This window comes from Bradyrhizobium sp. HKCCYLRH3099, from assembly GCF_051167855.1.
In the GTDB taxonomy this organism is placed as follows: domain Bacteria; phylum Pseudomonadota; class Alphaproteobacteria; order Rhizobiales; family Xanthobacteraceae; genus Bradyrhizobium.
The window spans coordinates 112,615-170,128 of the sequence record NZ_JBNPTW010000007.1 but is presented as its reverse complement, the minus strand read 5'-3'; the positions used below and the strand labels follow the sequence as shown (position 1 = coordinate 170,128).

The window sequence follows — 57,514 nt, the reverse complement described above, 5'->3', positions numbered from 1 at the left end:
CGGGTCGACCGCGATGTCGACCTTCGGGCCGGCGTTCAGGCCGACCTTCTCGCCGATATACAACATCGGCGCCTCGTCGCGCTCGCCCTCGCCGATCACGACCGTGCCCTCGATCGGCAGCTTGTTGAGCTCGCGGCGCATCGCGTCGACCGCCGCCTGGTCGGCCGGCTTCTCCTGGCCGTGGCCCCGCAGCCGCGCCGCCGACACCGCCGCCCGCTCGGTCACGCGCACCAGCTCCAGGGTCAGGATGCGCTCGAGCAGCAATTGTTGCGGGACGGAAATCTGCGTCGACATCGGTCAACTCCTCAAGACGTCAAGGCGGCTCAGCGCCATCAAATTCTACCAGCCGGAGGTCGCCATCGCAGGCGGCTCACGGTTCAGCGGGATGGCCTGAATGGCCGCTCCTCGCCTCTCGATTCCACCGGTTTGAGCATGAACCTAACCCAAACGCCACGCGTTTGTTTGAGCAGGGACAACCGGTTCCCTGTGCATCCCAGGCTAATTTTTCTCGATCCGGATCACCTGCGGCTTGCCGCTGATGACCTTGTCGCGCTGCACCGCCTGGAGCGCCTTGTGCACGGCGTCCTCATGCGTCGCGTAGGTGATCAGGATCACCGGCACGGGACCGCCCTTGGCGCCCGTCTTGAGTGGCTCGCTACCAGGAGGATGGCGCTGCACGATCGACTCGATCGAGATCTTCTGCTCGGCCAGCCGGGTCGCGATCGTCGCGGCGGTGCCGGCGTGGTCCCGCGCCATCAGGCGGATGTAGTAGCCGCCCTCGTGCCGCTCCATCGGCGCCTTCTCGGTCGCCTGCAGCTTGTCCACCGGGCGTCCGAACGGCGCGGCGCGGATGCCGCGGGCGACGTCGGCGATATCGGCCACGACCGCGGACGCGGTGGCCGCGCCCCCTGCTCCCGGCCCGACGAGGGTGATCGGCGGAATGCCTTCGCCGTCGATGGTGACCGCGTTGGTCACACCCATGACCTGGGCGATCGAGGAGGATTTCGGCACCATGGTCGGATGCACCCGCTGCTCGATGCCCTTGGCGGTGCGCACCGCGACCCCCAGCAGCTTGACGCGGTAGCCCAGCTCGTCGGCGGCCTTGAGATCCTCGGGAGCGATCGAGGAGATGCCTTCGACATAGATGGATTTCTCGGCCACCTGGGTGCCGAAGGCGAGGCTCGCCAGGATCGCGAGCTTCTGCGCGGTGTCATGGCCATGGATGTCGAACGACGGATCGGCTTCGGCATAGCCGAGCCGCTGCGCGTCCTTCAGGCACTCGTCGAACGACAGGCCCTCCTGCTCCATGCGGGTCAGGATGTAGTTGCAGGTGCCGTTGAGGATGCCATAGACGCGGCTGATGCCGGTGCCGGCGAGGCCCTCGCGCAAGGTCTTGATGACCGGAATGGCGGCGCCGACGGCGGCCTCGAAATTCAGCGCGCCGCCAGACTTCTCAGCGGCCTTGGCGAGCTTGAGGCCGTGCTTGGCAATCAGCGCCTTGTTGGCGGTGACCACCGACTTGCCGGCCTTCAGCGCGGTGTCGATAGCCGACAGCGCGGGATCACCGGAACCGCCCATCAGCTCGACGAAGCAGTCGACTTCGGGATCGGCGGCCAGTGCCAGCGGATCCTTCGCCCACTTGATACCCGCGAGATCGATGGCGCGCTTCTTCTTCGACCGCGCCGTCACGGCCACGACCTTCACGGGACGTCCCGTCCGCTCGGTGAGCACGCGCCCCTGCTGCTCGATCAGACGAACGACTTCGGCACCCACGGTGCCGAGGCCCGCGATGCCCACTCTGAGGGGTGCGACCATGGAATCAAAGAACCTGCAGCAAGAAAAACGGGGGACTCAGCGCCGGTTGGCGAGAGGAACCACGTTGTGCAACGTTTCGATGCCGCTTTCAAGGAAGCGGCGAACGCCGCGAGCGGCCTGCCGGATGCGCTGCTCGTTCTCGACCATGGCAATACGGACATAGCCCTCGCCGTGCTCGCCGAAACCGACGCCCGGAGACACCGCGACGCCGGATTTCTCGACCATCAGGGTCGCGAACTGCATGCTCCCGAGGCTCTTGAACTTCTCCGGCAAAGGCACCCAGGCGAACATCGAGGCCTCGGGCGGCGGGATCTCCCAGCCGGCGCGGCCGAACGACTCGACCAGCGTATCCCTCCGCTTGCGGTAGACGTCGCGCATCTCGCGAATGCAGTCGTCGGGACCGTTCAATGCGGCCGTCGCCGCGACCTGAACCGGCGTGAACGCGCCGTAGTCGAGGTACGACTTCACGCGCGCCAAAGCGGCGATGATGCGCTCATTGCCGACGGCAAAGCCCATGCGCCAGCCGGCCATCGAATAGGTCTTCGACATCGAGGTGAACTCGACCGCGACATCCATCGCGCCCGGCACCTGCAGGACCGACGGCGGCGGGTTGTTGTCGTCGAAATAGACCTCGGCGTAAGCGAGGTCCGACAGAATCAGGATCTCGTGCTTTTTCGCGAATGCGACGAGGTCGCGATAGAAGTCGAGGCTCGCGACATAGGCGGTCGGATTGCTGGGATAGCAGACGATCAGCGCCAGCGGCTTCGGAATCGAGTGAATGATCGCGCGCTCGGCCGCCTCGAAAAACTGCGGCGTCGGCTCGGCCGGCACCGAGCGGATCACGCCGCCGGCCATCAGGAAGCCGAAGGCGTGGATCGGATAGCTCGGGTTCGGACACAGGATCACGTCGCCCGGCGCGGTGATCGCCTGCGCCACGTTGGCAAAGCCTTCCTTGGAGCCGAGCGTGGCCACGATCTGGGTGTCGGGGTTCAGCTTCACGCCGAAGCGGCGATCGTAATAGGCCGCCTGCGCGCGGCGCAGCCCAACGATGCCGCGCGACGCCGAGTAGCGGTCGGTGCGCGGCTTGCCCAGGGTCTCCTTGAGCTTTTCCAGCACATGCGCCGGCGCCGGCAGGTCCGGATTGCCCATGCCGAGGTCGATGATGTCGGCCCCGGCGTTCCGCGCGGCCGCCTTGGCCCGGTTGACCTGCTCGAACACGTAAGGCGGCAGACGGCGGATGCGGTAGAAATCTTCCATGGGTCTCTCGGCTCCAGCAACCGGGGGCGGGTCAGCCAGCAAGGCTGGTGCTGCGTCGCCGCGGACCGCGCAAATAAACCAGCGCTAGATCAGAAGTTTAGCGCGGGCTTACAGCTGGGCTGGCGACGACACGCGACGCTGTTGATTCCGGTGTTTTATCATGGTCGCCGCGCCGCGCCAGACAATTGCGCCGTCAGGACCGGCCGATTGCCCATCGTTTGGTCATTTCGGCTTGGCGCTCGTGGCCGCCGAGGCCTGCCGGTCGCGGGCAGCCAGCAGCTCCTTCTGGATCCTGGCCCGCTCCTCTGGCGAGATCGTCGCCCCGTCCCGATCGCGCGGCACGTCGTTCACCGGCAGATAGTCCCCGGGCTCCCGCGGCCGGGCAACCGCCTCGGCGTCGAGCGAGGGCATATCCGCGATCTGGCTGGAGCACGAGGCGAGCGCGAGCGCGGCGCACATCAACGCCACTCCCGCCACGGCACGCCTCGCCGCTGTCCAGCCCCGCCCCACCGGCATCCCGCCCAGCTCCCCTTCGGCGTCCCACGACGCCACCCACGCAACCCGGCACATTTTGCCGCAGCACAACCGCTTGTCACTCGAAACCTTGGCGACTGAACAGGATTTTTGCCCAGATGCGACGGAAAGGTGACGAAAGCAAGAAGCTTTCCGCAACGCAACACGCAGAAATCGAATTAACTGCAAACTCCCGCATTGTTGATCTCGCGCGGTGACGAAACGAATTCGACGCGATAGTGTAATCAGGCCATGACCGACGTTCAGAACAAGACCAATTCAGAAAAGACATTCGATGCGGAAGCCTTCGCGATGAACATCGCGAAAGCCATGGAAAGCAGCGGAAAGGCGTTGTCCGCCTACCTGAAGCCGCGCGAGACCGGCGAGGTTCAGGACCGGCCGCCGACGGAGCTGACGGAGGTCGTCAAGTCGTTCACGGCTGTCGCCGACTACTGGCTGTCGGACAAGGATCGCGCCAGCGAAATCCAGACCAAGATGGCGAAGGGCTATCTCGACCTCTGGGGCTCGGCCGCGCGACGTCTCGCGGGCGAGGAAGCGCCGCCGGCGATCTCGCCGTCGCCGCGCGACAAGCGTTTTGCCGATCCCGAGTGGAAGTCGAACCAGTTCTACGATTTCGTCATGCAGGCCTACCTGCTGACGACGCAGTGGGCGCAGGACCTCGTCCACAATGCCGAGGGGCTCGATCCGCGCACGCGCAAGAAGGCCGAGTTCTACGTCAACCAGATCACCAATGCGTTGGCGCCGTCGAATTTCGTCCTGACCAATCCCGAAGTGATGCGGCAGACCGTTGCTTCGAGCGGCGACAATCTCGTGCGCGGCATGCAGATGCTCGCCGAGGACATCGAGGCCGGCAAGGGCACGCTGAAGATCCGCCAGTCCGACCCGGCCAATCTCGAGGTCGGCGTCAACATGGCGACGACGCCGGGCAAGGTGATCTTCCAGAACGAAATGATGCAGCTGATCCAGTACGCGCCGGCGACGGAGAACGTGCTGCGCACTCCGCTGCTGATCGTGCCGCCCTGGATCAACAAGTTCTACATCCTCGACCTGCGCCCGGAAAAATCCTTCATCAAATGGTGCGTCGATCAGGGGCTCACCGTGTTCGTGATCTCCTGGGTCAATCCCGACAAGTCGTTGGGGACCAAGACCTGGGAAGACTACATGAAGGAAGGTCCGCTCACCGCGATGGACGTCATCGAGAAGGTGACGGGTGAGATGAAGGTCCACACGATGGGCTATTGCGTCGGCGGCACCATGCTGGCCACGACCTTGGCCTGGCTCGCCGACAAGCGCCGCCAGCGCGTGACCTCGGCGACGTTCCTTGCCGCCCAGGTCGACTTTACCCATGCCGGTGACCTCCTGGTGTTCGTCGACGAGACGCAGATCTCGGCGCTGGAGCGCGACATGCAGGCCTCGGGCGTGCTCGAGGGTAGCAAGATGGCGATGGCCTTCAACATGCTCAGGTCGAACGACCTGATCTGGTCCTATGTCGTCAACAACTACCTCAAGGGCCAGCCGCCGCAGGCGTTCGACCTGCTGCACTGGAACTCGGACGCCACGCGGATGTCGGCGGCCAATCACTCCTACTACCTGCGCAACTGCTATCTGGAGAACCGGCTGACCCAGGGCACCATGGTGCTCGACAACACCTTGCTCGATCTCTCCAAGGTGAAGGTGCCGGTCTACAATCTCGCCACCCGCGAGGACCACATCGCGCCGGCGGACTCCGTTCTCTACGGCTCGCAGTTCTTCGGCGGCCCCGTGAAGTATGTGCTGTCGGGCTCCGGCCACATCGCCGGCGTCGTCAACCCGCCCTCCTCCGGCAAGTACCAGTACTGGACCAACGACCAAATCCACGACATCTCGCTGAAGGACTGGATGAAGGGGGCGCAGGAGCACAAGGGCTCGTGGTGGCCGGACTGGCGCGAATGGCTCGGCCAGCTCGATCCCGAAGAAGTTCCCGCGCGCAGCATCGGCAGCGAGGCCTATCCACCGCTCGAGGATGCGCCCGGCTCGTATGTCCGCGTCCGCGCATAGCGTCATCAGCCGCGATTGACTATAACCGCTCCGTCCCGCCGGGACGGGACGGTAATCAGTTGAGGGGATCTCGATGACGCGCGAACTGTTCTGGCTGACGCTGACGGTCATTCTGACCGGCCTGCTGTGGGTTCCCTACATCCTGAACCGCTGCCAGGTCCGCGGCCTCACCGGCGCCATGGCCAACCCCTCCCGCAACGACAAGCCCCACTCGGCCTGGGCGAATCGGCTGATGTTCGCGCACGACAATGCGGTCGAGAACCTCGTGATTTTCGCGCCGCTGGTGCTGATCCTGAACGCGATCGACTACTCGACCAAATGGACCGTGCTCGCCTGCGCCGTCTATTTCTGGTCGCGCGTGGCTCACGTCATCGTCTACGCGATCGGACTGCCCGTGTTCCGGACGCTCGCCTTCGTGGTTAGTTTCGCCGCCCAGGCCGTACTGGCGATCGCGATCTTCGGCTGGCTGTGATCTCTACGGCAGATTGTCGCGTAGGAAGATGTCGATGCGGATGCGCTCCTGATCGGGGCTGATCGGCTCGCCCGAGCAATGGGCGAGCAGGACGCGCGCCGCCGAGCGCGCCTCGTGGCCGGGATCCTGGTTGATGATCGCGTCCAGCGTGCCGCGCACCAGGAAGCGTCGCGTATGCTGGGTCAGCTCATGAGTGATCCACACCACCTCGCGCGCCCGGCCCGAGGCTTCCAGCGCATCGGCGATGCCGCGATTGCCGGCGCCGCAGCAATAGATGCCGCGGAGGTCGGCATGGCGCGCGAGCAGCGCGGACGTCAACTCCCGCGTGCGCTCGCTGTCGTCGCGGCCCTCGATTACGGGCAAGGCGCGCAGATTGGGATACTCGCTCGACAGGATCTGGTTGAAGCCGAACTGCCGCTCCGCATGATCACGCAGCGACAGCGATCCGGCGATGACCGCGACGGTGCCCTGCTGGCCCCCGAGATAGCGTCCCATCAGCGTGGCGGCGGTTCGTCCCGCGGCCGGATTGTCGATGCCGACATAATGCAGACGGCGCGAACTCGGCGCGTCCGACACCAGAGTCACCACCGCAACGCCGCGCGCGGTGAGTTCGTCGATCGCGGCGCGGACACGGGGATGATCGAGCGCGATGACGGCAACGCCCTGATAGGCCGGCGACAGCGTTTCCAGCGCACTTGCCAGCACGTCCGGATCGAACACGTCGACGTGGAGGATGTCGATGAAGCCGCGCTGGCCGGCCAGCCAATCCGCGGTGTGCCGGACCTGCTCGGTCAGGCTGGTCATGAAACTGTTGCCGCCGGTCGGCAGCACGAAGGCGAAGCGGAAGCTCTGTCCGCGCGCGAGCCGCGCGGCGGCGATATCGGCGCGGTAGCCAAGCTTCGCCACCGCGGCCTCGACGCGGGCCACGGTCTTCGCCCTGACACCCTCGCGCCGGTTGATGACGCGGTCGACGGTCGCGAGCGACACGCCTGCCGTCCGCGCGACATCCTCGAGCGTGGCGCGAACGGGCGCCGGGGGCGCACCGGCTGTCACTCGCGGGCCGCCCATAGCATGCCGCGGGTCATCAACGTGCGAATCTCCGGCACGTCGAGCTCATAGGCACGATGGCCGAGGGAGGAATAGAACACGCGGCCGGAACCGTACCGCTTCTTCCAAACCACGGGCATCACGACACCCTCGATCCAGGGGGCGTGCTCGCCGCTGAAGGTCGTGGTCGCCAACACCTCGTTGGCCGGGTCGACATGCATGTAATACTGCTCGGACCGATGCTCGAAACTCGTCAGTCCCTTCATGATGGGATCGTCCGGCCTGGTCAAGTCGACCCGGTAGTCGATGATGTTGCCGGGATGCGCGACCCATTGCCCGCCGCACATGAACTGGTAGTCGACGGAGTCACGGAAGGCGTCGCCCATGCCGCCGTGATGGCCGGCCAGGCCGACGCCGCTGCGCACCGCGGCGCAAAGGTTGAGTGCCTCAGCTTTCTCGATCTTGGACATCGTATAGATCGGAATGATCAGCGAGAGATCATGGATGGCCGGATCGGCGAACGCCGCCGTCGTAGTCTCGATCCGGACCTCGAATCCTTCGGCCTTCAGCCAGCCCCGGATCATCGACGCACAGAGATCCGGGTCATGCCCGGCCCAGCCGCCCCATACAATCATTGCCTTGCGCATATGTCCGTCCTCAGTCGATCTGTCCGGTGTCGCGTCCCGCCGGCAGCATCGCCGGCCGCTCGACGCGGCTCTCGATCCTGACGCGGCGGCCTTCATTGGCGGAGGTCTGGAACGCCTCCATCACCTCCAGCACGTGGAAAGCCAGCGCGCCGCTGGCGCGATGCGGCCGGTCGTTCAGGATTGCGGTGGCCATGTCGGCCACGCCGATCGAGCGAAATTCACCGTCGACATGCCCGTGCGTCAGCGGCATCGTCTCCCAGTCGCCGCCGGTCTTGGCGACCTGCACCTCACCACCGAACCGATTGGGATCGGGTACCAGCATGCTGCCGTTGTCGCCATAGACCTCGATCGGCGCATGCCGGTGCTTCGGCACATCGAAGCTCATCGTGACCGACACCACTGCCCCGCTCTCGAATTCGAGCGTGCCGGAAACATGCGTCGCGACCTCGACGGGGATCAGCGTGCCGTTCATCGGCTGGCTCGTGACCAGACGCTCCGCCCGCGGGCGCGCGGTCGAGCCCATCACGCTCGCGACGGGACCGAGCAGCTGCACGAGGTCGGTGATGTAGTACGGCCCCATGTCGAGCATCGGGCCGCCGCCGCGCAGGTAGTAGAAGCCCGGCGCCGGGTGCCAGCGCTCATGCCCGGGACAGCCGAAGAAGACGCTGCCGGCGACCGGCGTGCCGATCGCGCCGTCGTCGATCAGCTTGCGCGCCGTCTGATGCCCGCCGCCGAGAAACGTGTCGGGCGCGCAGCCGACGCGCAGGTTCTTCTGCGCGGCCAACTCGATCACCTTGCGCGCTTCGGTGACGTCGATGCCGAGCGGCTTCTCGGAATGAACGTGCTTGCCGGCATTGAGCACCGCGAGGCTGACATCAGTATGCGCGAGCGGCACGGTGAGATTGATGACGATCTCGATGTCGTCGCGCTTGAGCAGCTGGTCGACCCGCATGCCCGGCAGGCCGAAGGCGGCGCCCTGGCGCTCGGCTGCATCGCTGCGCATGTCAGCCAGCGCCTTGATATCGAGGACCGGGAACCGCTGTGCCGCCTTCAGATAGGCCGTGCTGATGTTGCCGCATCCGATGATGCCGATGCCGACGCGTCTCATTGCATTCTCCGTGATGGCAGGTTCATCCCTTGACCGCCCCCGACGTCAGGCCGGCAACGATGTGCTTCTGGGCCAGGAGGAACAGGATGATGGTGGGCAGGATGGTCAGGGTGATGAAGGCGAGGATCAGGTGCCATTCGGACGAATATTCGCCCTGATAGACCATGATGCCGAGCGGCCAGGGATACAGCGCATCGGTGTTGAGCATCACCAGCGGCAGCAGGTAGGCGTTCCAGCTGTTGACGAAGGTGATGGTGCCAACCGTGGCCAGGATCGGGCGCGACAGCGGCAAGGTCACGTAGCGGAAGAATTTCACGTAGCTGCAGCCGTCGACCAGCGCGGCTTCGAGCAGCTCGTAGGGGATGTCCTTGAAGAAACGCCGTAGCAGCAGCACGCTCATCGCGAGACTGAACGCGACCTGCGGCAGCGCCACGCCAAAATAGGTATCGAGCAGGCCGAGGTCGCGCACCTTGATGAACAGCGGCAGCACCGCGGTGGCCGCTGGGAACAGCAGCCCCAGCGTCAGGTAGCTCAACAGCATCGAGCTGCCGAAGAACCGGACATGGGCGAAGGTGAACGCCGCCATGGAGGCGACGATCAGGGTCAGGATCACCGTGAGTGTCGAGATGATCAGCGAGTTGCGCAGCAGCTGCCAGTAGCGCCCGGAGAACAGGATGTCCGCATAGTTCTGCCACTCCCAGTGCTGCGGCAGGCCGAACGGATTGACGCGCAATTCGCCCAGCGACTTGAAGCCGCCGAGGAAGGTCGCGAGCAGCGGCACCAGCACGAAGATGGCGACGAGTGCCATAAATGCCGCCTTGAACAGTGCGGCGGGATCGAACGGCTCTCTCGTCGTCTCCGCCCTATTCATCGCGCATGAACCATCGCTTGTAGGTGAAGGCAAAGGTCACGCAGATCACGAACAGGATGACGCCGATGGCGCTGCCGTAGCCGACGCGCATGCGCGAGATGCCGTTGTTGTAGAGGAAGCTCACCATCGTGTTCGACGAGTCGGCCGGGCCGCCGCGCGTCAGCGGCATCACCAGGTCGAACAGCTGCAGCGAGCCGATGATGGCGAAGAACACCGAGAGCCGGATCGTCGGGTAGAGCAAGGGGATGACGACATGGCGCAGGCTCTGCGTCCGTGTCGCGCCGTCGATCCGCGCCGCCTCGATCAGGCTCTTGTCGATGCTCTGCAGCGCAGCGATAAACAGCATCATGTGGAAGCCGAAATACTTCCAGACGATCACGATCAGCACGGCCAGCATCGCGGTGTCAGTGGATGCGAGCAGATGCGGCGGCTCGGCGCCGAAGCTGCGCCAGATCGAGGCGACGAGCCCGTAATCGCCGTCATAAACGAAGCTGAAGATCAGCCCGGTGGCGATCTCGGCCAGGATGTACGGCATGAAGAACAGCATCCGCAGCGCCACCGCGCCGCGAAAGCGTTCCGCCAGCATCAGGGCCAGCGTCAGCGCCAGCGGCAGTTGCACGCACAGCGAAACCGCGATGATCAGGCCGTTGTTGCGGAGCGCGAGCCAGAACGCGCGCGTCTCCAGCACGAAGCGGTAGTTGTCGAAGCCGATCCAGTTGGTCGGCCGGCCGAAGCCGTTCCAGTTGAAGCCGGAATACCAGGCGGCCTCGCCGATCGGCAGCACCACGAACAGCGTGAACAGCAGCAGTGCCGGTGGCAGGAACAGGATGATCACCGTGAAACGGCCATCCCAGCTCGGGCCGCGGCTCGCCTGCGCGGCCAGCGGCGGCCGCGCGACCTGCAGCGACGACGTACTCGCGATCGGACGCACCTCAGTTGCCCTGCTTGCGCGCCGCCTCGATCGCCTTCGCCGCGTCCTGGGGACTCATGCTGCCGCCCGCGATCTCCGCGGAAACGTCGTTGACGACACGACCGACCGACGGTCCGAGGCTCTGGTCGTAGAAGTTCTGGTGATAGTTCGACTTCGCCAGATTCGACGCAATCTGCTTCATGAAGGCGTTGTTGAGGCCGGCGTCGGCGCCCTGCACCACCGGGACGATGAAATTGCCGGCCGCAAGCCGCGTCTGCACATCCTTCGAGATGAAGGTCTTCAGGAAGTCGACCGCCTCCTTCGGCGAGCCTTTGGTGACCAGCCAGCCGGTGATGCCGCCGAGCGTATCGGTCGGCGCGCCCTTGCCGCCGGCCACGGTCGGGAAGTCGAACCAGCAGATCTTGTCCTCGCCCAAGCCCACCTTGTCGGCCGCGAGCGCCCGCTGCAGGTTGTAGACCGAGCTGATCGCCAGCGTCATCGCCGCCTTGCCGTCGCCGAAATAGCCAACGGCCTGCGGGTTCTTGAAACCGAGGAAACCGTTCTGGAACGGCTGGAGATCGACCAGCTGCTTGAACATCTCGCCCGACTTGACGAAGGTGTCACCGGCGAAGCCGCCATTCTCGCCGCGCAGCGCTGCATCGAAGGCCGGCTTGCCGCCGATGCGCACCGCAAGATGCGTCCAGTAGAAATGCAGCGGCCATTTGTCGGCGCCGCCGACGACGATCGGCGTGACACCCGCGGCCTTCAGGGTCTTCACGGCGCCGAGCAGATCGTCCCACGTCTTGATGGCTGCGGGATCGACCTTCGCCTTGGCCATCAGCTCCTTGTTGCAGACGAAGCCGACCTGCGACAGCGCGGTCGGCAGACCGTAGACTTTGCCATTGTCGCTGAAGGCCGCGAGCGCCGCTGGAGTCAGGCTGTCGCTGTAGCCCTTCACCTGGTCGGTGATGTCCTCGAGAACGCCGGCTTCGATCTGCGCCTTCAGCACGCCGCCGGCCCAGCTATAGATGATGTTCGGCCGGTCCTTGGACTGCAGGATGGTCGGCAGCTTCGCCTTGTAGGCCTCGTTCTCGAGGAACTGCATCTCGATCTTGGTGCCCGGGTGCGACGCCTCGTAGGCGCGCGCCACCTCCTCCCAGATCTTCACCTGGGCCGGATTGACCTCGATGTGCAGCCATTTGACGGTGGTGTCGGCAACGGCGGCGGTGCCCGCAAGCACGCATGCGGCCGCAGCGACTCCCAGCTTCGCGAGCAGTCTCATCAGAATCCTCCCAACCATTTTGTTTGTTGAGGTAATCCTGTCCTCAATTTTTGAGGTGCGCAACTAAAATTCTGACCTGACAACCTCACGTCTGATGAAGCTTCGCGCGTGCAGCACGATTGCGCGATGCACAATGCGCACGCGAGATCGTGCCGACGTTGTCAGTCGAACTGTTGCTGTGAGGACCAGGGGCATGCCCGACAATCAGCAGCACGCCGCGCTGGCGCGGGCGTGCTGCTTCGCTCGCCAACGGCCGGCCCGGCTCCCTGCACGCGCGGGGCCGGCCCCGCCTCAGCCGTCGAGGGCGTCGATCAGCGTTTCGTCGACCAGCGGACGCAGGCTGAAATCGTCCTTCAGACGCGTGCGTCCGTACCAGTCGAGCAAGGTAACCTCCTTGCCGAGATAGCGCTGCATCGCCAGGCCGAACAGCGGATGGTCCTTGTTGGCGATCGCAAAGCTCTTGCGGTCGAGATCGCGGTCGCGCTGATAGATGGCCTCGATCTCATCGAGGAAGCCGGAGAGCATGGTCTTCAGACGCGCCTCGACCTCATTCACCGCGGCCAGATCGACGCCTGCTTCGACCAAGTGCCCCTTGACGTCATCCAGTTCCTCGTTGAGCGCCAGCCAGGCGATGTCGCGCTCGCGCAAGAACGACAGGCTGCGATGGATGCGCAGGTACCAGGGGCACTTGATCTTGACCATGTCGCCGTTGGCGAACTGGATGACGTAGCCTTCCCTGCCCTCCATATCAGTGAGCGAGTCGATGGCCGCCGCAAGCGACAACCCGTCGAAACGATGCACCAGCGGAACGCCGTGGCTGCCGATCAAGTCATGAACGGCATGGCCGCTGTCCAGCATGACATACTGGCCGGTGACGTTGTCGCGCACATGCAACAACCGCAGCTCGGGCTGATCCTGCGCGACGACGATCCGGGCGTCGGGATGGGTCAACTCGAAGATCGCGGTCATGCCGGCACTTGCGATTTCCTTGGCGAAGGCGTCGATGCCGGCGTGCTCCGGCCGGTCCAGCAGCTGAGCCGCCAGACGAACCACATCGGAGTTGAACGACTTCTTTGACCGCCACTTCAGCTGATCATCGACCCAGGCCGTCGCGACCATGCTGCCGTCGAGCTTGTCGTAGATCGCGACGATATCGTCGCGCGAAAGCAGCCGGTCCGGCGCCAGCCATTCCTTCTCGCCGACATTGAAGAACTTGTGCAGCGGCCGCGACACGATGTGGCCGGCGCGGTCGAACGCGATGCCGCGGCACTCCAGCGCCTCGGGAGAGTCGAAGGTCTTGGAGTCCATGAACAGATAACAGCCGAGCGTGATGCCATTGGGCTGGGAGAGGAAACGGATCTCCTTCTTCCCGGCGACCGCGGGCTCGACGTCGGAAATATACCGAATGGTCTTGAACATCGTTGCATTCCAAAATCGACGTCAGTTGGAGCGCGAGGCTCTGTCAGGTGCAGCGCGCCTTGAAGTCGGCGGCGACCAGCTTCGCCATCACCTCATTGAGGTGCGCTTGATCGCGGGTCTCGATCACCAGCTCCAGCAAGGTCGCCTTCGCCGGCAGAGCGGAGAAGGTGCGCTGATGCGACACCTCGATGATGTTGGCACCGGCATCGGCCAGCAGAGCGGACACGGCCGCGAGCTGTCCCGGGCGATCGACGATGTCGATCGACAGCTGCGTCAACCGGCCCTCGCGGGCCAGTTCGCGCGTGAGAACGGAGGCGATCAGGCGGGTATCGATGTTGCCGCCGCACAGCACGAGGCCGACATTGCGGCCGGCAAACGGCGCGGGATGCGCGAGCACGGCCGCGAGCCCCACGGCGCCGGCGCCCTCGACGACCGTCTTCTCGATCGAGATCAGCGTGGCGAGCGCGCGCTCGATCTGCGGCTCGGTCACGAGCAGGATGTCGTCGACGAGATGGCCGATGATCTCGGTCGTGATGCGGCCCGGTGATTTCACCGCGATGCCCTCCGCCAGCGTGTCGCCGCGCATCGGCAGGCTGCTGTGATTGATCGCGTTGTACATCGACGGATACAGCTCGGCCTGAACGCCGATGATGCGCATGTCCGGCTTGAGCGCCCTTGCAGCGACCGCCATGCCGGAGATCAGCCCGCCGCCGCCGATCGGCACCACCAGCGTGTCGAGTTCGGGCACCACCGCCAGCATTTCCAGCGCAACCGTGCCCTGCCCCGCGATGATCAGCGGATCGTCGTAGGGATGGATCATGGTCATGCCGCGCGCAGCGCCATGCTCCCTTGCGAATGCGCCGGACTCTTCCAAAGTCGCTCCGGAGATCACGACCTCGGCGCCATGCCGCTTGGTATTCTCGATCTTCACCATCGGCGTACCCACGGGCATCACGATGGTCGCGGGAATGCCGAGGCGCCGCGCATTGTACGCGACGCCCTGCGCGTGGTTGCCGGCGGACATCGCGATCACGCCGCGCTCTCTCTGCTCAGCCGACAGCGCATTCAGCCGGTTCAGCGCGCCGCGCTCCTTGAACGACGACGTGAACTGCAGGTTCTCGAATTTGAGCCAGATGTTGCAGCCGCAGATCTCGCCGAGCGTCCGGCTCTGGTTGCAGGCGGTCTCGAGCACGACGCCGCCGATCGTATCTGCGGCGGCGCGGACATCGTTCATGGTGACGGGCAGCGCAGTCAGATCGATAGCGGTCATGGGGGTCGCCCAGCTTTGGTTTGCGGCGAGGCAGGCGGAGCGCCGGCCTCGCATGATGTTCTAATCGTTCCGGCCGGATGACCCCGGATCGACCTCAGCCGAGATCGGGCAGCCCGAGCATCAGCCGCATGTTCTGCACGGCTGCGCCCGAGGCGCCCTTGCCGAGATTGTCGAGCCGCGCCACCAGCACCGCCTGATGGTGCTTGTCGCTGGCGAACACGTGCAGCTCGAGCTGGTTGGTGTCGTTGAGCGCCTCCGGCTCGAGCCGGCCACTCTTGGCCGCCGCGCCGTCGAGCGGCATCACCGAGACATATTTGCTGCCGGCATAGTGCTTCGCCAGCGCGGCCTGCAGGTCGGCTCCCGAGGGCTTGCCCGGCAGCGCGTCGAGCTGCAGCGGCACGGAGACCAGCATGCCCTGCCGGTAGTTGCCGACCGAAGGAATGAAGATCGGCCGCCGCGTCAGCTTCGAATAGAGCTGCAACTCGGGCAGATGCTTGTGCTCGAGGCTGAGGCCGTACAGCTCGAAATTCGGCGCGGTGCCGTTCTCATAAGCCGCGATCATGGCCTTGCCGCCCCCCGAATAGCCGCTCACCGCGTTCACGGTCACCGGATAATCCTGCGGCAGCAGTCCGGCATCGACCAGCGGCCGCAGCAGCGCGATGCCGCCGGTCGGATAGCAGCCGGGATTGGAGACCTTGCGGGCATTGCGGATCTTGTCGGCCTGGTCGACCACAAGCTCCGGGAAGCCATAGGCCCAGTCCGGTGCGACCCGATACGCGGTCGAGGCGTCCAGCACCTTCGGTGCCGCGCTGCCCATGCCGTCGATCAGCGCGACCGTCTCCTTCGCGGCATCGTCGGGCAGACAAAGGATGACGAGGTCGACCTCGGCCATCAGCGTCCGCTTGGCTTCCGGATCCTTGCGCTTATCCTCGGCGATCGTCTTCACGACGATGTCGCTCTGATGCGCGAGCCGCTCGGCGATCCCGAGGCCGGTCGTGCCCGAGCCGCCGTCGACGAACACCGAACGCATCGCGGCGCCCGCTCCGGTCTGAGCTTTCGCCGGGTTGCTATCGATCACGGTCATGACACGCTCCTTCAGGTCTGGGTTTCACCGGCAAAGGCCTGAGGCCGCGCCTGCCGCATGAGAGAGGAAATCTGTTGCGAGCCGATGTCGGGCCGCTCGCCGAGCCGGGTCGCCACCGCGGCGTAGTCGGCCTCGGACTTGTGCTGGTTGAGCTTGAAGCTGCCCTCGACCTCGTCGATCGTCATCACGATCCCGACGATCGCCTTGCGCATCGCCTCCAGTCGGCCGGCCGTCATCTTGTCCGAGGTCCATGGCGTCTTCGGCAACAGCCGCTGCTCGAACTTGGCACTGAGCGCGTCAGCCTGTGCGGCCAGCTCGGCCTCTGACAGCACCTGCGCCGCGCCGGTCAGATGCACCGTCTGATAGAGCCAGGTGGGCACCTGGTCCGGCGAGACGTACCAGTCGGCCGACACATAGGCGTCGGAGCCGTTAACGGCGACCAGCCACGGGGTCTTGCCGTCGGCGAGCTTCACCAGCGGATTGTTGCGGGCAACATGAAAGAACGCCTGTGGCGTACCGTCGTTCAGCGCCCCCAGATGAAATGGCAGCGGGGATGCGACCGGCTTGGCACCGTCCCACGCGCAGACCGTGCCGAAGCCGCGCGCGTCGGCGAAGCCGAGGCTCGCGGCGCGGTCAGGCTTGAAAGGCGGTGGCGTGTACATCGGAAACTCCTGCTGGACGAAGGAGCCGCCTGATCAATCTCGCTGCAAGGGAAAGGTCTGCCGCGGGACCGGATCCGGCGGCAAGGGTGATGATCTAGACGCAGACCATCGCCCGTACCGCGGGGGTACGACGGCGCATGTCGGCGATGAAAATGGTCGCTGCGTTGATCATGGGCGCAGGGCTATAAGACCGCGCGGTTCCTGCGTCAAGGTCGCAACGCGCCGTGCCGCGGATCAGACCGTGCGCCACAGCCATTCCATGATGCGCCCGATGATGTCGCCGAACAGCAGCAGCACCGCCGACCAGACCAGCGCCGACACGAAATTGGCGATCTGGAACATCATGTAGGGCATCTCGAAGATGCCGGCCGCCAGCGGCACCGAGGCGCGGAGCGGACCGAAGAATCGGCCGATGAAGATGCTCGGCACGCCCCAGTCGCGGACAAAGGCCTCGCCGCGCGGCAGCAGCTCCGGATAGAGCGACAGCGGCCACATCTGGGCGACGCGGTCCTTGTAGCGATAGCCGAACCAGTAGGACACCCAGTCGCCGAGCGCAGCTCCAATACCGCCCGCCAGCCACACCGGCCAGAAGCTGATGCCGGTGGCGCCGATCAGGGCACCGATCGCGACCAGGGCGCCCCACGCCGGGATCAGCAGCGAGATGAAGGCCAGGGACTCGCCGAAGGCCAGCAGCAGGACGACCGGGGCAGCCCAGGCCTGATGGTCGCGCACGAAATCGGCAACCGCGCGGCCAAAATCTTCCATCTGCTCGACGCCTTTCTGCTTTGGGGCGCTTAAGTGCTTGAAGGCCTTCGCGGTTCCCTGGCGCAGACTGGTACGCCACGGAGCCGGCCGACTTCAAGTCACAACAACCGGCTGTCGCGCGTGAACGCGGCCGAATGGCCTGTCCGCAGCAGGGTCCCTCGTTTCCGGGATCATTGTCTTATGCCGGTCCATGGCATAGTCAGGCGCAACGATTCGTTCCATCTCGCGCAAGCGCAACATCAAGATTCCATGGGTAAGCCGTTGAAATCAGCTGCAAAAGCCAAGGCCAAGGGCGTCGCCGACCCGCTGGCGGCGTTCGCCGCCAAGGGCAAGGCCCAGACCAAGCCCGAAGCCAAATCTCCAGCCAAGCCAGCCGCGCGTGCGGCAGGTTCCGAGGGTGAATATACCGCTCGCGACATCGAGGTGCTGGAAGGCCTGGAGCCGGTGCGCCGCCGCCCCGGCATGTACATTGGCGGCACCGATGAGAAGGCGCTGCATCACCTGTTCGCCGAGGTCATCGACAACTCGATGGACGAGGCGCTGGCCGGCCACGCCACCTTCATCGAAGTCGAGCTCGACGCCGAGGGCTTCCTGACCGTCACCGACAACGGCCGCGGCATTCCGATCGACCCGCACCCCAAATTTCCGAAGAAGTCGGCGCTCGAAATCATCATGTGCACCCTGCACGCGGGCGGCAAGTTCGATTCCAAGGTCTATGAGACCTCGGGCGGTCTGCACGGCGTCGGCATCTCCGTGGTGAACGCGCTGTCGACCCGGCTCGAGGTCGAGGTCGCGCGCAACCAGAAGCTCTATCGCATGATCTTCGAGCGCGGCCATCCCAAGGGCAAACTCGAGGAGGTCGGCAAGGCGCCGAACCGCCGCGGCACGCGGGTGCGATTCCAGCCCGACCCGACCATCTTCGGCGCCAAGGCGACGTTCAAGCCGCAGCGCCTGTTCAAGATGGCGCGCTCCAAGGCCTATCTGTTCGGCGGCGTCGAGATCCGCTGGAAGTGCGATCCGTCGCTGCTCAAGGGCATCGAGGACGTCCAGCCTGAGGCGACGTTCCACTTCCCGGGCGGCCTCAAGGACTATCTGGCCGCCGCGATCCACGCCGACACGCTGGTCCACCCCGACATCTTCGCCGGCAAGTCGGGCCGCACCGGCGGCCATGGCGGCTGCGAATGGGCGGTGGCCTGGACCGCCGATGCCGACGGCTTCCTGTCGTCCTATTGCAACACGATTCCGACGCCCGATGGCGGCACGCATGAGTCGGGCATCCGCAGCGCCCTCCTTCGCGGCCTCAAGGACCACGCCGAACGCGTCGGCCAGGGCAAGCGTTCGGCCAACATCACCTCCGAGGACATCATGGCGGGCGCCGCCATCATGCTCTCGGTGTTCGTGCGCGAGCCGGAATTCCAGGGCCAGACCAAGGACCGTCTCGCCACCGCCGAAGCGCAGCGGATCGTCGAGCAGGCGGTCAAGGACCCGTTCGATCACTGGCTGTCCGGAAATCCGGTGCAGGCGAACCGGCTGCTCGACTTCGTCGTCGAGCGCGCCGAGGAGCGCATCCGCCGCCGCCAGGAAAAGGAGACGGCGCGCAAGACCGCGACCAAGAAGCTGCGCCTGCCCGGCAAGCTCGCCGACTGCACCGACGCCGGCACCGAAGGCTCCGAGCTGTTCATCGTCGAGGGCGATTCGGCCGGCGGCAGCGCCAAGCAGGCGCGCGACCGCAAGAAGCAGGCCGTGCTGCCGCTGCGCGGCAAGATTCTCAACGTCGCCTCGGCCGGCAAGGACAAGCTGACCGCCAACGCCCAGCTCGCCGACCTCGTGATGGCGATCGGCGCCGGCACCAACGCCGCGTATCGCGAAGAGGATCTGCGCTACCAGCGGATCATCATCATGACCGACGCCGATGTCGACGGCGCCCACATCGCCTCGCTGTTGATCACCTTCTTTTACCGGCAGATGCCGCGGCTGATCGACGAGGGCCATCTGTACCTCGCCGTGCCGCCGCTCTACCGGCTGACGCATGGCAGCAAGACGTTCTACGCCCGCGACGACGCCCATCGGGACGAGTTGCTGAAGCGGGAGTTCAACGCCAACGCCAAGGTCGAGATCGGCCGCTTCAAAGGCCTCGGCGAGATGATGCCCGCGCAGCTCAAGGAAACCACCATGGATCCGGCCAAGCGGACCCTGCTGCGGGTGACGCTGGTCGCCGACGACCGCGACGGCACCGCCGACTCGGTCGAGCGCCTCATGGGGACCAAAGCGGAGGCCCGCTTCGCCTTCATTTCTGAAAAGGCGGAATTTGCCAGCGACGAGCTGCTCGACGTCTAGTTTTTGGCCGGTTTCTCGCGACGATTGCAGGTTCCACGCGCTCGCGTGGGCCTGCTTTTCTCTTTCCTAACCAATATGTTAACGCGCCGAACGGCGGTCCGGACCGTACTTTCCCCTGCGGGTGTGCTCAAGCGGCAACAGCTTTTAGGCACCAATCGGCTATAGTCCGGACACATGAGGCGAGGGAATCGCCGCCGCCCGGCACTTACGTCACGACGACTTGGGGATTTTGATATGAAAAAGCTTTTGCTCGCTGCCGCTTCGATCGTGGTGATGACTGGCGCAGCATCGGCTGCTGACCTCGCCGCCCGCCCGTATGCCAAGGCGCCGATGATGGCTCCGGTTGCCCCGAGCTGGACCGGCTTCTACATCTTCGGTGGTGCTGGCGGCGGTCTCTGGGATGCCGACTCGCACACCAACTTCAACGGCGTGCCGGTGACGATCGATCAGCGCGTCGGTGGCGACGGCTTCCTCGGCACCGTGGGTGCTGGCTACGACTGGCAGGTCAACCCGACCTGGGTGTTCGGCGTGTTCGCCGACGGTCAGTTCGGCAGCCTCCGCGGCACCCTGCAGGATCAGTTCGCTGCCCTCACCGGCCGCATCAAGATGGAAACCGCCTGGGCCGCTGGCGCTCGCGTCGGTTACCTGGTTGCGCCGAACGTTCTCTCCTACGTCAACGCCGGTTACTCCGGTTCGCACTGGTCGGGCACCAACCTGACCACGCTGACCGGCGCTGCTTCCGGTTTCCGCACCGACGGTTTCGATCGCGCTGGCTGGTTCGTCGGCGGCGGTGTCGAGAACAACCTGAACATCTTCGGCATCTCGGCGCCGGGCTGGTTCATGAAGACCGAATACCGCGCGGCCTATTACGACCGCAAGGACGTCCTGGTCCGCACCAACGCCGGCCTGGCGACGACCGACAGCGTCTCGTTCAAGCCGTGGGTGCAGACCATCACGACCTCGCTGGTCTACCGCTTCAACTGGACCGGCCCGGTGGTCGCAAAGTACTGAGCCATCGGCGCTCGGCACTGTCCGAATTCTTTGCGAAGAGCCCCGGGTCAACCCCGGGGCTTTTTGTTTTGGGCGCCAACATGCGGCGCTGGTCAGTGTGACGATGCGCCGCTAGGCTGACCTCCACAAAAAAGACGGCAGCAGCGTCTCCGATGCTGTGCAGCCAGTCGACACGGGAGGATGTGGCCATGCGAAGATTCTTGATGATCGGCGGCCTGCTCCTGCTCGCGATCGGCCTGTTCTGGGTCGGTCAGGGCACCGGCGTGGTGGCCTGGCCGCGGACGAGCTTCATGATCAACCAGCTGCAATGGGCCGGCTATGGCGTCGGCATGGGCGCGCTGGGCCTGGTCATGATCTGGCAGGGCACCTGCTGATTCATTGAAATCAATATTGGAGAGAACGCATGGCAGGCCGTTTCGACCTGAGTGGAAAAGTTGCGATCGTCACCGGCGGCAATGGCGGCATCGGTCTGGGCATGGCCCGCGGACTGGCCGATGCCGGCGCCGATATCGCCGTGGTCGGACGCAACGAGGAGAAGTCGCAGGCGGCTGTTACCGATCTCGCCGCCCGCGGTGTCCGCGCCATCGCCGTCAAGACCGACGTCAGCAACAAGGACGATGTCGCCGCGATGGTCGCGCGTGTCACCGCCGAGCTCGGGCGAATCGACATCCTGATCAACAACGCCGGCATGAGCATCCGCAAGCCGCCGCATCTGCTCGAGCTCGAGGAATGGCAGGAGGTGATCGATACCAACCTGACCAGCGCCTTCCTGTGCTCCAAGGCCGCCTACCCCGCCCTCAAGGCCAATGGCGGCGGCAAGATCATCAATATCGGCTCGATGCTGTCGATCTTCGGCGCGAGCTTCGCGCCGGCCTATGCCGCCAGCAAGGGCGGCATCGTGCAGTACACGCGCGCCTGTGCCTGCGCCTGGGCGCCCGACAACATCCAGGTCAATGCGATTCTCCCAGGCTGGATCGACACCGATCTGACGCGCGCCGCCCGCAAGCAGATCGACGGCCTGCACGACCGCGTGCTGGGACGCACGCCGGCCGGGCGCTGGGGCGACATCGACGACTTCGCCGGCATCGCAACGTTCCTGAGCTCGCCGGCCGCGGACTTCGTCACGGGCACCGCGATTCCGGTCGACGGCGGCTACTCGATCATGGCCTGACGTTGCGCCTCAGCGCCGGAAGCTCTTGATCTCCGACACGCTGCCGTCGCGATAGGTCAGCTCGACCGAGACGAACTTCGTCGCCGGCGGCAGCTTGAGATAGGGCGTCGCGTTGGAGGGAATCGCGCTGGGGTCGCGCATGTCGCAGCCGGGCATGTTCAGCACCTTGTCCGGCACGGCCGAGTCGATGCCGATGCGCACCTCGCGGATCGCGCAGCGATACGACATCAGGTGCGTGTAGTAGACGAGCAGCCCGTTGAACTCGCGGAACGACAGCCAGCTCGTCGCGGTCATGTCGAGGATCTTGCGCTGGTCGCGCACCAGCGCGGTCTCCGGCTCGAACCGGATCGGAAATGGCCCCTGCATTTCGCCGGAGGCATCGACATAGCGGACCTGGATGGTGCCTGCGGGCTCGTCCGCCGGCAGCTGGATCGACGGATTGGGCATGCGCTTGCGCGTGCGCGGATCCAGCACGTCCATGAAGCCGGTCTCGCGGAAGTCTCCGCTTTCACCCATGCGCCAGGAAATGCCGAGCGTCGGGTCGGCGATCGAGAACGTGACGGTCCAGCCGCCATTGTGGCGCGAGAACATCGCGATCGGCGCGTTCAGGATCTCGTTGGCCGGCGGGATCTTCGGCGCGGAGACCGGCGGCAGCGCCGCGAGCTTCTGCTGCGGCTCGGCCGGCTTGTCGGCGACCGGCCCCTTGGCCATCCCGTTGAGGAAGACATCGTCGACCATCTGGTCGAAATAGACCGGGATCTGCTTGTGGCGCACGGTCTCGGCGAGTTCGCTGACGGCGCGCCGGGTGCGCTGAGCGACCTGGACGAGGTTGACTCCGGGCTGCGTCAGCTCCTTGGCGAAGGTGCGCGTGAACACCGAATTCGGATTGGCGTCATCATTCGAAAGCCGGTCGAGCGCGGTCTGCCGCGGACCGGCCGAGAACACCGAGAACACGCCCTCGGGCAGCTGCGTCATCGGCGCCAAGCCGCCGCCACCTGCGACGGCGCGCGTGCCCGAACGCTCGAACGGATTGTTGCGGCAGGCGTCGAAGACCAGGATGGAGGTGCGCGCCTTCTTGTTCTGCAGCCGCTCGATGATGCGGTCGGCAAGGATCGAGGCGTCGCGCACCAGCTCCTCCTGCCCTTCAGTCGCGGCCGGCACGTCCGTCGGCAGCAGGAAGTTCTGGCCGGCGATCTCGAAGCCATGGCCGGCGTAGAAGAAGAACGCGGTATCGCCTGGCTCGACCGCGTTGTCGAACGCGAGCAGCGTCTGGCTGAACTGCTGCCGATTCAGGTTTTCCGCAACCATGACGTTGAAGCCGAGCTGCTTCAGCGTATCGCCCATGGTGCGCGCGTCGTTGACGGCCTTCTGCAGCTTCGGGACGTAACGATAGTCGTTGTTGCCGACGACGAGCGCCACGCGCTTCTCGGCATGGGCGGCCGGAGCCACGACCATGGCCAGCAGGGCCACCAGGAGCGCCTGCACCGTCCGCATCGATCTCATCATTCGTCCCTGCCCTCGTCGCATGAGGCTGCGCCTCCGATAGTCGGCCGCCCCTCACCGCCGGTTCACGCAGCCAGGCTGGCGCGCCCTGCCCCGGCGGCTTGGCGCCGAACACACGCCGCAATTCCGTCGACAATTCGACGGCGCCTCGCCTTGCCATTCCGGCGCGCCGACTTCGGTGACCCCGAAGTACGACGGCAAGACGACGAGTTGCCCGGAAAAAATGCAAAAACATTAAGCTTTTTCGGCACTTCGCGACCCTCTTCCATTGACTTTGCGCGATTCGCCCCTATCTTCCGCAGCAGCGCGGCCGGGAAATCCGATTCCTGAGAAATTCGCCGCCGGTCAGCGTAAGTCAGAAAACCCCCAGCTTCCTTAGAGCATGCCGTTTCGGGGTTGAACGCGACCACAGCCTTTTACCCCTCGATTCCTAACGGCGGCGTCGAATAGAGGCCCCGTCGCCTGTTGGCGCGTGACATAGAGGCTCGATGTCTTTTTCCAATCTCGGCTTGTCCGACAAGGTGTTGGCTGCAGTAGCGGCAACCGGATACACCACGCCCACTCCCATTCAGGAACAGGCGATTCCGCATGTGCTGGCGCGCCGCGACGTGCTCGGCATCGCCCAGACCGGCACCGGCAAGACCGCCGCCTTCGTCCTGCCGATGCTCACCATCCTGGAAAAGGGCCGCGCCCGAGCGCGGATGCCGCGCACGCTGATCCTGGAACCGACCCGCGAGCTCGCCGCCCAGGTCAAAGAGAATTTCGACCGTTACGGCGTGGGACAGAAGCTCAACGTCGCCCTGCTGATCGGCGGCGTCTCCTTTGGTGATCAGGACGCCAAGCTGACCCGCGGCGTCGACGTCCTGATCGCCACGCCGGGCCGCCTGCTCGACCACACCGAGCGCGGCGGGCTGCTGCTGACCGGTGTCGAGCTCCTGGTCATCGACGAAGCCGACCGCATGCTCGACATGGGCTTCATTCCGGACATCGAGCGCATCTGCAAGCTCGTGCCCTTCACCCGGCAGACCCTGTTCTTCACCGCGACCATGCCGCCGGAAATCCGGCGCATCACCGACGCCTTCCTGCATAATCCGCAGAAGGTCGAAGTCTCCAAGCCGGCTACGACCGCGGTCACCGTCACCCAGTTGCAGGTGCCGTCGGGACGCGAGGCGCATCAGAAGCGCGACGTGCTGCGCCGCCTGCTGCGCGAGGCCAAGGATCTCAAGAACGCAATCATCTTCTGCAACCGCAAGCGCGACGTCGCGATCGTGCACAAATCGCTGCAGAAGCACGGCTTCAGCGTCGGCGCTCTGCACGGCGACATGGACCAGTCAGCGCGCATGGCCGCGCTCGATCAGTTCCGCAAGGGCGAGCTGCCGCTGCTCGTGGCCTCCGACGTGGCTGCCCGCGGCCTCGACATTCCCGAAGTCAGCCACGTCTTCAATTTCGACGTGCCGCATCATTCCGACGACTACGTCCATCGCATTGGCCGCACCGGCCGCGCCGGCCGCACCGGAACCGCGATCTCGATCGTGTCTCCCGCCGATCAGAAATCGGTCGTCGCCATCGAGAAGCTGATCGGTCAGCCCATCCCGCAGATCGAAGGCAACTACGAGGTCGAGGACTCCTCGCACGACGACGAGCAGCGTGAACGTCGTCCGCGCGATCGCGACAGTTCACGTCGCAGCCGCGGCAAGGCTCCCCGTGAGCGGGAACCTCGCGAGCCCCGTGAGCGGGAGCGCGAGCCACGTGAGCGAGAACCGCGTCCGGCCGCTGCCGCTCCGCGCGCACCGCAGGCCGCCACGCCGCGCCCCGCACCCGCGCCCCGCAGCGATCAGCCGCGCAATGAGCATCGCCGTTCGCGGCGCGATCAGGACAATGAGCCTGCGGATCATTCACATCTTCCGGCGTTTCTGCTGCGCCCGGTGCGCGCGCCGCTGCCTTGATAAGACTCGATGTTCCGAGCGGCTCGAGATGAAGCGCGCTCGGAACTCTCACGCTTCATCTGAGTTCCGCCTTCTCAGATGAGTTCCGGTGAACTAACCAACCTAGGTTAGTCGTCGTCAGGCCGTTCCAGATCCGCTCAAATCGAACGATGCCGGCACAGCGACCTGGGGAGTGCCACAGCACCGCGTCGCTTCACCACATATGTAGCTCATCAAGCATATGAGCTGTGGAATACCGCCGACCGGCGCGCAGCCGCTCCGCAACTCTACGGCCGTATTTACCCCTGGTTCACGAACGTCCTTTAGCTTGGCCGGCATTGTTTATTTCATTGCTGTGACGGCGACGCGGGCGATTGGGGAGAACCTGTTGTGGTCAACGCGCTTGACGAACACGAACGCACGATGGGCTTCGCCGAGGTCGCGCTCAGCCAGATCAAAACGCTTCGCCACTCGGCCACTCCGCGCAACTACGAGATCTGGTACGTCTACGCGACCGGCTACAATGCGCCGCTGAACGACGTCATCAACGAGACGCTGTCGCGCAACGGCAAGCTGACGCAATCCGACCTCGATCAGCTCTACGAATCCTACCTCGCGCATCTCAAGACATCGGATCGCATCGACAAGGTCGGCGCACGGGTCGTCGGCGAGATCGACGACCTCATGGGCATGATCACCGATGCCCTGGGCCGGACCGCGAGCTATGACGCGAGTCTCGCCGGTGCCGATCGCATGCTGGCGTCGGCGACCAATCGCGAGCAACTGGTCGACATCATCGAAGCGCTGGCGCACTCCACCAAGGAGATGCGCGAGACCAACCGGATTCTGGAGGAGCGGCTGTCGCTGTCCAAGGACGAGATCAGCGGCCTGCAGCACAGCCTCGAAGTGATCCGCGCCGAAAGCCTGACCGATCCGCTGACCGGGCTCGGCAACCGGAAGTATTTCGACCGGATGATCGAAACGACCGTGCAGACGGGGCTCGTGACCAGGCAGCCGCTGTCGCTCCTGATGTTCGACATCGATCATTTCAAGTCGTTCAACGACTCCTACGGGCACCTCACCGGAGACCAGGTGCTGCGCCTGGTCGGGATGACCTTGAAGCACGCGATCAAGGGCCAGGACATCGCCGCGCGCTATGGCGGCGAGGAGTTCGCCGTCGTGCTCCCGAACACGTCGCTGCAGCACGCGCTGACGGTGGCGGACCAGATTCGCCGCGCCGTGACCGCGAAGGAGCTGAAGAAGAAGTCGACCGGAGAGATCCTTGGACGCGTCACCATCTCGGTCGGCGTGTCGGTTCTGCGCGCCAGCGACGATACCGACGCCCTGATCGAACGCGCCGACGCCTGCCTCTACGCGGCCAAGCGGAACGGCCGCAACAGGGTGGTGTGCGAGAACGATCCGGAGTGCGCCGCCGCCACGCAGGTCGCCTGACAGCGCGGAAATCAGCGCGTCCGCGAGGACGCTGAGCGCGTTGTCCGACCTGATGCGGCCTTGCGCCCTGTTGCAGACGTCTTGGTCGGACTTTTGGCGGCTTTGCGAGTCTTGGCTGCCTTGGCCTTGCTCACGGCCCTCTTGGTGCCGCTCGACTTTGCCTTGCCTGATTTTGCCTTGCTCGACTCGGCCTTGCTCGACTTGGCCCTGTTCGACTGTAGCCCCGCCTCCTTCACGGCCTGTGCGCTGCGCGGCACGGCGCGCTTCTTCCTCGTCTGCTTGGCAAGGGCGGCTCGCTGAGCGGCTGCGAATGCCTCTTTCGCCCAGAGTGCAAATTCGTCGGTGTCGTCGTACAGATGCGCCGGCACCTGCCAATACGAGCGCACGGTCATGCTGCGGGCACGGGTTTCGTAGGAAAACGGCTTCGATCCCGCAGCCTCGAACTTGTCGAAGCTCGTCTCGTCGGCCCGCAAGTAGAGCCCGCTGCGCAGGGCCAGCGCGAAGTTGATGCCGTCGGCGGAGATGCCGAAGCCGGAGAACATGCGCCGGATCGTGACCGGACCGAATCCGGCGAACAGATCCGCCAGAAATTCTCGGTCCATCGCGATGCCTCCCGCCCAACCTCGCTTGTGGTGGAAGTTGTCGGTCGGGACGGCGGCGCGTGTCAATGTCCGGAACACAACAATGTCCCGGATGCGTCCTGGCGGAAAGGAGACGATCAGACCTCGGCGGGCTTCAGCTGCACCGACTCGCCGCAGCCGCAGGCGCTGATCTGGTTCGGGTTGTTGAACACGAACTGGGCCTGCATCTTGTCGGTCTGGTAGTCCATCTCGGTGCCGAGCAGGAACAGCACGGCCTTGGGGTCGACCAGGATCTTCACGCCCTTGTCCTCGACGACCTCGTCCGTCGGACGGATGTCGTGGGCATATTCGACCGTGTAGGACTGGCCGGCACAGCCGCCGTTCTTGACACCGACTCGCAGGCCGATGATCTCCGACTCCGCGCGCTCGGTGAGTTCGCGGATGCGCGCGGCGGCCGCTTCGGTCAGCCGCATCACCTGCGGACGGGGCCGCGGCTTCGGCTTAATGGCAACTGGCGTGTTGGTCATATCGGTCATCTGGTCAATCCCGGCGGTCGATCAATGCCGCCCGTCATTCAAACTTCGTGCCTCACCACATATTGAGGACGAGGCGTGCCTCATCGCTCATCCGGTCCGGGGTCCATTGCGGCTCCCAGACGATGTTGACGTTCACCACGCCGACCCCTGGGACGCTTGCGATGGCGTTTTCGACCATCGTCGGCAGTTCGCCGGCGGCCGGGCAGTTCGGCGTCGTCAGCGTCATCACCACGTCGACGCTGCGGTCATCCTTGATGTCGACCTTATAGATCAGGCCGAGCTCGTAGATATCGGCCGGGATCTCCGGATCGAACACCGTCTTCAACGCCGCGATGATCTCGGTGGACAACCGTTCGGTTTCCTCCGGCGGCAGCGCCGACTGCGTTTCGACAGTTTGAGTTTTGACTTCGGCCGTGTCGGTCATGCAAACAAATCCCGCGCCTTGATCAATGCCTGTACCAGCTGATCGATCTCTTCCCTCGTATTGTACATGCCAAACGAGGCCCGGCAGGTCGCCGTGACGTTGAATCTCTCCAAAAGCGGCATCACGCAATGCGTGCCCGCGCGCACCGCGACGCCCTGCCGGTCGATCACGGTCGCGACATCATGCGCATGCGCGCCCTTCATCTCGAACGAGATCACCGGGCCCTTGCCCTTGGCGGTGCCGATCAGCCGGATCGAGTTGATCTCGCGCAGCCGCTCTTGCGCATAGGTCACGAGGTCGTGCTCATGCGCGGCAATGCGCTCCTTGCCGACCGAGTTGACGTAGTCGATCGCAGCGCCGAGGCCGACCGCCTCGACGATCATCGGCGTGCCCGCCTCGAACCGGTGCGGCGGATCACCATAGGTGACGAGATCGCGGGAGACCTCGCGGATCATCTCGCCGCCGCCGTTGAAGGGGCGCATCGCGGCAAGCATGTCGTACTTGCCGTAGAGCACGCCGATGCCGGTCGGCCCGTACAGCTTGTGGCCAGTGAAGACGTAGAAGTCGCAGTCGATGTCCTGGACGTCGATGGCGAGATGCACCGCCGCCTGGCTGCCGTCGATCAGCACCGGGATGCCGCGCGCATGCGCCAGCCGCACGACCTCCTTCACCGGGACGAGCGTACCCAGCATGTTCGACATCTGCGTGATCGCGACGATCTTCGTCTTCGGCGTCAGCAGCTTCTCGAACTCGTCGATCAGGAAGTTGCCGTCGTCGTCGACCGGGGCCCACTTGATCACGGCGCCCTGGCGCTCGCGCAAGAAGTGCCACGGCACGATGTTGGAATGGTGCTCCATGATCGAGAGCACGATCTCGTCGCCCTCGCCGATGTTCGCGCCGCCCCAGGACGCCGCAACGAGGTTGATCGCCTCGGTCGCGTTGCGGGTGAAGATGATCTCCTCGCTGCGCCTTGCATTGAGGAAGCGTGTCACCCGCTCGCGGCCGCCCTCATAGGCTTCCGTCGCGGCGTTGGCGAGATAATGCAGGCCGCGATGCACGTTGGCGTATTCGCTGGTGTAGGCCTGCGTCATGCGGTCGAGTACCGCGCGCGGCTTCTGTGCCGAGGCGGCGTTGTCGAGATAGACGAGTGGCTTGCCGTAGACCTGCAGCGCCAGCGCCGGGAAATCCTCACGGATGCGGGCGACGTCGTAGGACCCGTTGGAAACGGCGGGATGCGTGCTCATGCGCGGGCCTCCAGCCAGTCCTGCGCAGTCGCAATCACGCGCTCGCGCAGGCCATCGTCCTCGATCGCCTCGATCGCCTCGCCGACGAAGGCCTGGATGAGCAACGCCTGCGCCTGCTTCTCGGGCAGGCCGCGGGCGCGCAGGTAGAACAGCAGGCTGTCGTCGAGCGCGCCGGCGGTCGCGCCATGACCGCAGGAGACGTCGTCGGCGAAAATCTCGAGCTCTGGCTTCGCGTCGGCCTCGGCCTCGTCGGACAGCAGCAGCGCCCGCGTCATCATCTTGCCGTCGGTCTGCTGCGCGTCGGGACGGACGATGATGCGGCCCTGAAACACCGAATGGGCGCGATCGTCGAGCACCGCGCGGAAGTTCTCTCGGCTGGTGCAGCCCGGCACGGCGTGGTCGACCACCAGCGTCATGTCGCCGTGCTGCTTGTCGCGCAGCAGGTTGACGCCGTTGACGATCAACTCACTGGACTCGCCCGCGAGGGTGAAGAACGCCTGCAGCCGGCTGACCGCGCCACCGCTGGTCATGTTGAACAGGCTGAGCTTGGACCTGGCGCCAACCGTGAACAGCTCCGACGAGACGTTCACCGCGTCGGCGGCATCGCGCATCAGACGGATATGCGACAGCTGAGCGCCGTCGCCGACCCAGATGACAGCGGCATCGTTGGCCTGATAGGCGGCAACGCCATCAGCGGCGATCGACGTCTCGACCAGTGTCGCGCGCGCGCCCTGCCCGACCTTCACATGCGAGCGGCTGTAGCGTGCGGCCTTCGACGCGGTGGCGACGTGGATCAGGTGCAACGGCGCGGACAGCTGCGTCCCATCGGCCACCGTCACCACGACGCCGTCGGTCGCGAGCGCCGCGTTCAGCGACAGCATGGGGTCGCTGGCCTTGGTGAGCAGCAGGTCGCCGCGGGCCTCGTTCGAGGCGTCGTCCAGCACCGCGCTCAGCGTCCGCACGCTGAGGCCCGCCGGCAGCGCGGAGAGATCCGACAGTTCGGCGGCAACGACGCCGTCGACCAGCACCAGCTTCGCCGCCCCTTCGATCGCAACAGAGGCGATCGCAGCCGTCACCCGCGCCAACGCCGCCGCATCCGGCGCGCCGGCCAAGGGCAGCACCTCGCGCACAAGCGCGCGCAAGTCCGTGTACTTCCATTCCTCGATGCGCCGGTGCGGCAGGCCTGTGCGCTCGAAGGCGGCAAAAGCCTCGCGCCTGACATCCGCTACCTTGCCGGCGCCGGGCAGCCGGCCCTGCGCGGCAGCGAATACGCTGCTCGCCGCCGGACCGCTGTCGTTCTTGACCAGAGCTACGTTCATCACAGATCCATTCACGGGCTCAGGCCGCATCTTCGAACTGGGCGTAACCGGACGCCTCCAGCTCGAGCGCGAGCTCCTTGCCGCCGCTCTTCACGACGCGGCCCTTCGACATCACGTGAACGACGTCGGGCACGATGTAGTTCAAGAGCCGCTGATAGTGGGTGATCACGATCATCGAGCGCTCGGGCGAGCGCAGCGCGTTGACGCCATCGGCGGCGATGCGCAGCGCATCGATGTCGAGGCCGGAATCCATCTCGTCGAGGATGCACAGTGACGGCTGGAACAGCGCCATCTGCAGCACCTCGTTGCGCTTCTTCTCGCCGCCGGAAAAGCCGACATTGACGCCGCGCTTCAGCATGTCCTGCGGAATGCTGAGCTGTTTGGAGATCTCGCGCACCTTCTTCAGGAAGTCCGGGGTCGAATACTCCTCCTCGCCGCGTGCCTTGCGCTGCGCGTTGAGCGCGGTGCGCAGGAAGGTCATGGTGGCGACGCCGGGGATCTCGACCGGATATTGGAACGCCAGGAACACGCCCTTGGCGGCGCGCTCGTCCGGATCCATGGCCAAGAGATCCTCGCCCTTGAACAGGATCTCGCCGCCGGTGACCTCGTAGCCCGGCTTGCCGGCGATGACATGGGAGAGCGTCGACTTGCCCGAGCCGTTCGGCCCCATGATCGCGTGCACCTTGCCGGCGTCGATCGAAAGCGTCAGCCCGTGGAGAATCTCGCGCTCCTCGACGCGGACCTGCAGGTTCTTGATTTCGAGTAGTGCCATGGGTCAGTCCTGATCCTGGTCAATCAGCTCCAGACGCTTTTCGATGCGATCGAGCCGAACTTTGATTGCTGCGATATCCTGGTGGTCGTGATCCTGGATGGTCACGACACCTGAGAGGTGCTGGCGGATCGCCGTCATTTCGACGCTGAGGGTCTGCATCCAATCCGCCATCTTGCTCATGTCCGAGCGGATCGCCCGGAGATGTTCGAGAACAAGATTGTCGGGTTCGACCATCAGCCCACGCTCCCCTCCAGGGAGATCGAGATCAGCTTCTGCGCCTCGACGGCGAACTCCATCGGCAGCTGCTGCAGCACGTCCTTGACGAAGCCGTTGACGACGAGCCCGACCGCTTCCTCCTGCGAAAGCCCGCGCTGGATGCAGTAGAACAGCACGTCCTCGGAGATCTTGGACGTCGTCGCCTCATGCTCGAAGGTGGCCGAGGAATTCTTGGCCTCGATGTACGGCACGGTGTGCGCGCCGCATTTGTCGCCGATCAGCAGCGAATCGCAGGCGGTGAAGTTGCGTGCGCCGGAGGCTTTCCGATGCGCCGTCACCAGCCCGCGATAGGTGTTCTGCGAGCGCCCGGCGGCGATGCCCTTGGAGATGATCCGGCTCGACGTGTTCTTGCCGAGATGAATCATCTTGGTGCCCGAGTCGACCTGCTGGAAGCCGTTCGAGATCGCGATCGAGTAGAACTCGCCGCGCGAATTGTCGCCGCGCAGGATGCAGCTCGGATATTTCCAGGTGATCGCCGAGCCGGTCTCGACCTGAGTCCAGGAGATCTTGGAATTGGCGCCACGGCAGTCGCCACGCTTGGTGACGAAATTGTAGATGCCGCCCTTGCCTTCCGAATTGCCCGGATACCAGTTCTGCACCGTCGAGTACTTGATCTCGGCGTCGTCCATCGCGACGAGCTCGACGACAGCAGCATGCAGCTGGTTCTCGTCGCGCTGTGGCGCCGTGCAGCCTTCCAAGTAGGAGACGTAAGCGCCCTTGTCGGCGATGATCAGCGTGCGCTCGAACTGGCCGGTGTTGCGCTCGTTGATGCGGAAATAGGTCGACAGCTCCATCGGGCAGCGCACGCCCGGCGGCACGTAGACGAACGAGCCGTCGGAGAACACCGCCGAGTTCAAGGTGGCGTAGAAATTGTCCGAGGTCGGCACGACGCTGCCGAGATATTTCTGCACCAGCTCGGGATATTCGCGGATCGCTTCCGAGATCGGCATGAAGATCACGCCGGCCTTCTTCAGCTCCTCCTTGAACGTCGTCGCCACCGACACCGAATCGAACACGGCGTCGACCGCGATCTTGCGCGTCTCCGGAGTGCCGGCGCCGGGCTTCGGCTCCACGCCTTCGAGGATCGCGACCTCGCGCAGGGGGATGCCGAGCTTTTCATAGGTCTTCAGGATCTCCGGATCGATCTCGTCGATCGAGGAGAGCTGCTTCTTCGGCTTCGGCGCGGAGTAGTAATACAGATCCTGGAAGTCGATCTTCGGGTAGTCGACGCGCGCCCAGGTCGGCTCCTGCATGGTCAGCCAGCGGCGATAGGCCTCCAGGCGCCATTCGAGCATCCAGGCGGGCTCGTTCTTCTTGCCCGAGATGAAGCGGATCGTGTCTTCGGACAGGCCCTTGGGGGCCTTCTCGGATTCGATGACTGTCTCGAATCCATAGCGATATTGGTCAACGTCGATCCGCCTGACGCGGTCGACCGTCTCTTGTACGGCTGGCATTCCATCCTCCGCTCGCGGTTTCAAGGACCGCGGTGGACATCTCTGGAACCGTCTTACGACGTTTCGCGGACGAAATCACGCCCTTAGAATCGCTCAAGCACGGTTTCGTTGCCACCTTTAAGTAGGGTCAATGACAGCTTTCGCCAAGCCTCGACGACCCGATCGACCTCCGCCTCCGTGGTGGACCAGCCCAGACTGAGGCGCACCGCTCCCTGGGCGGCCGCAGAACCCACGCCCATCGCTTCCAGGACATGGGACGGCTGGACCTTGCCGGAGGAGCAGGCCGAGCCGGAAGATACTGCAATACCTGCGAGATCGAAGCCGATCACCGCCGTCTCGGCTTTCATCCCGGGCGCGGTGAACAGCGTGGTATTGGGCAGCCGGGCCGCCGCGGACGAAAACACCGTCAAGCCGCGCGTCTGGCACAAGCCCGCCTCCAGCCGCTCGCGGAGGGCCGTGACCCGAGGCAGATCCACCTCCAGCGCCGCCATGGCCGCGCCGGCGGCGGCCCCGAAGCCGGCGATCCCGGTCAGGTTCTCGGTTCCGGCCCGGCGGCCGCGCTCCTGCCCGCCGCCGCGCAGCAGCGGAACGAGGTCGTCGAGGCCTGTGCCGATCACCAGGGCGCCGACACCTTTCGGGCCGCCGATCTTGTGCGCAGAAACGGTCACGAGGTCAGCACCCATCCGCTTGATATCAAGCGGGATTTTCCCAAACGCCTGGATCGCGTCGACGTGCAGCAGGCCGCCCGCCTGGCGCACGACCTCAGCGACTTCCGAGATCGGTTGAAGCACGCCGGTCTCGTTGTTGGCGGCCATCACGGAGACCAGCGCCGGCGGACCGCTCGTCAGCAGGGCTTCGAGACGACCGAGATCAACCACCCCCGACGGTCCCACCGGGATGGTCTGCACGGCGCCGGCCGCGAACCGCCCGCCCGCCAGCACCGAGGCATGCTCGACCGCCGAGACCAAAAGACGTTCGACCGCACCGCCGGGCGCCTTCAGCCCCGGGCTGAGCGCCAGCACATTGGCCTCGGTTCCGCCCGCCGTGAACACGACGCGTCGCGCGGTGGTGCCGAGCCCGCGCGCGATCACCTCGCGGGCATCCTCCATCAGCCGGCGCGCCTTGCGGCCTTCGGCGTGCACCGAGGACGGATTGCCGATGAGATCCATGGCCGCAAGCATCGCCGCCCGCGCTTCGGGGCGCAGCGGCGTCGTCGCATTCCAGTCGAAATAGACCCTGTCCGCCATGTCCCGCTCATATCAACTCGGTTCGCGATCGACCACCACGCATCAACGCCGGTCGATTGTGATCTGCCCTGCTGCCGCCAGGGCGGCACGGTGGTATCGTCGCACGCGAGATTGAGATGGTGAGTGCGGTCCCATGAGCAAGCTGACCGGTCTGATCCTGCGTCCGAACGACCGGACCTTCTATGCGACGACCGCCGCGCTGGCAGCCGGGGTCGGCATCATCAATGCCTTCTCATCGGCCCATGACGCCGCCCGGCGCGGCGCGACCTACGATCTCGCAAAGCCGCTGGTGTGGGAGACGACCAGCATTCTGGTCATCATTCTGCTCACCCCGCTGCTGGTCGCGACGGTCCGATCGATCCGATCCTCATCCGGCGCCATGCATCGCGTCGTGATCCCGGCGATGACGCTGATTGCGTTCTCGGCGCTGCACATGCTGGGCATGGTGGCGCTACGCAACCTCGTGATGTGGTCACAGGGCGGCAGCTATGATTTCGATCTCTCCTGGCCGACCGTCCTGTACGAGTTTCGCAAGGACACCATGACCGCGCTGCTCATCGGCACCACGCTGTGGCTCTGGGACGGCCTTCACGCAGCCAAACAAGAAGTGTCCTCCAGCGCGACTGACACCCCTGTCCCCGCCGCTCTATGGCTGCGTGACGGCACGAGCCGGATCCGGATCGCGCCGTCCGACATCCTGTGGGTCGCCTCCGCCGGAAATTATGTCGAATACACCATGGCCGACGGCCGCCAGCATCTAATCCGCGGCACGCTCGCGGCCACCGAGACCGAGTTGGCCCGCTTCAATCTCGTCCGCATTCATCGCAGCCGGCTGGTCAACATCGCCCGCGTGACCGCGCTGTCATCGCTGCCGACGGGCGATTTCACCCTGACATTCGACAGCGGCCACAAGGTGCAGGGCAGCCGCCGCTTCCGCAGCGCCGTTCCACACCTGGAGCAGACGCCGACACCGCCACGCGCGGGCGCTCCCGCCGACGAGGAAAATTCCAAGGTTTTCAATTGACTGCAGGAAGATGCGAAGCAACCGCCGCGGTGTCCGGGTCGGCCCCGCGGCCTGCTCGGTGCAGTGCTGTGGGCGTTGCCAGGCGTTGAAAATCCTTGCTTTTTGCCCCGCGCTCCATGCTAGAAGGCCAACTTCCAGTCACGCCAGCGCTGTTCCGTCCAAGCTCACGGATGGCGCTCGATCACCACTTTTCCTGCTGATGTCCCCAGCTGATGTCTTCGGCGAGGCGCCAGATGAGGCACGGACGAAGTCGGTCGATGCTCTGCCAAGGATTCTCTGATGCCTGAAGTCATCTTCAACGGTCCGGCCGGCCGCCTCGAAGGCCGTTACCATCCGGCGAAGCAGAAGAACGCGCCGATCGCGATGATCCTGCATCCGCATCCGCAGTTCCATGGCACGATGAACCATCAGATCGTGTATCAGTGCTACTACGCCTTCGCGCATCGCGGCTTCTCGGTGCTGCGCTTCAATTTCCGCGGCGTCGGCCGCAGCCAGGGATCGTTCGACCACGGCACCGGCGAGCTGTCGGACGCGGCGTCGGCGCTCGACTGGGCGCAGACCATCAACCCCGAGGCGCGCGCCTGCTGGGTCGCCGGCTTCTCGTTCGGCGCCTGGATCGGCATGCAGCTGCTGATGCGCCGCCCCGAGGTCGAGGGTTTCATCTCGATCGCTCCGCCCGCCAACCTCTACGACTTCTCGTTCCTGGCGCCCTGCCCGTCCTCCGGCCTGATCGTGCACGGCGAGAAGGATGCCGTGGTGCCGCCGAAGGACGTCAACACGCTGGTCGAGAAGCTGAAGACGCAGAAGGGCATCGTGATCGACCAGCAGGTCATTCCCGGCGCCAACCACTTCTTCGACGGCAAGCTCGAGCCGCTGATGGAGACCATCACGGCCTATCTGGACATGCGCCTCGCCAATGTAAGGTGAGGCTGCGCGAGACGTCCATTGTTTAGATGGACGCGCGTGTCATCCTCCGCTGTCATCACCCGCGCAGGCGGGTGATCCAGTACGCCGCGGCTTCTCGGTCGACCCACAGGCGTCTCGGAGTACTGGATCGCCCGGTCAAGCCGGGCGATGACACTGAGAGCGCGGTGAGCGCTCGGGACGACAAGAGCGACGCTCCGCAGAACGCCCCTATGCGGCCTGCTTCAACAAATAAGCATCGTGCCGCATCAGGAATGCGCGCAGCAGCTGCGGATAGTCTTCGCCAACAGCCGTTTTCACGCTCGGCCGCTGGGCAAGCTGCTCACGCCAGGCCCGCACCTTCGGCGTCGACGCGAAGATGCCGAGATCACCGTAAGCATCGAACACATCGAAATAGCGGAAGACCGGCGCGAAGACCGCGTCGACGAGGCTGAACTGCGCGCCGGCGAAATACGGTCCCTCGCCCAAGGCGTCCTCGACGCGCGCGAACTTCGCGGTCAGCGCCTCGCGCTTGGCCGCGAACACCTGAGCGTCCTGCGTCGTCTCCAGGCCCCAGAGATCGCCCAGGATCGCCGAGCCGAACTCCATCCAGGCGCGATGCTGGGCGCGCGCCAGCGCGTCCTGCGGATGCAGCTTCGCGCCACCTTGCGTCTCCTCGATGTACTCGCAGATCACATTGCTCTCGAACAGCGCCACCTCGCCCTGCGGCGTGGGCACCACCAGCACCGGCACCTTGCCGAGCGGCGAGAGCTTCAAGAACCAGTCGGGCTTGTTGGCGAGATCGATATCGATCCGCTCGAAAGCGATGCCCTTCTCGGTAAGCGCGATGACGGCGCGCTGCACATAGGGGCAAAGCGTGTGGCTGATCAGCTTCAGGGAGGGCGACATGACATCCTCGGCAGTTTGATGCAGATGCATCAAACTAGATGCACTTGCATGAACCTGTCAAGGACGATGCATCTGCATGGATCAGGGCCTCGCGATCACCCCGCCGGTCATCGGAAACGGCACCCCCGTCGTGGCCGGATAGCTCAGCGGCAGCCCCTTCATGCCGCGCACGGCCAGGAAGCCGAACGCCTGGGCCTCGATGGCGTCGGCCGACCAGCCGAGCGCGTCCGCCGATTCGACGCTCGCCGGCGCCACGCGTTCCCTGAGCATCCGCATCATGGTGTGGTTGCGGGCTCCGCCGCCGCAGACGATCCAGCTCGCCGGCGGCTTCGGCAGCAAAGGCACGATCCGGGCAATGGCGGCCGCGGTGAACGCCGTCAGCGTGGCCGCGCCATCCGCCGGGCTCGCGGCGTCCAGCTTCAGCGCGGCAAAATCATTGCGGTCGAGCGACTTCGGCGGCGGCAGCGCGAAGAACGGCAGCGCCAGCGCATCGGCGATCCACGCCTCGTTCGGCGCGCCCTGCTCCGCCAGGCGGCCGTCCTGGTCGAACGCCTGCCCGGTCGTGCGGTGCATGAAATCGTCGAGCAGCGCATTGCCCGGCCCGGTGTCGCAGGCGATTAGGACGTCGTCGCCGTCGATATAGGTGATGTTGGAGACGCCACCGATGTTCACCACGGCGATCGGCCCTTGCCGCGACAGCGATTGCGCCAGCGCGCGGTGATAGACCGGCACGAAGGGCGCGCCCTGCCCGCCGAAATCGACGTCGGCGGCACGAAAATCGTGCATCACGGGGATATGGACGGATTTGGCGAGCGCGCCGGCATCGCCGATCTGCACCGTCAGGCGGCGCTCAGGGCGATGCAGCACGGTCTGGCCGTGGAAGCCGATGATGTCGATATCCTCCGGCATCAGCCGGTGCTGGGCGAGGAACGCCGCGATCGCCTCGGCATGCGCCACCGTGACGGCCTGCTCGGCGTCGCGAACCCGCCCCGGCCGCGCCTCGCGCCGCTCGATCTGCACGGCATCGGCGAGCGCCTCCCGCAGCAGGCTGCGCTCGGCGGGACTGTAGGGCCGATACCCGGAGGGACCGAGCGTCTTGACCAGCCGCCCGTCGGTTTCGATCAAGGCCACGTCGACCCCGTCCAGCGAGGTGCCACTCATGAGGCCAAGTGCGGTCAGAATCATTGCAGTCGAACCCGAAAATCCTGGCCTCGCCTGGAAGTGCGGCTGATTTGAGGTCCCGCCGGCGTCTGTACATGACCTTGTACAAGCCGGGCGCATCTTATAATGCCACAACGCCCGGACCGGCGGCAGCCGCCCTCCCATACCCGGCCGCGACATCAGGCCAATACCGTAAACAAAAGCTCAGAGCAGCCCAACCATGACTGGCTTCAAGTCTGATTTCCTGAACGTGCTGCAGAGCCGCGGGTTCATTCATCAGTGCTCGGATTTCGAGGGCCTCGATGCGCTCGCCGCCAACGGCCAGGCGACCGCCTATGTCGGCTATGACTGCACCGCGCGCTCGCTGCACATCGGCAACTTCCTGACCATGATGATGCTGTACTGGCTGCAGCAGACCGGCAACAAGCCGATCACCCTGATGGGCGGCGGCACCACCATGGTCGGCGACCCCTCCGGCAAGGACGAGACCCGTGCGATGCGCACCGTCGAGGAGATCGAGGGCAACAAGGCCTCGATCCGCGGCGTGTTTGCAAAAGTGCTGCGTTATGGCGACGGCGCGACCGACGCCATCATGCTCGACAATGCCGAGTGGCTGACGAAGCTGAACTGGATCGAGATGCTGCGTGACATCGGCCGGCACTTCTCGGTCAACCGCATGCTCACCATGGACTCCGTGAAGCTCCGCCTCGAGCGCGAGCAGGAGATGAGCTTCATCGAGTTCAACTACATGGTCTGCCAGGCCTACGACTTCGTCGAGCTGGCGCGACGCACCGGCTGCCGGCTGCAGATGGGCGGCTCGGACCAGTGGGGCAACATCGTCAACGGCGTCGAGCTCGGCCGCCGCATGGGCACCGAGCAGCTGTTCGCGCTGACCACGCCGCTGCTCACGACCGCCTCCGGCGCCAAGATGGGCAAGACCGCGCAGGGCGCGATCTGGCTCAATGCCGACCAGTGCAGCCCGTATGATTTCTGGCAGTACTGGCGCAACACCGAGGACGCCGACGTCGTCAAGTTCCTCAAGCTGTTCACGACGCTGCCGCTGTCCGAGATCGAGAAGCTCGGCGCGCTGCAAGGCGCCGAGATCAACGAGGCCAAGAAGGCGCTGGCGGACGCGGCAACAACCTTGCTGCATGGCGAAGAGGCCGCGCGCACGGCTGCCGAGACGGCGCGGCGCACCTTCGAGGAAGGCGCCATCGCGGAGAACCTGCCGACGGTCGAGGTCGCCAAGGCCGAGCTCGACGCCGGCCTCGGCGTGCTCAACGCCTTCGTCAAGGCCGGCCTCGTCGCCTCCAATGGCGAGGCACGGCGCCAGATCAAGGGCGGCGGGCTGCGCGTCAACGACGTCGCCGTGACCGACGAGAAGATGGCGCTGACCGCCAACGAGCTGACCAGCGAGGGCGTGATCAAGCTCTCGCTGGGCAAGAAGCGGCACGTGCTGGTCAAGCCTGCATAGGGGCATTCGCTTTTGCCGGCTTGTCAGGGCGCGCCTCAAGGCGCTCCCTGGCGGCCATGACGATCAGCGCGCCGCCAGAGCCTGCGCAAGTCGAGGAGACGCCGATCCCGCCGACCAGGGCGGGGCGGACGGCGTTCGTGGTGCTGGGCCTGTGCTTCGCATTGTCGGTGCTCGGCCGAGGCCTCGGCGAGAGCTTCACCGTCTTCCTCAAACCGATCTCCGAAAGCTTTGGCTGGGATCGCGCCGAGGTGGTCTCGATCTATTCGATGACCGCTTTGGCTGGCGGCCTCGCCGCGCCGCTCATTGGCCGGCTGTTCGATCATTCCGGACCACGCGCGGTCTACGCCCTCGGACTTCTGCTGCTGGGCTCGGCCTTCACCGCGGCCGCGCATGCGCAGGCGCTGTGGCAGTTCCAGCTCAGCATCGGCCTGTGCGTCGGCATCGGCATCGCGCTGATCGGCAACGTGCCGAACTCGATCCTGCTGGGGCGCTGGTTCGGAACGAAGCTTTCGACGGCCATGTCCGTGATCTATTCGGCGACCGGCGCGGGCGTGCTGCTGCTGCTGCCGGGCTCGCAGCTGCTGATCGATGTCATCGGCTGGCGCAGCGCCTACCAATCGTTCGGCGCCGCGACCTTCATCCTGCTGGTGCCGCTGGCGCTGTTGCCCTGGCGGCTGTTTGCCGCCGGCGCTCCTCATATCACCAAGCCGATCGCCGACGAGTTCGCCGAGGACGTCTGGACGTTGTCCCGCGCGCTGCGTCACCACGCCTTCTGGGCGCTGTTCTCGACCTTCTTCTTCACCGCGATCGGCATGTATGCGATTGCCCCGCAGGTCGTCGCCTATTTGATCGATGCCGGCTTTGCGCCGCTGCAGGCCGCAACCGCCTGGGGCTTCTCCGGCGTCGTACTGCTGTTCGGCATGCTCGGCGTCTCCGCGCTCGACGGCCTCATCGGGCGCAGGCCATCGGTGCTGTTCTCCTACGCGGTCTCGATCGTGGGCATCCTGATGCTGTGGGCGCTGCAATTCTGGCCCAACATCTTTCTGCTCACCGGCTTCGTCGTCTGCTTCGGCAGCATGATCGGCTCGCGCGGCCCGCTATTGTCGGCCACAGCGATGAAGATCTTCCGCGGCAGGCGCCTCGGCACGATCTACGGCACCATCACGATCGGCAGCGGCCTCGGCTCGGCGCTGGGATCGTGGAGCGGCGGCGTCATCCACGACCTCACGCACGGCTATGACGCGGTGATCCTCCTGGCGCTGGTCAGCGTCGTCATCGGCATGATCCCGTTCCTTGTCGTTCCTGCGCTTCGATCGTAGCGCTTGCCGGCTGCTCCGTCCCGGTGGAGCGGCTCGCTCGACGCCTTGCGGCGCCGAGCGGACCGGTGTCGAGCACGAGTGCATCGGCTGTCGCTACTCGTACTCATGGCCGTCGTAGTCGTTCTCCCAATTGTCTCGCCATCCGGGCGGCCGCGCATCCTCTTCCCAATGGTAATCGACCCATCGTGGCAGATCACCGTACAGCGGCAGTTCGTGGTAATAGTCACGCCAATACGTGTCGATGTGAAAGGTCACGATCGGCAGCTCGACGCGCGGCGCATAGGCGGGAACATAGACGCGCCGCGTCTCGTAGCTGAACTGAATCAGGGCGCCCGACGCCCAGCCGCGAAGTCCAGACGCGCTGACGTCGCACCAGGTGTAGCCGCGCAGGCAGCCGTGAATCGTGAGCGACGAGCCGGCGCCGAGGACGCCGACCGCGGGGAAGCGTACATTCGGTCCGGCGCGGACGTTGAGATTGACCCCTGCATAGCCCTCGACGCTGGCGGCCTTGGCGCGATCGCTCAGGCCGACGACGATCAAGAGCGCGGCGAGAGGCAGAAGCGGCGTGTTCTTCATAAGATGTCTCCTTGTCGATCGTCCGTCCGTGGCGTCGCGCGGGGCGAACGGAGGGGCCGTTTCATCCAGGATGCCGCCGCGTTTCGATCAGATGGCATCCGATCAGATCAGCATGCGACCTGCTGGATAGCTCACCAGGTGGCGCCCGATGAGATGCGGGCCATTAAGCGTCGGATGGTTACGGCAGACTGACGCTGGGGCTTTGCCGTGCCATCTTCGGCCGATCGAGACCCTATGCGTCCCAAGACACAGCAATGCGCGCGGCCACCACGAAGAAGATCATACGCAGTAGACGTTCCGGTACGATTTACGGCACGATCATGATCGGCAGCCGGCTCGGCCTGGCGCAAAGATCGTGGAGACAATCCTCCAGCACGGCTACGCGCAGCCGTTACCACGCACAGCGCACGACGGCCTTGCCGGCATACGAGCGTGTGACGTTCGAAAACTCTCCTTCGAACGTCGCGGCCGCGGTCCAGCCGGTCGCCCAATGCATCTCGACAGCGGCGCTGGTCAGCGCGGACTCTGCTGCCTGCGCCGCGCCGTTGACGACAAAACCCGCCGCCGGCACTGCCTGGAATGTCGCGGCAGCTGTGCGGTCGGGGTTGAAATCATGCGCCCAGGCGAGACGGCCTCGAAGCGAAAGCACACCATCCGCCGCAATGAACGACTTGTCAGCGCGCAAGCCGAGCTCGCTGCGGGTATCGGTCGCGCTCCTCGAGGCGTAGTTCAAAGCGAAGGTTGCGGCACCTGAGACCACCTGCTCCGCATAGAACGGCAGAGCGACGGTGGTGACCTGCGCCGCCGCATAGGGCGCAATGCCAACGCCGCCACTCCACGGCACGATGAGACGGTAGCCGCCTTCGACCCGACCGGAATAGGCGTTGGCATCGAACTCCGCGCGGAGATGGTCAACGCCCGCGACCGTCACGTAACGATCGGTCACGATGGCCTGCCAGCCATAGGCCAGGGCCGCGGAAAGATAGACCGGTCCGTCCGTGTGGCGCATGTATCCGCCGATCTGGAAAAGGTCGGAACGTCCCGAACCGAGCACGTTGATGCCGAAATTCGTGCCACCCCCGGCGATCGAGAAGCCCGCCAGCGTATTCGGCGAGAACAGGTAGTCGGCACCGGCCGCCGCGCCGTAGATCCGGCTGGTCGTGTCATTCGATCCTGCGCTCGCACGTCCGTTGCTCGACTGCGAAGCGCCGAAGCCAGCGGCCCACACGTTCCAGCGCTGCGCAAAGGACAACGATGGCGCTTTTGTCACCATCGCGAACGCATCGGTCCGCCGATCCGCCAGGCTTGTGTTGCTCTCTCCCGCGAACCGCGCTGAACCGGACGAAGACGCCGGAAACGCCGGCGTGCGTTGTGTCAGAGGATCGGTGAGCAGCCCCACGAATTGGCCCATGGCATCGAACGTGGTCTGCTGCGGTGACGTCCCGATCTCTCCTGAAGCCTGGGTCAGCCCGTTGGCCGTCAACCCGGCATAGACGAACGGGATTCCACTGCTGCTGAACACATTGACCAGCGCATTCCCCACTGCCGCCTGGTTGCCGTTGAGCCCGCCGGGAAGTCCGTAATTGAGGATCAGATCGAGGTAGACGTCCTTGGGGGTGTAGCTCAGGGCCGTATGGAAATTCGCCGGCAGATCGGTCGTCACCAGTGTCGAGAATCTCGTGTCGTTCAGACCACCTGCCGCTGACAAGATCGTGTATCTCTTTGTCACGTAGGAAGCTGGACTGAAAACCGCATTCACTGTGCCCGACAGCGCTGCCGTTCCCGACACAACCATCTGGTCGGACGCGGTGGGCGATACCTTGACCAGATAGGTTCCGCCCGAAGTGAGGATGAGATTGCCGCTGAGGCTCGTTGTCTGGATCGCGGTGCTTCCGCCCGGAGCAAGCACGCCGCCGTTCGTCAGCGTACTGCCATCGCCGAGGACAACCGAAGCGCCCGGCGCGAACACGGCACCCGCCAGATTGTTGAAGCTGTTGGTCCCCGTCCCGAGATTCACGCTGCCGATGACCGTTCCGGAGTTATTGATGAGGTCGTTCCCGGCATCCCCGCGGATGGCGGTGCCTGCGACGCCACCTGCGCTCGTGATTGTGCCGCCATTCGTGAGGACGTTGGAGTTGCCTCCTTCGAACCAGACTCCGGCCCCCGCCCCCTGACCGCCCGAGATCGTGCCTGCAAGGTTGGCAACGAGGATATTGCCATATCCACTCGCGAAGGCATGGATGCCATAGGAGCCGTCGGCCGACGCCGTGATGTTGCCGCTCGAAGTGATGGTCGTGCCTTGGCCGAAAAAGGGTAGTCGGGCCAGGATGCCATCCGACCCGCTTCCGCTGGTGACGATGTCGCCGGTTGAAACGATGGTGATATCACGGCCCGCAGCGCTGATGCCGGGCGAGTTGCTTCCAAACGTCGTCAGGTTGCCTCCGGATGAGATCGTCGTCAGGGAGCCGTAGCTGAATGCGGCAATGGCGGCGGAATTCGCGCCTGCAGTGACGACGTTCCCATTCGAGGTGAGACGGCTGGAGAAAGTTAGAGCCTGCGCGAGAAGGCCGTAAGAACCTGCTCCATTGGTCGAGATGTCGCCGGTCGAGTCGAGGGTCACTCCTCCGCAGCAGCTGGTGATGGCGGCAATTCCGGATGCATTGGTCCCGCTGGTCGAGATGTTTCCGGTCGACCGGACATGCGCGCTAAGGCCCGGCTCGCCGGCGCTGTAGGCCAGGATTCCTGAACCTCCCGTCGCGGAGATCGCCCCGCGGAAGGTGAGATCAATGTTGCCCGGAGTGCTGAAGAACACGCCGGTGGCACCCTGGGTGGTGATTTGAAATGCGCCGAGATCGATGGTGCCCGAAATGTCGGGACCCGATTGTCCCATCGAAATCCCGGCCGTGCCCGCGTTCGGGGTCATATTGTTCGTCAGCGAATTGACGGAAAGCGTGGTCACGGGCGAACCGACCGCAACGCCCGCCGACAGATCTCCGGTGCAGGTTTCGACAGTTCCGCTGATCGAGCAGCCGGCGCGGACTGAGACGGGCGCAACAATCAGCCCCGACAGCGCGAGAAAGCTGGCACGCCGCGCGACCAGAACAACCGAGTGCTTCAAAATGGAGCCTCAGGAAAGTAATAAACTACCTGAAGCATAACCCCCATTTCTCGCGTGCCACAATCTGATCGTGCGACGACGGCCCCCCTGAATCTAAAGGGTGTGCCACGCGAGCCACAGAGACACGCATGTGCGCTGGCCGTCCGATGATCGCTCTCGACCAGCTTGGGCGAGATGCCTCGCGCCTGACGTGCACATCACAACCGATAGCAATCATCGGGGGGGGGGGAAGCGAGCCCAAAGGGACTCTGATAGCGGCGTCAGTTGTTAGGCGGCAGCTCGCCCGGCGGGTATTGCTGCTTGCCGGTGTTGAAATCCATGATCTTGCGCGTCACGCCCGGCAGCATCGCCGAGATCGGATTGATGCGCACCACCGGCTGGCTCGGCGTGCCCACGACCTCGTAGGTGACGCCGAACAGGCCCTCGTTGCTACCGCCAAGGAACAGACCGACGATCGGAATCTGGTTGAACATGTTGTTTAGCCCGTACAGCGGCACGATCGTGCCGGAGGCGCGGACCTGATTGACGTTGTAGTCGATGCTGCCTTCGATGGTCAGGCCGAGCGTCGGCCCCTTGACCACGCCGTCGCGGATCGAGAGCAGGCCGTTCTGCCGCGTGAACTCCGCACGCAGCATCGTGAAGGCGATGCCCTGCGACGCCGGCTGCGTGGCGCCGGAGGCGGCGCGATCGAGCGCCTGCTCGCCCCTGACGGTGAAGTTGCGGACGATCGCGAGGCCTTCCTTGGGGCTCGTGTCCGCCGTCGGCGGCTCCATCGCGAGCTCCAGCTCGCCACCGGCCATCTTCGAATAGGTGTCGGCAAAGCGCAGCAGCGCGCCGGCATCGTTGGTGACGAGATAGATCACCTCGCGGCCCTGCCGTCGCGCGCGCGGATCGGAGCTCGGCGCCTCGCGGCCGACTCGGATGTCGGCGGTGACGGGCGTGTCGCGGCCGACCTTGCCGCTCAGGTTGAAGCTCTTGAACGCGCCGCCCCGCCGCGACAGCTTGACGTCGACGCTGCGCAGCGCCTCGCCATTGTAGCCGGCGACGGCGCCGAGCTTGACCTCGGCATCGAAGTCGAGATTCGAGCGCGCCTTGTTCTTGTCGGCGTCCTTGTTGCTGCCGGAGATCGCCGACTTCAGGAAGCCGCGGCCGTCGAACACGTCGCCGCGCATCGACAGCTTCAGCACGCCGTCCTGGCCGCGCTCGGCCTTGAGCTGCGTCTTGTCGCCTTCCGACGGCGAGTAGGTCGGGAAGTTCGCGTTCATCAGGTCGCCGTTCTGGTCGATCTCGAGCGAGCCCTTGATCGAGACGCCGCCGCCTTCGATGTTGATATCCTCGAAGCGGGTCGATTGCGGCTTGGCGACCACGTTGAACGTCGCCTTGCTCGATTTGCCGGGGTTCTTGACCCAGCCCGGCAGGAGGTTGTCGAGCTTGAGCTGGGTCAGATCGGCCTCGACGCCGAGCCGGCTGTCGCGATCGGGCGAGCCGGCGATCTTGCCGTTCAGCTTGAGCGGCACGTTGCCGGAGATCGCGGTGCCCAGATCCACGCCGAGACGCGCCCGGCTGGCGTCGTCGAGGATCGCCTGCATCTTGATGTCGGCATCGCCCTCGTTCGGCTTGCGATAGTCGAGCGACGCCGGCTGGCCGTTGATCTTGACGTCGCCCTTGACCTGGTAGCCCTGCGTGTTGGCGACGATCTTGAGCGTGTTGGCCTCGAGCTTCTGGTTCATCACCAGCTTGTCGGCGGAAAATCCGCTGAGATCGGCAGTGACCGTGTAGTTGGTGTCGGCCTTGGTCAACTCGCCCTTGACCGGCATCGCCAGATTGATGCTCGCCTTGAATTCACCCTTGGTCTGGTTGGGATCGATCGGAAAGGACGAGAGATCGTTGAGCCGGTCCGAGGACAGGATTTCGGCCGCGGCGGCGACCGGACCATCGACACGCATGCGCACGCGCGACGGCGACGGCTTGGGCGCCATGTCCGGCACTTCGAACACGAGGTCGGAGAAGTTCAGCTTGCGACCCGCGGGCGTATCGGCAACGCCCTGCCCGACGGTCACCGTCGCAGTGCGCCCCGTGACGTGGGCCTTCATGTCGGCATCGCGCACCGCGGGCAGGCCGTCGACCGGACGCACCGTCACATTGGTCGCGACGACGTTGACGTCGAGACCGTCGTCGGGAATCGGCGGGCCCTTGCGCGGCAGGTTGCGGGTCGGCGAATTCACCGCGATGTCGATCCGCTGCACGTTGCCGCGCTCGATGCGCTCGATCATCCAGGCTCGCACCTCCGGTACGATCAGCGCCGGCCAGATGCGCTTCATCGCCAGCGCCGGCATCGGCGTGGCTGCGAATCCGAGCTTCAGCCGCGGCTCGCCGGCATAGTCGACGCTGCCGGTGCCGGCGACGCCGATCTCGCCGTTGGACACCTCGGCCTGGGTCAGCAGCACGCGCTTGCCCTCGGTGTCGAAGCGAAAGTTGATCGAGATGCGGTTGAAGATCAGCGGGGCTTCATCGGCGATCGCGCCGAGCACGATGGTGCCGCTGTTCAGCCCGAGCCGCCAGTCGTTCACCGCGTCATTCGGCGGTTCGAGATTGGCGTTCAAGGTGATGCGGTTGGCGCCTGAGATCACCCTGAAAGGCGCCACCAGCACGCGGCGGCCGGCGTCCCAGTCCATGCTGATCTCGGCGGAGTCGATCGCCATCGGGTAATCGGGCGTGTCGGTATCGATGATCTTGCCGGCGCCGATGTTGATCTTGCCGCGCAGATAGGTCGGTAGCCCGTCGCGCGCGAGCTCGCCCTTGATCTCGCCCGTCATCGGCAGGTCCGCCATGTAGGTGAGATCCTTGAGCCGCATCGCCAGCAGGATGTTGCTGGTCGACACCTTGTCGGCCTTGATGTCGATCGAGCGCACGCCGTTCGTCTGCGGTCCCACCAGCACGCGCAGCGACCAGGGCTTGGCCCCCTCCTCGCCGAGACTGAGCGCCACGCCGCCACCGGAGGGCCGGCGCAGGCTGAGGCTGATGTTCTCGAAGGTCCATTTGTTGCCGCGCTGCTGATCGTCGACGATCAGCACGCCGTTCTTCAGACCGATCTCGTTGAGGTTCTGGCCGTCGAGCCCGGTCAGGCTCAGGCTGTCGAGCCAGTCGAGGCCCGCCAGCAGGCCGTTCTGCGCGGGGGGCGCCGGCGGCGTCCCTGCCGGGGATGTCCCTGCCGACTGCGCGACAGGCGCGCTGCTGGGCGGCGCCGCAGCATTCGGCACGGTGATGGGCTGCCCCGGCCGCGGGAAGGTCGGCGGCAGGCCGGCGTCACGCTTGGATGCGACACCGGTCGCCAAGGGCTTGTTGGTTTCGCCGGTCGAGACGGTGACGGTGCCGTCCGGAGTGATGCGAATCGCAAGCTCGGCATCGACCAGCTTGAGGCTCTCGGCCCGCAGCTGACCCATCAGCAGCGCCGCGCCGGACAGCCGCACCTCCGCCTTGGGCGCGCTTGCGACGATGGCGTGATCCTGATCACGCACGATGATGTCGCGGATGCGCACCGCGATCCGGATCCGGCCGGCGCGCTCGATCTGGGTGCCGCCGACTTCGACCGTGTTGCCGTGTCCGATATTGTCCTCGATCGCCGCCGCAAGCCACGGCGTCGCCAGATCCAGATTGATGGGTCCGGCGCCGAGCCGCCACCACAGGCCCGCGAACCCGACCGACAGAACCAGAATCAGAACGGTGAGCGTCAGGACGACGCGCTTGATCAGACGTCCACCCGGCGCGCGCGACCGCAGACCACCGCCGCGGCTCGTTCCGTCGTGCGAATCGGCATGCGACAGCAGCCGGCGGGTACGCTGTCCCGCCGCCGGATCATACGCCTCATCGTGCTCATGGGGCGCGTCTTCGTACTGGTCAGCCACGTCCCAGTCCGCGTCATCCCACTGTTGGCCCTGGATGTCCGCTTGCAGATGGGGCCGGTGGGGTGATGTCTGTCTTGCCATTGCCTCTCGGTGCCGGCCCCTCGTGTCCGAAACATTCGTGCCAATCCGGCCTTGGCCAGGTTGGTCGCCGGTGTGGCCCCGCGCGTTCAACGGGCGCGCAGGCCGACTGGCCGGCGTTGCCCGATCCCCAATGATCCCGTCACGCTTCGACGGGGGCTGTCAACCACGCACGCTGTCAACAACGCACGCCGTCGACCCGGCCGCCTGTCTCGTCACACGACGGTCGGCCGCAAATCCCTTTCACTATACTCCGCCGCTGTCGGGTTTGCCCACCCGCCCGCGCCAGCGGCCCGCGCCGCGACCATCCCGCGAAATTTGTGACGGCGACGTCTGATCCGGAGACAGTACGAGAATCGTCATTGCACTTGTGCTCAATTGCGCTGGTCCGTGCTCGTAGCCGTGATGTTCCCCTCGTCGCAAGAGGCTCTCCTCTGCGCGCGGCAAAGCACGAATGCCAGAGCGATCCCGGGACACCGGACAAGAACCGGGACGGTTTCAGTTTTGAGCCGCCGAAAGCGACGAAAGGAAGGCGTATGTCAAAGGAATCACAAAAGAAATCCTCCAATCCGGCGTCATACGGGAAAGCCGGCGGGAACCGGCTCGCCACCGCCGCCAAGAAGGCCGTAACCAAGACCGCCAAGCCGGCAGCGGCCAAGAAGAGCGCCTCGGCGAAGGCGCCGAAGAGCAAGGCCGGCGCCAAGACGAGCGCCAAGCCTGTCGCTGCAAAGTCGGCGGCCCCCAAGGCGGCCAAGACACCTAAGGCCCCGACGGCGAAGCCCGCCGCTGCAGCGGCAACCGCGTCCGGGCTCGCCGAAGGCGCCAAGGCGCCCGCCTTCAAGCTGCCGCGCGACGGCGGCGGTACCGCCTCGCTCGCCGACTACGCCGGCAAGAAGCTCGTGCTGTTCTTCTATCCCAAGGCCAACACGCCCGGCTGCACCAAGGAGGCGATCGACTTCACCCGCCTGTCGAAGGACTTCGCCGCGGCCGGCACCGCCGTGCTCGGAGTCTCGGCCGATTCGGTCAAGGCGCAGGACAATTTCCGCGACAAGCACGACCTCGCCGTTCCCCTGATCTCCGACGAGACCCACGAGATGCTGGAGGCCTACGGCGCCTGGGGCGAGAAATCGCTCTATGGCCGCAAGTTTCTCGGCATCATCCGGAGCACGGTGCTGATCGGCGCGGACGGCCGCGTCGCCAAGGTGTGGCGCAACGTCAAGGTCGATGGCCATGCGGATGCGGTGCTGGCGGCGGCCAAGCAGCTGTAGGACTGCGGGATTGGGTGTTGGGGAAAAATTAACCATGCAGGGGTCAAATCGCTCCCGTAAATGACGCCGCTGGACCGACGATCTCCGGCCGGCGCGGGAGTGTCGATGTCGCATCGTTCCGGCCAGTACGCCGAATATCCCCAGCACCATCCTCATGATCGCGGACGCGCTGTGCAGCAGCGGCGGACGCCGGTCACTCACCCTGCCCCGGCACCGGCGGCGTCGCAGAGCGACTACACGCTGGTGCATGCCGGCAAGCAGGTGCGCATCGGCCCGGTCGTGTTCTGGATCGTGGTCGGCACCGTCAGCCTGCTCGGCATCTGGTCGGCGGCGACCGCGACCTATTTCGCGTTTCGCGACGACGTGCTGACGCGGCTGATCGCCCGCCAGGCCGAGATGCAATATGCCTATGAGGACCGCATCGCCGAGCTGCGCGCCAAGGTCGACCGCGCCACCAGCCGGCAACTGCTCGACCAGGAGCAGTTCGACCAGAAGCTCGACCAGATCCTGAAGCGCCAGACCGCGCTCGAAGGACGCGCCACCGCGCTCGGCAGCATGCCCGACATCACCGGCTCGATCCGCCCGCCGGCGCGTGCGCCGGCGATCGAGCCGTCGGCCGCGCCGGCGACGCCGAAGCCCTCGCCGATCAGCGACACCGTCATCTTCACCGCGCCGCCGGACCGCGAAGCACGCCTCGAATCGCGCAGCCCCGTGCTCGCCAATGCGCAGCCGAATCCATCCATCAAGCTCGCCGGCGTCGACAACGTGCTGACGCGGCTGACCCGCTCGCTCGACCAGGTCGAGGCGCGGCAGATCGCGATGCTGGCCTCGGCCGAGGAAACGCTGGAATCGAAACTGCGCCGGATGCGCGGCGTGATCACCGATCTCGGCCTCGACATGGGCCAGCTCGAAGCCGCGACGCCGAAGGGCGGCATAGGCGGCCCGTTCGTGCCGGTCAAGCTCGGCGCCGAGTCCGGCCCGTTCGAGCGCCAGCTCTATCGCATCAGCATCACCCGCGCGCAGGTCGAGAAGATGAACCGCACGCTGTCGCTGGTGCCCTATCGCAAGCCTGTGATCGGCGAGGTCGAGTTCACCTCGGGCTTCGGCGTGCGCACCGATCCGTTCCTCGGCCGCCCCGCCATGCACACCGGTCTCGACTTCCGCGCCGCCACCGGCGATCCGGTCCGCGTCACGGCCAACGGCAAAGTGGTGAATGCCGGCTGGGCCGGCGGCTATGGCCGCATGGTCGAGGTCGACCACGGCAACGGCCTCTCGACCCGCTACGGCCATCTCTCGGAGATCAACGTCAAGATCGGCCAGCAGGTGAAGATCGGTGACATCATCGGCGAGGTCGGCTCGACCGGCCGCTCCACCGGCCCGCATCTGCACTACGAAACCCGCATCGATGGCGAAGCCGTCGACCCGCAGAAGTTTCTGCGCGCCGGTGTGCGGCTGAGCGCCGGCTAGACCATCATCTCGACACCAGCGCGGCGCGCGACTGACGCGCGTCGGCGTTGCGCGATCGCAACTGGTCCTCCTCCGCAGCTATGCTAATCATGCCGCGGGGAATAGGCCGTGCATCGCATCGCATCACATCGCAGCCAACTGACAGGCGTCGTCGCCTGTGCGATGGCCTATGTGCTGGCGCTGCAGGTCACGCTTGCCGTGAGCCTGAACGCCTGGCTGCCGCCGAGCTTTGCCTTCGCCTTTGGTGAGATCTGCCACGAGCGGATCGACGGCGATGCGCGGCTGGCGGACCGCACCGACACGACGGAGGCGCCCGCCACCGCCTCGGCGGCGCATTGTCCGCTCTGCGTCACACCCGCCTTTGCGCTGCTGCCGCCGCCCGATGCGCCTGCCGTCACGCTGCGGCGCGTGCTCGGCATTGCGTTTGAACCGATCGCGCCGCTGCACATCGCGATCACCGAGATCGATGCCGCCCATCGGGCGCGCGCGCCGCCCGAGGCCGCCTGAGCGGCGCTCGCCGCACCTTCCCATAACAGATGCGTCCCATGCCGCCTCCGTGTCCACGGAGCCGCAGCGTGATGGTGCGCCCCCTCTCGGCATCACCGGCCGGGCGCCGCCTGCGCGCGCCCAGCTCCTGACCTCATGCGCAGATCTCTGCGCAGCATTCTTTCGAGCTTCTCATGTCGAACGCCATATCGGGTCCGCAGCGGCCCACATCCTCTGCCGCGTTGCTCGCGGCAACTGCACTCCTGTGCTCAACCGCCACGTCCGCCCTCGCCCGCCCCGCGGAGTCGCTGCCGACCGTGACCGTCGATCCGGCGCGTCCGCGCGCCGCCAAGCCGCGGCCTGCGGCGAACCATCCGGCGCACGAGACCCGTGCGCCGGCCACCCGCCCGGCCGAACCGGCCGCACGCCAAGACACGGCGCCGGCCGCCGCGAGCAGGACTCTGCCGGCCCGGACCGCTTTCGATCGCGCGTTGTCCGCGAGCGATTCGGCGGCTCTGGTCGGGGATCTGCCGGGCGGCGCGGCGTGGGGCGCCGGCGGCGTCTCCAGCCTGCCCGCGATCAACGGCATGGGCGCCGACCGGCTGCAAGTCGCGATCAACTCGATGCTGATCTCGCCGGCCTGTCCCAACGAGATGAATCCGCCGCTGTCTTTCGTCAATCCGGCGATGGTCGCGAAGATGCGCGCCTATCTCGGCATCGGGCCGGTCTCGGTCGGCGGCGACTACATCGGCAGTCGCATCGACGTCACGACCGCGCCGCCGGCCTTCGCGGCGACCGACGGCTGGGTCTCGAGCACGCGGCTGTCGAGCTTCTTCCGCAGCAACGGCAATGGCTATGGCGTCGATGCCACCGCCACGGTTGCCAATCGCGACACCAGCGTCACCTACACCGGCGGCTGGGTCCGCTCCGGCAACTATAAGGCCGGCGACGGCTCGACCGTGAAGTCGACGCTGTACGAGACGCAAAACCACGCGATCAGCATCTCCAAGCAGAGCTTCGGCAATCTGTTCACGTTCCAGATCGGCGGCCAGTTCATCCCCTATCAGGGCTATGTGAACCAGTACATGGACATGGTCTACAACCGCGGCCTGTTCGCCAACGGCCGCTACGAAGGCGCGTTCGACTGGGGCACTCTCGAGGCCTCGGCCTTCGTGCACCAGATCCGGCACACGATGGGCTTCATCGCGCCGGACAAGGTCTCGGACATGCCGATGGACACCAAGGGCCTCGACGGCGGCTATGCGATCAAGGCGACGATGCCGGTGTCGGGCGCGGACCTGCTGCGCGTCGGCAACGAGCTCGCGATGAACCGGCTCGACGATTGGTGGAATCCGGTGGCCGGGTCGATGATGATGGGCCCGAACAGCTTCATCAACATCAATGGCGGGCAGCGCAACCGCGTCGGCACGTTCGTCGAATGGGAGCGGCGCTGGGACCGGCAATGGACGTCGATCATCGGCCTGCGCAACGACGTCGTCTGGATGAACACCGGCAACGTCGCGGGCTACAACGCGATGATGTACGGCGCCGATGCCACAGCCTTCAACGCCGCCGACCGCGCGCGGACCGACGTGCATCTCGACGGCTCGGCATTGGTCCGCTACGAGCCCGACGCGCTCAGCCAGTTCGAGCTCGGCTTCGCCCGCAAGACGCGCTCACCCAATCTCTATGAGCGCTACGCCTGGTCGACCAATGCGATGGCGATGCAGATGATCGGCTGGTTTGGCGACGGCAATGGCTATGTCGGCAATCTCGATCTCAAGCCGGAGAAGGCGCACACCGTGAGCTTCACCGCGGGCTGGCACGATCGGGCGCAAAAGCTCTGGGACATCAAGGTCACGCCCTATGCGAGCTACGTGCAGGACTATATCGACGTCGACCGCTGCGGCACCGCGGCCTGCCTCGCCAGCAACCCGGCCAACCTGACGACGAATACCGGCTTCGTCTTCCTGCAGTTCGCCAATCACGACGCAACGCTCGTCGGCGTCAATGTCGAGGGCCGCGTGACCGTGTGGGATGACCTGACCTACGGTCACGGCCAGATCCGCGGCCTGATCGGCTATATCAGGGGCCGCCGCACCGATGGCGTCGATCTCTATCACATGATGCCGATCAACGCGAAGCTGGCGCTCGACCATCATCTCGGCGGCTGGACCAACTCCATCGAGCTGCAACTCGTCGGAGCCAAGGATGTCGTCAACCAGGTCCGCAACGAGCTGACCACGCTGTCCTACGCGCTGGTCAATTTGCGCACCGGCTATGAATGGCAGCACGTGCGGATCGATCTCGGCGTCGATAACCTGTTCAACCGGACTTACGATCTGCCGCTCGGCGGCGCCGATCTGGTCGACTACAAGACGGTGTCGATGATGGGCTCGTCGCCCGCCTATGGCTATTCCGTCAAGGGGCCGGGGCGATCGCTGAATGCACGGCTGAGCGTGAGCTTCTGACGATGTGCCGGCCCGCAGCGGCAGGCTGCGGGCCGCACCCTCTACGGCTTCGCCGGAATCGTGAAGACTTGGCCGGGATAGATCAGATCCGGACTGCGGATCTGCTCGCGGTTCGCCTTGTAGATCACGGCGTAGCGCATGCCGCCGCCGAGCACGCGCCGGCTGATGTGCCACAGGCTGTCGCCGCGCGCGACCGTCACCGTCGAGATCCTGGACTCGGTCTTCGCTGCAGGCGCGATGGCCTCCCCCGGATCACCCGCGGCCGCGAGCAGCGTCGGCTGCGCCGCCGGGCGCGCAGTGTCGGCCGTGGTCGGAGCCGCGGCCGAAGCCACCGATGCGGTCGTCAACGTGTCGTCGGGCAGGCTCAGCGGCACTTCGGCGCGCGCCTGGACGGAGCCCGAGGCGGCGTCGACCTCGTCGAGCCTGACGCGGTCGTCGCCGGCCCGGCTGACGCCCTTGCCGACGGTGATGCCGAGACGTCCATCGGCGCCCGCGACCGTCGAGGAGATCAGCCGGTCGTTGAGATACAAGCGCACCGTTGCACCGGGACGCGCGCGACCATTGATGCGCAGCACGCCGTCCGATTCATGATCGACCGCGTCGACCGCCAGCGCCTGCGGGATCGCGGCACTCGGTTTGGAGAGCACGCGCGTCGGCTCATCCGGCGCCAGCAGCGCCACCGTCGCCGGCTGCCGGCTCACCTCGACATTCACGGCCACGCTCTGCTTCGAGATCACCTCGCGGCCGTCGGCCAATTTCGACCGCAGCGTCAGCGCGTAGCTGCCAGCCGGAAGCCGTGAAGGCACCATGGCGAACTGACCGGCCCGATCGGCGACGGCCCGGTCATGCACCTCGCCATTGCGCAGCAGCTCGACCGTCGTGCCCGGCGCCGCGCGCCCGGCAACGACCGCGTCCCCGGAGGGATCGACATTGACCACGTCGAAGGCCGGCAGATCGGTCTGAACGGCCGCTTGCGGAGCCAGCGAACCCAGCACGTCGGCAAGGCCGCTGGCCTGCTTCTGCACCCTGGCGAGCGGGCTTGCAGCCTGCTCACTTGCCCCCTGCTCCTGGCCGCGTAGGACTTGCGCCGTTGTCTGGTTGGGCCCGGCGTCGCGCGGCGCTCCGGCGACCGCATTTGCCGGCTCCCGCGTGCCTGTCGTGTCCTGCGCCCTGATCGCGGGATCACGATTGGAGATCGGACCGAGCACGAACACGAAAGCTGCGGCGGAGGCCGCAAGCGCCGCCACGCCGAGGATGACCCCGACCATCGGCTTGCCGTTCAAGATCATGCGTCGGTCCGTCCCTCATCATGTCGATGGCGCGCGAATCGCCCATATCATTCGTGTTCGACAAACACCATTACGGCAGCCCGGCGGCGAGACCGTAGCATTCCGGACTGCTGCACCACGTCAGCATCTGATGCAGACCGGCCACAACGCTATGCGCTCGCGGACGTCGACACGCCGAGGGCTTCGAGAAAGCGCGACAGGTCCTCCCACAGTTCGCCCGGCTCCTCCAGGCCGATGCTCAGCCGCACCAATCCCTCGCGCTCATCCCATGGCCTGATGGTGCGGCCGGCCACGACGTCCATCGGCGCGATCAGGCTATGCGTGCCGCCCCATGACGCGCCGATCGCAAACAGCCGCAGCTTGCCAAGCGCCTGATCGATACGTGGCGTGCGCTCCGGCTTGATGACGATGCTGAACACGGTGCTGGCGCCGGCGAAGTCGCGCGCGAACACCTCATGTCCCGGACAGAATGGCAGCGCCGGATGCAGCACGCGCGCCACCGCGGGCGCCTCCTGCAGGCGCTTGGCAAAATCCAGCGCGACGCGGCTGGAATGCGCCATGCGCACGCCCATGGTCTCGATGCCGCGCAACGCCAGCGCCGCCTCGTCCGGCGACACGCCGATGCCGAGCGGGCCCAGCACATCCTTCAGCGCCTTGCGCAAGCTCAGATCCTTGACCGTGATCGACCCGAGCAACAGGTCGGAATGGCCGCCGACATATTTGGTCAGCGCCTCCACCGCGAAGTCGACGCCATGGGCCAGCGGCTTGAACAGCAGCGGGCTGGCCCAGGTGTTGTCGCATCCCGTGAGCACGCCGCGCGCTCTTGCCGCCGCCACGATCGCCGGAACGTCCTGCACCTCCATCGTGCCGGACCCCGGCGACTCCATCCAGATCAGCCGCGTGGCGGAATCGATGAGCTCGGCGATGCCGCCGCCGATCAGGGGATCATAGATCTGGTGGGCGATGCCGCGGTCCGCGAGATAGCCGGCGCACAGCCCCTTCACCGGCGGATAGACGTGGTCCGGGATCAGCACCTTGTCGCCGGGCTTGAGCACGGCGAGCATCGTCAGTGCCACCGCAGCCTGGCCGGAGGGCACGAGCACGGTACGCTCGCCGCCATGCAGCGCCGTCAGCTGCGCCTCGAGCGTCCGCGTGGTCGGCGTACCATGCAGGCCATAGGTGTAGCCGTCGAGCCCGCGCTCCACCCGCCGCGCGAAGGCCTGCGGGTCATCGTAGACAATGGTCGAGGCGCGATAGGTCGGGACCGAGAGCGATTTGAAGCCGTCCTGGGACACGGCGGGATGCTGAACGCAGCGGGTGAGATCGTGCATGGGAACCTCGCAAGGACAGGAAGCCGTGCTACCACAATCGCGCGGGCCGTGTGCGTTACGCCCGCAATTTTGACGTGGCGAGCCCGGCGCGCCGAGCGCAGATTGAAATGCGCGGTCATTCCCCCCCGGGCCGGCGAACAGGCTAGGCCAATTCCGCCGATGCGCGCTGCATGTTGGCGGCCATATCCGCCGTCACCGTGCTCTGTTCCTCGACCGCCGCAGCGGTCGAGGCGATGAACTCGTTGACGCTGGTGATGGCTGCCTTGATCATGGTCAGCGAGCCCGTGACGTCGCCCGCGATCG

General features: G+C 65.6%; 49 protein-coding genes (2 of these 49 running past the window's edge). 16 read left to right on the top strand and 33 right to left on the bottom strand.

The features are described from left to right. From glpX to ACQR1Y_RS16555, 4 genes are all read right to left on the bottom strand, one after another. Window positions 1-294, bottom strand: the start of a protein-coding gene (gene glpX / locus ACQR1Y_RS16570) for a class II fructose-bisphosphatase (RefSeq protein ID WP_172109193.1). It extends 708 nt beyond the left edge of the window; only the first 294 of its 1,002 coding nucleotides appear in the window; its start codon is at window positions 292-294; its stop codon lies off the left edge, out of view. A gap of 204 nt (window positions 295-498) precedes the next feature. Continuing rightward, window positions 499-1,815: a homoserine dehydrogenase gene (locus ACQR1Y_RS16565; protein ID WP_434875942.1), complete on the bottom strand. Its 1,317-nt coding sequence runs from the start codon at window positions 1,813-1,815 to the stop codon at window positions 499-501. Window positions 1,816-1,851: 36 nt separating this feature from the next. Then, window positions 1,852-3,072, bottom strand: a complete 1,221-nt coding sequence (locus ACQR1Y_RS16560) for an LL-diaminopimelate aminotransferase (protein ID WP_434860866.1) — start codon at window positions 3,070-3,072, stop codon at window positions 1,852-1,854. Between the two features lie 222 nt (window positions 3,073-3,294). Continuing rightward, window positions 3,295-3,531, bottom strand: coding sequence for a hypothetical protein (locus ACQR1Y_RS16555; RefSeq protein ID WP_434875941.1), 237 nt, complete (start codon window positions 3,529-3,531; stop codon window positions 3,295-3,297). Between the two features lie 306 nt (window positions 3,532-3,837). Between ACQR1Y_RS16555 and ACQR1Y_RS16550 the strand changes: the two genes are divergently transcribed. Both ACQR1Y_RS16550 and ACQR1Y_RS16545 read left to right on the top strand, forming a co-directional pair. Beyond that, a complete protein-coding gene (locus tag ACQR1Y_RS16550) occupies window positions 3,838-5,643 on the top strand; it encodes a PHA/PHB synthase family protein (RefSeq protein ID WP_434875940.1) in 1,806 nt (601 codons plus the stop codon). Between the two features lie 73 nt (window positions 5,644-5,716). Next, window positions 5,717-6,115 (top strand): MAPEG family protein, encoded by a 399-nt coding sequence (locus ACQR1Y_RS16545; protein WP_434875939.1) that lies wholly within the window; start codon window positions 5,717-5,719, stop codon window positions 6,113-6,115. A 3-nt stretch (window positions 6,116-6,118) separates the two neighbouring features. On the opposite strand, the gene ACQR1Y_RS16540 is transcribed toward ACQR1Y_RS16545, so the two are convergent. The 11 genes from ACQR1Y_RS16540 to ACQR1Y_RS16490 form a co-directional block, all read right to left on the bottom strand. Further along, window positions 6,119-7,183: a LacI family DNA-binding transcriptional regulator gene (locus ACQR1Y_RS16540; RefSeq protein ID WP_434875938.1), complete on the bottom strand. Its 1,065-nt coding sequence runs from the start codon at window positions 7,181-7,183 to the stop codon at window positions 6,119-6,121. Then, window positions 7,165-7,809 (bottom strand): ThuA domain-containing protein, encoded by a 645-nt coding sequence (locus tag ACQR1Y_RS16535; protein ID WP_434875937.1) that lies wholly within the window; start codon window positions 7,807-7,809, stop codon window positions 7,165-7,167. Before ACQR1Y_RS16535 ends, ACQR1Y_RS16540 begins: the two co-directional genes overlap by 19 nt. Before the next feature lie 10 nt (window positions 7,810-7,819). Then, entirely contained in the window at window positions 7,820-8,917 is a 1,098-nt protein-coding gene (locus ACQR1Y_RS16530; protein ID WP_434875936.1) for a Gfo/Idh/MocA family protein, read from the bottom strand. A 22-nt stretch (window positions 8,918-8,939) separates the two neighbouring features. Continuing rightward, window positions 8,940-9,788 carry a carbohydrate ABC transporter permease gene (locus ACQR1Y_RS16525; protein WP_434875935.1) on the bottom strand — a complete coding sequence of 283 codons (849 nt, stop codon included), beginning with the start codon at window positions 9,786-9,788 and terminating at the stop codon, window positions 8,940-8,942. After that, window positions 9,781-10,719: a carbohydrate ABC transporter permease gene (locus ACQR1Y_RS16520; protein WP_434875934.1), complete on the bottom strand. Its 939-nt coding sequence runs from the start codon at window positions 10,717-10,719 to the stop codon at window positions 9,781-9,783. Before ACQR1Y_RS16520 ends, ACQR1Y_RS16525 begins: the two co-directional genes overlap by 8 nt. 1 nt (window position 10,720) lies before the next feature. Next, complete coding sequence (locus ACQR1Y_RS16515) at window positions 10,721-11,980, bottom strand: extracellular solute-binding protein (RefSeq protein WP_434875933.1); 1,260 nt, start codon at window positions 11,978-11,980, stop codon at window positions 10,721-10,723. A gap of 291 nt (window positions 11,981-12,271) precedes the next feature. Beyond that, window positions 12,272-13,399, bottom strand: a complete 1,128-nt coding sequence (locus ACQR1Y_RS16510; RefSeq protein WP_434875932.1) for an RNA ligase — start codon at window positions 13,397-13,399, stop codon at window positions 12,272-12,274. Window positions 13,400-13,442: 43 nt separating this feature from the next. Continuing rightward, complete coding sequence (locus ACQR1Y_RS16505) at window positions 13,443-14,669, bottom strand: threonine ammonia-lyase (RefSeq protein ID WP_434875931.1); 1,227 nt, start codon at window positions 14,667-14,669, stop codon at window positions 13,443-13,445. Window positions 14,670-14,763: 94 nt separating this feature from the next. After that, window positions 14,764-15,753 carry an N-acetyl-gamma-glutamyl-phosphate reductase gene (gene argC / locus ACQR1Y_RS16500; RefSeq protein ID WP_434875930.1) on the bottom strand — a complete coding sequence of 330 codons (990 nt, stop codon included), beginning with the start codon at window positions 15,751-15,753 and terminating at the stop codon, window positions 14,764-14,766. Window positions 15,754-15,764: 11 nt separating this feature from the next. Beyond that, window positions 15,765-16,415: an FMN-binding negative transcriptional regulator gene (locus ACQR1Y_RS16495; RefSeq protein WP_434875929.1), complete on the bottom strand. Its 651-nt coding sequence runs from the start codon at window positions 16,413-16,415 to the stop codon at window positions 15,765-15,767. A gap of 234 nt (window positions 16,416-16,649) precedes the next feature. Beyond that, a complete protein-coding gene (locus ACQR1Y_RS16490) occupies window positions 16,650-17,180 on the bottom strand; it encodes a DedA family protein (protein WP_434860880.1) in 531 nt (176 codons plus the stop codon). A gap of 249 nt (window positions 17,181-17,429) precedes the next feature. Between ACQR1Y_RS16490 and parE the strand changes: the two genes are divergently transcribed. The 4 genes from parE (at window position 17,430) to ACQR1Y_RS16470 (ending at window position 21,699) form a co-directional block, all read left to right on the top strand. Further along, on the top strand, window positions 17,430-19,517 hold the full coding sequence (parE, locus tag ACQR1Y_RS16485) for a DNA topoisomerase IV subunit B (protein WP_434860881.1): 2,088 nt from the start codon (window positions 17,430-17,432) through the stop codon (window positions 19,515-19,517). A gap of 234 nt (window positions 19,518-19,751) precedes the next feature. Next, window positions 19,752-20,528, top strand: coding sequence for an outer membrane protein (locus tag ACQR1Y_RS16480; protein ID WP_434860882.1), 777 nt, complete (start codon window positions 19,752-19,754; stop codon window positions 20,526-20,528). 188 nt (window positions 20,529-20,716) lie between these two features. After that, window positions 20,717-20,902, top strand: coding sequence for a hypothetical protein (locus tag ACQR1Y_RS16475; protein WP_434860883.1), 186 nt, complete (start codon window positions 20,717-20,719; stop codon window positions 20,900-20,902). A 29-nt stretch (window positions 20,903-20,931) separates the two neighbouring features. Continuing rightward, entirely contained in the window at window positions 20,932-21,699 is a 768-nt protein-coding gene (locus ACQR1Y_RS16470; protein WP_434875928.1) for an SDR family NAD(P)-dependent oxidoreductase, read from the top strand. Window positions 21,700-21,708: 9 nt separating this feature from the next. Here ACQR1Y_RS16470 and ACQR1Y_RS16465 read toward each other — a convergent pair whose 3' ends face one another. Next, window positions 21,709-23,205 carry a caspase family protein gene (locus tag ACQR1Y_RS16465; protein WP_434875927.1) on the bottom strand — a complete coding sequence of 499 codons (1,497 nt, stop codon included), beginning with the start codon at window positions 23,203-23,205 and terminating at the stop codon, window positions 21,709-21,711. Between the two features lie 485 nt (window positions 23,206-23,690). Between ACQR1Y_RS16465 and ACQR1Y_RS16460 the strand changes: the two genes are divergently transcribed. Further along, window positions 23,691-25,148, top strand: a complete 1,458-nt coding sequence (locus ACQR1Y_RS16460; RefSeq protein ID WP_434875926.1) for a DEAD/DEAH box helicase — start codon at window positions 23,691-23,693, stop codon at window positions 25,146-25,148. Window positions 25,149-25,517: 369 nt separating this feature from the next. Then, entirely contained in the window at window positions 25,518-26,579 is a 1,062-nt protein-coding gene (locus ACQR1Y_RS16455; protein WP_434860887.1) for a GGDEF domain-containing protein, read from the top strand. A gap of 11 nt (window positions 26,580-26,590) precedes the next feature. Here ACQR1Y_RS16455 and ACQR1Y_RS16450 read toward each other — a convergent pair whose 3' ends face one another. The 9 genes from ACQR1Y_RS16450 to ACQR1Y_RS16410 form a co-directional block, all read right to left on the bottom strand. After that, entirely contained in the window at window positions 26,591-27,181 is a 591-nt protein-coding gene (locus ACQR1Y_RS16450; RefSeq protein WP_434875925.1) for a TfoX/Sxy family protein, read from the bottom strand. Between the two features lie 116 nt (window positions 27,182-27,297). Further along, complete coding sequence (locus ACQR1Y_RS16445) at window positions 27,298-27,687, bottom strand: HesB/IscA family protein (RefSeq protein ID WP_434876029.1); 390 nt, start codon at window positions 27,685-27,687, stop codon at window positions 27,298-27,300. 61 nt (window positions 27,688-27,748) lie between these two features. After that, on the bottom strand, window positions 27,749-28,120 hold the full coding sequence (locus ACQR1Y_RS16440; protein ID WP_434875924.1) for an SUF system Fe-S cluster assembly protein: 372 nt from the start codon (window positions 28,118-28,120) through the stop codon (window positions 27,749-27,751). Beyond that, window positions 28,117-29,364, bottom strand: a complete 1,248-nt coding sequence (locus ACQR1Y_RS16435; RefSeq protein WP_434875923.1) for a cysteine desulfurase — start codon at window positions 29,362-29,364, stop codon at window positions 28,117-28,119. Before ACQR1Y_RS16435 ends, ACQR1Y_RS16440 begins: the two co-directional genes overlap by 4 nt. Beyond that, window positions 29,361-30,683: a Fe-S cluster assembly protein SufD gene (gene sufD, locus ACQR1Y_RS16430; RefSeq protein WP_434875922.1), complete on the bottom strand. Its 1,323-nt coding sequence runs from the start codon at window positions 30,681-30,683 to the stop codon at window positions 29,361-29,363. The genes ACQR1Y_RS16435 and sufD overlap by 4 nt, the downstream gene beginning before the upstream one ends. A gap of 19 nt (window positions 30,684-30,702) precedes the next feature. Then, window positions 30,703-31,455 (bottom strand): Fe-S cluster assembly ATPase SufC, encoded by a 753-nt coding sequence (sufC, locus tag ACQR1Y_RS16425; RefSeq protein ID WP_434860891.1) that lies wholly within the window; start codon window positions 31,453-31,455, stop codon window positions 30,703-30,705. A gap of 3 nt (window positions 31,456-31,458) precedes the next feature. Continuing rightward, window positions 31,459-31,689, bottom strand: a complete 231-nt coding sequence (locus ACQR1Y_RS16420; RefSeq protein ID WP_434875921.1) for a hypothetical protein — start codon at window positions 31,687-31,689, stop codon at window positions 31,459-31,461. Continuing rightward, window positions 31,689-33,185, bottom strand: a complete 1,497-nt coding sequence (gene sufB / locus ACQR1Y_RS16415; RefSeq protein ID WP_434875920.1) for a Fe-S cluster assembly protein SufB — start codon at window positions 33,183-33,185, stop codon at window positions 31,689-31,691. Before sufB ends, ACQR1Y_RS16420 begins: the two co-directional genes overlap by 1 nt. Window positions 33,186-33,268: 83 nt before the next feature. Next, window positions 33,269-34,432 (bottom strand): cysteine desulfurase family protein, encoded by a 1,164-nt coding sequence (locus tag ACQR1Y_RS16410; RefSeq protein ID WP_434875919.1) that lies wholly within the window; start codon window positions 34,430-34,432, stop codon window positions 33,269-33,271. 133 nt (window positions 34,433-34,565) lie between these two features. Here ACQR1Y_RS16410 and ACQR1Y_RS16405 point away from each other — a divergent pair, with 133 nt between their 5' ends. Further along, window positions 34,566-35,456, top strand: a complete 891-nt coding sequence (locus ACQR1Y_RS16405) for a LytTR family DNA-binding domain-containing protein (protein WP_434875918.1) — start codon at window positions 34,566-34,568, stop codon at window positions 35,454-35,456. 279 nt (window positions 35,457-35,735) lie between these two features. Next, entirely contained in the window at window positions 35,736-36,383 is a 648-nt protein-coding gene (locus ACQR1Y_RS16400) for an alpha/beta hydrolase (RefSeq protein ID WP_006614822.1), read from the top strand. Between the two features lie 207 nt (window positions 36,384-36,590). On the opposite strand, the gene ACQR1Y_RS16395 is transcribed toward ACQR1Y_RS16400, so the two are convergent. Continuing rightward, complete coding sequence (locus tag ACQR1Y_RS16395; RefSeq protein ID WP_434875917.1) at window positions 36,591-37,268, bottom strand: glutathione S-transferase family protein; 678 nt, start codon at window positions 37,266-37,268, stop codon at window positions 36,591-36,593. 81 nt (window positions 37,269-37,349) lie between these two features. Next, window positions 37,350-38,453, bottom strand: coding sequence for an anhydro-N-acetylmuramic acid kinase (locus tag ACQR1Y_RS16390; RefSeq protein ID WP_434875916.1), 1,104 nt, complete (start codon window positions 38,451-38,453; stop codon window positions 37,350-37,352). 196 nt (window positions 38,454-38,649) lie between these two features. Here ACQR1Y_RS16390 and tyrS point away from each other — a divergent pair, with 196 nt between their 5' ends. Then, window positions 38,650-39,903 (top strand): tyrosine--tRNA ligase, encoded by a 1,254-nt coding sequence (gene tyrS, locus ACQR1Y_RS16385; protein ID WP_434875915.1) that lies wholly within the window; start codon window positions 38,650-38,652, stop codon window positions 39,901-39,903. A 56-nt stretch (window positions 39,904-39,959) separates the two neighbouring features. Then, complete coding sequence (locus ACQR1Y_RS16380) at window positions 39,960-41,222, top strand: MFS transporter (RefSeq protein ID WP_434875914.1); 1,263 nt, start codon at window positions 39,960-39,962, stop codon at window positions 41,220-41,222. A gap of 93 nt (window positions 41,223-41,315) precedes the next feature. Here ACQR1Y_RS16380 and ACQR1Y_RS16375 read toward each other — a convergent pair whose 3' ends face one another. From ACQR1Y_RS16375 to ACQR1Y_RS16365, 3 genes are all read right to left on the bottom strand, one after another. After that, window positions 41,316-41,798, bottom strand: coding sequence for an SH3 domain-containing protein (locus ACQR1Y_RS16375; RefSeq protein WP_434875913.1), 483 nt, complete (start codon window positions 41,796-41,798; stop codon window positions 41,316-41,318). A gap of 391 nt (window positions 41,799-42,189) precedes the next feature. Next, complete coding sequence (locus ACQR1Y_RS16370) at window positions 42,190-44,916, bottom strand: autotransporter domain-containing protein (RefSeq protein ID WP_434875912.1); 2,727 nt, start codon at window positions 44,914-44,916, stop codon at window positions 42,190-42,192. A gap of 260 nt (window positions 44,917-45,176) precedes the next feature. Then, entirely contained in the window at window positions 45,177-48,902 is a 3,726-nt protein-coding gene (locus ACQR1Y_RS16365) for a YhdP family protein (protein ID WP_434875911.1), read from the bottom strand. Between the two features lie 533 nt (window positions 48,903-49,435). Here ACQR1Y_RS16365 and ACQR1Y_RS16360 point away from each other — a divergent pair. The 4 genes from ACQR1Y_RS16360 (at window position 49,436) to ACQR1Y_RS16345 (ending at window position 54,591) form a co-directional block, all read left to right on the top strand. After that, on the top strand, window positions 49,436-50,167 hold the full coding sequence (locus ACQR1Y_RS16360; RefSeq protein ID WP_434875910.1) for a peroxiredoxin: 732 nt from the start codon (window positions 49,436-49,438) through the stop codon (window positions 50,165-50,167). Window positions 50,168-50,272: 105 nt separating this feature from the next. Further along, window positions 50,273-51,634, top strand: coding sequence for a peptidoglycan DD-metalloendopeptidase family protein (locus tag ACQR1Y_RS16355; RefSeq protein ID WP_434875909.1), 1,362 nt, complete (start codon window positions 50,273-50,275; stop codon window positions 51,632-51,634). Window positions 51,635-51,742: 108 nt separating this feature from the next. Continuing rightward, window positions 51,743-52,141 carry a hypothetical protein gene (locus tag ACQR1Y_RS16350; RefSeq protein ID WP_434875908.1) on the top strand — a complete coding sequence of 133 codons (399 nt, stop codon included), beginning with the start codon at window positions 51,743-51,745 and terminating at the stop codon, window positions 52,139-52,141. A 173-nt stretch (window positions 52,142-52,314) separates the two neighbouring features. After that, on the top strand, window positions 52,315-54,591 hold the full coding sequence (locus ACQR1Y_RS16345; RefSeq protein WP_434875907.1) for a TonB-dependent receptor: 2,277 nt from the start codon (window positions 52,315-52,317) through the stop codon (window positions 54,589-54,591). A 41-nt stretch (window positions 54,592-54,632) separates the two neighbouring features. Here the strand turns inward: ACQR1Y_RS16345 and ACQR1Y_RS16340 are convergent, their stop codons facing one another. From ACQR1Y_RS16340 to ACQR1Y_RS16330, 3 genes are all read right to left on the bottom strand, one after another. Further along, entirely contained in the window at window positions 54,633-55,880 is a 1,248-nt protein-coding gene (locus tag ACQR1Y_RS16340) for a LysM peptidoglycan-binding domain-containing protein (protein WP_434875906.1), read from the bottom strand. A 149-nt stretch (window positions 55,881-56,029) separates the two neighbouring features. After that, a complete protein-coding gene (locus tag ACQR1Y_RS16335; RefSeq protein ID WP_434875905.1) occupies window positions 56,030-57,211 on the bottom strand; it encodes a trans-sulfuration enzyme family protein in 1,182 nt (393 codons plus the stop codon). 142 nt (window positions 57,212-57,353) lie between these two features. Then, on the bottom strand, window positions 57,354-57,514 hold the 3' portion of the coding sequence (locus ACQR1Y_RS16330) for a methyl-accepting chemotaxis protein (RefSeq protein ID WP_434875904.1). 1,504 nt of this gene lie beyond the right edge of the window; only the last 161 of its 1,665 coding nucleotides appear in the window; the start codon falls outside the window, past its right edge; the stop codon is at window positions 57,354-57,356.

Coding starts and splice junctions, on each gene's coding strand:
- ACQR1Y_RS16355 (WP_434875909.1), top strand. CDS start 50,273: ATGTCGCATCGTTCCGGCCAGTACGCCGAATATCCCCAGCACCATCCT.
- ACQR1Y_RS16550 (WP_434875940.1), top strand. CDS start 3,838: ATGACCGACGTTCAGAACAAGACCAATTCAGAAAAGACATTCGATGCG.
- sufD (WP_434875922.1), bottom strand. CDS start 30,683: ATGAACGTAGCTCTGGTCAAGAACGACAGCGGTCCGGCGGCGAGCAGC.
- ACQR1Y_RS16405 (WP_434875918.1), top strand. CDS start 34,566: ATGAGCAAGCTGACCGGTCTGATCCTGCGTCCGAACGACCGGACCTTC.
- sufB (WP_434875920.1), bottom strand. CDS start 33,185: ATGCCAGCCGTACAAGAGACGGTCGACCGCGTCAGGCGGATCGACGTT.
- ACQR1Y_RS16435 (WP_434875923.1), bottom strand. CDS start 29,364: ATGAGCACGCATCCCGCCGTTTCCAACGGGTCCTACGACGTCGCCCGC.
- ACQR1Y_RS16360 (WP_434875910.1), top strand. CDS start 49,436: ATGTCAAAGGAATCACAAAAGAAATCCTCCAATCCGGCGTCATACGGG.
- ACQR1Y_RS16530 (WP_434875936.1), bottom strand. CDS start 8,917: ATGAGACGCGTCGGCATCGGCATCATCGGATGCGGCAACATCAGCACG.
- ACQR1Y_RS16555 (WP_434875941.1), bottom strand. CDS start 3,531: ATGTGCGCCGCGCTCGCGCTCGCCTCGTGCTCCAGCCAGATCGCGGAT.
- ACQR1Y_RS16515 (WP_434875933.1), bottom strand. CDS start 11,980: ATGAGACTGCTCGCGAAGCTGGGAGTCGCTGCGGCCGCATGCGTGCTT.
- ACQR1Y_RS16445 (WP_434876029.1), bottom strand. CDS start 27,687: ATGACCAACACGCCAGTTGCCATTAAGCCGAAGCCGCGGCCCCGTCCG.
- ACQR1Y_RS16540 (WP_434875938.1), bottom strand. CDS start 7,183: ATGGGCGGCCCGCGAGTGACAGCCGGTGCGCCCCCGGCGCCCGTTCGC.
- ACQR1Y_RS16390 (WP_434875916.1), bottom strand. CDS start 38,453: ATGATTCTGACCGCACTTGGCCTCATGAGTGGCACCTCGCTGGACGGG.
- ACQR1Y_RS16495 (WP_434875929.1), bottom strand. CDS start 16,415: ATGTACACGCCACCGCCTTTCAAGCCTGACCGCGCCGCGAGCCTCGGC.
- ACQR1Y_RS16410 (WP_434875919.1), bottom strand. CDS start 34,432: ATGGCGGACAGGGTCTATTTCGACTGGAATGCGACGACGCCGCTGCGC.
- ACQR1Y_RS16490 (WP_434860880.1), bottom strand. CDS start 17,180: ATGGAAGATTTTGGCCGCGCGGTTGCCGATTTCGTGCGCGACCATCAG.
- ACQR1Y_RS16395 (WP_434875917.1), bottom strand. CDS start 37,268: ATGTCGCCCTCCCTGAAGCTGATCAGCCACACGCTTTGCCCCTATGTG.
- ACQR1Y_RS16545 (WP_434875939.1), top strand. CDS start 5,717: ATGACGCGCGAACTGTTCTGGCTGACGCTGACGGTCATTCTGACCGGC.
- ACQR1Y_RS16340 (WP_434875906.1), bottom strand. CDS start 55,880: ATGATCTTGAACGGCAAGCCGATGGTCGGGGTCATCCTCGGCGTGGCG.
- ACQR1Y_RS16375 (WP_434875913.1), bottom strand. CDS start 41,798: ATGAAGAACACGCCGCTTCTGCCTCTCGCCGCGCTCTTGATCGTCGTC.
- ACQR1Y_RS16565 (WP_434875942.1), bottom strand. CDS start 1,815: ATGGTCGCACCCCTCAGAGTGGGCATCGCGGGCCTCGGCACCGTGGGT.
- ACQR1Y_RS16345 (WP_434875907.1), top strand. CDS start 52,315: ATGTCGAACGCCATATCGGGTCCGCAGCGGCCCACATCCTCTGCCGCG.
- ACQR1Y_RS16470 (WP_434875928.1), top strand. CDS start 20,932: ATGGCAGGCCGTTTCGACCTGAGTGGAAAAGTTGCGATCGTCACCGGC.
- parE (WP_434860881.1), top strand. CDS start 17,430: ATGGGTAAGCCGTTGAAATCAGCTGCAAAAGCCAAGGCCAAGGGCGTC.
- ACQR1Y_RS16420 (WP_434875921.1), bottom strand. CDS start 31,689: ATGGTCGAACCCGACAATCTTGTTCTCGAACATCTCCGGGCGATCCGC.
- ACQR1Y_RS16510 (WP_434875932.1), bottom strand. CDS start 13,399: ATGTTCAAGACCATTCGGTATATTTCCGACGTCGAGCCCGCGGTCGCC.
- ACQR1Y_RS16535 (WP_434875937.1), bottom strand. CDS start 7,809: ATGCGCAAGGCAATGATTGTATGGGGCGGCTGGGCCGGGCATGACCCG.
- ACQR1Y_RS16335 (WP_434875905.1), bottom strand. CDS start 57,211: ATGCACGATCTCACCCGCTGCGTTCAGCATCCCGCCGTGTCCCAGGAC.
- ACQR1Y_RS16505 (WP_434875931.1), bottom strand. CDS start 14,669: ATGACCGCTATCGATCTGACTGCGCTGCCCGTCACCATGAACGATGTC.
- ACQR1Y_RS16450 (WP_434875925.1), bottom strand. CDS start 27,181: ATGGACCGAGAATTTCTGGCGGATCTGTTCGCCGGATTCGGTCCGGTC.
- ACQR1Y_RS16465 (WP_434875927.1), bottom strand. CDS start 23,205: ATGATGAGATCGATGCGGACGGTGCAGGCGCTCCTGGTGGCCCTGCTG.
- argC (WP_434875930.1), bottom strand. CDS start 15,753: ATGACCGTGATCGATAGCAACCCGGCGAAAGCTCAGACCGGAGCGGGC.
- ACQR1Y_RS16400 (WP_006614822.1), top strand. CDS start 35,736: ATGCCTGAAGTCATCTTCAACGGTCCGGCCGGCCGCCTCGAAGGCCGT.
- ACQR1Y_RS16560 (WP_434860866.1), bottom strand. CDS start 3,072: ATGGAAGATTTCTACCGCATCCGCCGTCTGCCGCCTTACGTGTTCGAG.
- ACQR1Y_RS16525 (WP_434875935.1), bottom strand. CDS start 9,788: ATGAATAGGGCGGAGACGACGAGAGAGCCGTTCGATCCCGCCGCACTG.
- ACQR1Y_RS16440 (WP_434875924.1), bottom strand. CDS start 28,120: ATGACCGACACGGCCGAAGTCAAAACTCAAACTGTCGAAACGCAGTCG.
- tyrS (WP_434875915.1), top strand. CDS start 38,650: ATGACTGGCTTCAAGTCTGATTTCCTGAACGTGCTGCAGAGCCGCGGG.
- ACQR1Y_RS16475 (WP_434860883.1), top strand. CDS start 20,717: ATGCGAAGATTCTTGATGATCGGCGGCCTGCTCCTGCTCGCGATCGGC.
- sufC (WP_434860891.1), bottom strand. CDS start 31,455: ATGGCACTACTCGAAATCAAGAACCTGCAGGTCCGCGTCGAGGAGCGC.
- ACQR1Y_RS16380 (WP_434875914.1), top strand. CDS start 39,960: ATGACGATCAGCGCGCCGCCAGAGCCTGCGCAAGTCGAGGAGACGCCG.
- ACQR1Y_RS16460 (WP_434875926.1), top strand. CDS start 23,691: ATGTCTTTTTCCAATCTCGGCTTGTCCGACAAGGTGTTGGCTGCAGTA.
- ACQR1Y_RS16365 (WP_434875911.1), bottom strand. CDS start 48,902: ATGGCAAGACAGACATCACCCCACCGGCCCCATCTGCAAGCGGACATC.
- ACQR1Y_RS16480 (WP_434860882.1), top strand. CDS start 19,752: ATGAAAAAGCTTTTGCTCGCTGCCGCTTCGATCGTGGTGATGACTGGC.